This window comes from Paenibacillus sp. J22P165 (assembly GCF_059692015.1).
In genome coordinates, this window is record NZ_JCAUAP010000009.1 from 115343 (window position 1) to 173013 (window position 57671).

The 57671-nt window shown below is 48.3% G+C and carries 50 protein-coding genes (1 of these 50 cut by a window edge); 18 read left to right on the forward strand and 32 right to left on the reverse strand.

Translation table 11 applies throughout. The features are described from left to right. From AC58QM_RS23045 to AC58QM_RS23080, 8 genes are all read right to left on the reverse strand, one after another. A protein-coding gene (locus AC58QM_RS23045; RefSeq protein WP_497287204.1) for a response regulator crosses the window boundary here: on the reverse strand, nucleotides 1-103 show its start. Its footprint begins 2969 nt before the window's first position; only the first 103 of its 3072 coding nucleotides appear in the window; its start codon is at nucleotides 101-103; the stop codon falls past the left edge of the window. A 133-nt stretch (nucleotides 104-236) separates the two neighbouring features. Further along, on the reverse strand, nucleotides 237-2264 hold the full coding sequence (locus tag AC58QM_RS23050) for a methyl-accepting chemotaxis protein (protein WP_497287205.1): 2028 nt from the start codon (nucleotides 2262-2264) through the stop codon (nucleotides 237-239). 308 nt (nucleotides 2265-2572) lie between these two features. Continuing rightward, nucleotides 2573-3556: an ABC transporter permease gene (locus AC58QM_RS23055; RefSeq protein WP_497287206.1), complete on the reverse strand. Its 984-nt coding sequence runs from the start codon at nucleotides 3554-3556 to the stop codon at nucleotides 2573-2575. 1 nt (nucleotide 3557) lies between these two features. Next, a complete protein-coding gene (locus tag AC58QM_RS23060; protein ID WP_497287207.1) occupies nucleotides 3558-4637 on the reverse strand; it encodes an ABC transporter permease in 1080 nt (359 codons plus the stop codon). Further along, complete coding sequence (locus AC58QM_RS23065; protein ID WP_497287208.1) at nucleotides 4630-6171, reverse strand: ABC transporter ATP-binding protein; 1542 nt, start codon at nucleotides 6169-6171, stop codon at nucleotides 4630-4632. The genes AC58QM_RS23060 and AC58QM_RS23065 overlap by 8 nt, the downstream gene beginning before the upstream one ends. A gap of 132 nt (nucleotides 6172-6303) precedes the next feature. After that, nucleotides 6304-7353 carry a BMP family lipoprotein gene (locus AC58QM_RS23070; RefSeq protein ID WP_497287209.1) on the reverse strand — a complete coding sequence of 350 codons (1050 nt, stop codon included), beginning with the start codon at nucleotides 7351-7353 and terminating at the stop codon, nucleotides 6304-6306. Nucleotides 7354-7653: 300 nt separating this feature from the next. Beyond that, nucleotides 7654-8910: a threonine ammonia-lyase IlvA gene (ilvA, locus tag AC58QM_RS23075; protein ID WP_497287436.1), complete on the reverse strand. Its 1257-nt coding sequence runs from the start codon at nucleotides 8908-8910 to the stop codon at nucleotides 7654-7656. Between the two features lie 174 nt (nucleotides 8911-9084). Next, nucleotides 9085-10587, reverse strand: a complete 1503-nt coding sequence (locus AC58QM_RS23080; RefSeq protein ID WP_310501810.1) for an MDR family MFS transporter — start codon at nucleotides 10585-10587, stop codon at nucleotides 9085-9087. Nucleotides 10588-10793: 206 nt separating this feature from the next. Here AC58QM_RS23080 and AC58QM_RS23085 point away from each other — a divergent pair, with 206 nt between their 5' ends. Then, nucleotides 10794-11405 (forward strand): TetR/AcrR family transcriptional regulator, encoded by a 612-nt coding sequence (locus AC58QM_RS23085; protein WP_497287210.1) that lies wholly within the window; start codon nucleotides 10794-10796, stop codon nucleotides 11403-11405. 85 nt (nucleotides 11406-11490) lie between these two features. On the opposite strand, the gene AC58QM_RS23090 is transcribed toward AC58QM_RS23085, so the two are convergent. Beyond that, entirely contained in the window at nucleotides 11491-13854 is a 2364-nt protein-coding gene (locus AC58QM_RS23090; RefSeq protein WP_497287211.1) for an S-layer homology domain-containing protein, read from the reverse strand. Between the two features lie 245 nt (nucleotides 13855-14099). Then, nucleotides 14100-14813 carry a 23S rRNA pseudouridine(2604) synthase RluF gene (gene rluF / locus AC58QM_RS23095; RefSeq protein ID WP_497287212.1) on the reverse strand — a complete coding sequence of 238 codons (714 nt, stop codon included), beginning with the start codon at nucleotides 14811-14813 and terminating at the stop codon, nucleotides 14100-14102. Between the two features lie 219 nt (nucleotides 14814-15032). Between rluF and AC58QM_RS23100 the strand changes: the two genes are divergently transcribed. Beyond that, on the forward strand, nucleotides 15033-15347 hold the full coding sequence (locus AC58QM_RS23100; protein ID WP_497287213.1) for a hypothetical protein: 315 nt from the start codon (nucleotides 15033-15035) through the stop codon (nucleotides 15345-15347). A gap of 119 nt (nucleotides 15348-15466) precedes the next feature. Further along, entirely contained in the window at nucleotides 15467-16090 is a 624-nt protein-coding gene (locus tag AC58QM_RS23105; RefSeq protein ID WP_497287214.1) for an NAD(P)-dependent oxidoreductase, read from the forward strand. A 279-nt stretch (nucleotides 16091-16369) separates the two neighbouring features. Here the strand turns inward: AC58QM_RS23105 and AC58QM_RS23110 are convergent, their stop codons facing one another. The 3 genes from AC58QM_RS23110 to AC58QM_RS23120 all read right to left on the reverse strand — a co-directional run bounded on the left by AC58QM_RS23110 (nucleotide 16370) and on the right by AC58QM_RS23120 (nucleotide 20696). Next, nucleotides 16370-16678, reverse strand: coding sequence for a hypothetical protein (locus tag AC58QM_RS23110; RefSeq protein WP_310500095.1), 309 nt, complete (start codon nucleotides 16676-16678; stop codon nucleotides 16370-16372). Between the two features lie 130 nt (nucleotides 16679-16808). After that, the gene (locus AC58QM_RS23115; RefSeq protein WP_497287215.1) at nucleotides 16809-18896 is read right to left on the reverse strand and encodes an ABC transporter ATP-binding protein; all 2088 of its coding nucleotides are present in this window, start codon (nucleotides 18894-18896) and stop codon (nucleotides 16809-16811) included. A 51-nt stretch (nucleotides 18897-18947) separates the two neighbouring features. Further along, nucleotides 18948-20696 (reverse strand): ABC transporter ATP-binding protein, encoded by a 1749-nt coding sequence (locus AC58QM_RS23120; RefSeq protein ID WP_497287216.1) that lies wholly within the window; start codon nucleotides 20694-20696, stop codon nucleotides 18948-18950. A 544-nt stretch (nucleotides 20697-21240) separates the two neighbouring features. Between AC58QM_RS23120 and AC58QM_RS23125 the strand changes: the two genes are divergently transcribed. Then, nucleotides 21241-21414 (forward strand): hypothetical protein, encoded by a 174-nt coding sequence (locus tag AC58QM_RS23125; RefSeq protein ID WP_310500091.1) that lies wholly within the window; start codon nucleotides 21241-21243, stop codon nucleotides 21412-21414. Between the two features lie 97 nt (nucleotides 21415-21511). On the opposite strand, the gene AC58QM_RS23130 is transcribed toward AC58QM_RS23125, so the two are convergent. The 6 genes from AC58QM_RS23130 to AC58QM_RS23155 form a co-directional block, all read right to left on the reverse strand. After that, entirely contained in the window at nucleotides 21512-23707 is a 2196-nt protein-coding gene (locus AC58QM_RS23130; protein ID WP_497287217.1) for a histidine kinase dimerization/phospho-acceptor domain-containing protein, read from the reverse strand. Further along, complete coding sequence (locus AC58QM_RS23135) at nucleotides 23685-24389, reverse strand: response regulator transcription factor (protein WP_497287218.1); 705 nt, start codon at nucleotides 24387-24389, stop codon at nucleotides 23685-23687. Before AC58QM_RS23135 ends, AC58QM_RS23130 begins: the two co-directional genes overlap by 23 nt. A gap of 281 nt (nucleotides 24390-24670) precedes the next feature. Next, nucleotides 24671-24925: a DUF3813 family protein gene (locus AC58QM_RS23140; protein ID WP_057311006.1), complete on the reverse strand. Its 255-nt coding sequence runs from the start codon at nucleotides 24923-24925 to the stop codon at nucleotides 24671-24673. Between the two features lie 105 nt (nucleotides 24926-25030). Next, nucleotides 25031-25576, reverse strand: a complete 546-nt coding sequence (locus tag AC58QM_RS23145) for a DUF2231 domain-containing protein (protein ID WP_497287219.1) — start codon at nucleotides 25574-25576, stop codon at nucleotides 25031-25033. 114 nt (nucleotides 25577-25690) lie between these two features. Continuing rightward, on the reverse strand, nucleotides 25691-26530 hold the full coding sequence (locus tag AC58QM_RS23150) for a M56 family metallopeptidase (RefSeq protein ID WP_497287220.1): 840 nt from the start codon (nucleotides 26528-26530) through the stop codon (nucleotides 25691-25693). Nucleotides 26531-26533: 3 nt separating this feature from the next. Next, complete coding sequence (locus tag AC58QM_RS23155) at nucleotides 26534-26950, reverse strand: BlaI/MecI/CopY family transcriptional regulator (RefSeq protein WP_310500085.1); 417 nt, start codon at nucleotides 26948-26950, stop codon at nucleotides 26534-26536. 164 nt (nucleotides 26951-27114) lie between these two features. On the opposite strand from AC58QM_RS23155, the gene AC58QM_RS23160 reads away from it, so the two are divergent. Next, nucleotides 27115-27918, forward strand: a complete 804-nt coding sequence (locus AC58QM_RS23160) for a pirin family protein (protein ID WP_497287221.1) — start codon at nucleotides 27115-27117, stop codon at nucleotides 27916-27918. A 380-nt stretch (nucleotides 27919-28298) separates the two neighbouring features. After that, nucleotides 28299-29117, forward strand: coding sequence for a (2Fe-2S)-binding protein (locus AC58QM_RS23165; protein ID WP_497287222.1), 819 nt, complete (start codon nucleotides 28299-28301; stop codon nucleotides 29115-29117). A 59-nt stretch (nucleotides 29118-29176) separates the two neighbouring features. Here the strand turns inward: AC58QM_RS23165 and AC58QM_RS23170 are convergent, their stop codons facing one another. The 5 genes from AC58QM_RS23170 to AC58QM_RS23190 all read right to left on the reverse strand — a co-directional run bounded on the left by AC58QM_RS23170 (nucleotide 29177) and on the right by AC58QM_RS23190 (nucleotide 36995). Continuing rightward, nucleotides 29177-31702, reverse strand: coding sequence for a trypsin-like peptidase domain-containing protein (locus tag AC58QM_RS23170; protein WP_497287223.1), 2526 nt, complete (start codon nucleotides 31700-31702; stop codon nucleotides 29177-29179). Nucleotides 31703-31797: 95 nt separating this feature from the next. Continuing rightward, nucleotides 31798-32607 (reverse strand): formate dehydrogenase accessory sulfurtransferase FdhD, encoded by an 810-nt coding sequence (fdhD, locus tag AC58QM_RS23175; protein ID WP_497287224.1) that lies wholly within the window; start codon nucleotides 32605-32607, stop codon nucleotides 31798-31800. Between the two features lie 2 nt (nucleotides 32608-32609). After that, the gene (locus tag AC58QM_RS23180; RefSeq protein ID WP_497287225.1) at nucleotides 32610-34967 is read right to left on the reverse strand and encodes an FdhF/YdeP family oxidoreductase; all 2358 of its coding nucleotides are present in this window, start codon (nucleotides 34965-34967) and stop codon (nucleotides 32610-32612) included. 536 nt (nucleotides 34968-35503) lie between these two features. Then, nucleotides 35504-35872: a Na-translocating system protein MpsC family protein gene (locus AC58QM_RS23185; protein WP_310500079.1), complete on the reverse strand. Its 369-nt coding sequence runs from the start codon at nucleotides 35870-35872 to the stop codon at nucleotides 35504-35506. Between the two features lie 289 nt (nucleotides 35873-36161). Continuing rightward, nucleotides 36162-36995 (reverse strand): DUF72 domain-containing protein, encoded by an 834-nt coding sequence (locus AC58QM_RS23190; protein WP_497287226.1) that lies wholly within the window; start codon nucleotides 36993-36995, stop codon nucleotides 36162-36164. A 184-nt stretch (nucleotides 36996-37179) separates the two neighbouring features. Between AC58QM_RS23190 and AC58QM_RS23195 the strand changes: the two genes are divergently transcribed. Next, nucleotides 37180-38460 (forward strand): ArsB/NhaD family transporter, encoded by a 1281-nt coding sequence (locus tag AC58QM_RS23195; protein ID WP_497287227.1) that lies wholly within the window; start codon nucleotides 37180-37182, stop codon nucleotides 38458-38460. A gap of 55 nt (nucleotides 38461-38515) precedes the next feature. On the opposite strand, the gene AC58QM_RS23200 is transcribed toward AC58QM_RS23195, so the two are convergent. Continuing rightward, entirely contained in the window at nucleotides 38516-39550 is a 1035-nt protein-coding gene (locus tag AC58QM_RS23200) for a potassium channel family protein (RefSeq protein WP_497287228.1), read from the reverse strand. 245 nt (nucleotides 39551-39795) lie between these two features. On the opposite strand from AC58QM_RS23200, the gene AC58QM_RS23205 reads away from it, so the two are divergent. Genes AC58QM_RS23205 through AC58QM_RS23225 form a run of 5 tightly spaced genes read left to right on the forward strand, consistent with a single transcriptional unit; the run spans nucleotide 39796 to nucleotide 44027 of the window. Next, nucleotides 39796-40461 (forward strand): Crp/Fnr family transcriptional regulator, encoded by a 666-nt coding sequence (locus AC58QM_RS23205; RefSeq protein ID WP_497287229.1) that lies wholly within the window; start codon nucleotides 39796-39798, stop codon nucleotides 40459-40461. A gap of 27 nt (nucleotides 40462-40488) precedes the next feature. Next, nucleotides 40489-41328, forward strand: coding sequence for an ABC transporter ATP-binding protein (locus AC58QM_RS23210; protein WP_497287230.1), 840 nt, complete (start codon nucleotides 40489-40491; stop codon nucleotides 41326-41328). Continuing rightward, the gene (locus AC58QM_RS23215; protein WP_497287231.1) at nucleotides 41261-42016 is read left to right on the forward strand and encodes an ABC transporter permease; all 756 of its coding nucleotides are present in this window, start codon (nucleotides 41261-41263) and stop codon (nucleotides 42014-42016) included. Before AC58QM_RS23210 ends, AC58QM_RS23215 begins: the two co-directional genes overlap by 68 nt. Before the next feature lie 35 nt (nucleotides 42017-42051). Beyond that, entirely contained in the window at nucleotides 42052-43080 is a 1029-nt protein-coding gene (locus AC58QM_RS23220; RefSeq protein WP_497287232.1) for an ABC transporter substrate-binding protein, read from the forward strand. A 26-nt stretch (nucleotides 43081-43106) separates the two neighbouring features. Then, entirely contained in the window at nucleotides 43107-44027 is a 921-nt protein-coding gene (locus AC58QM_RS23225) for an MBL fold metallo-hydrolase (protein ID WP_497287233.1), read from the forward strand. Nucleotides 44028-44078: 51 nt separating this feature from the next. Here the strand turns inward: AC58QM_RS23225 and AC58QM_RS23230 are convergent, their stop codons facing one another. The 3 genes from AC58QM_RS23230 to AC58QM_RS23240 all read right to left on the reverse strand — a co-directional run bounded on the left by AC58QM_RS23230 (nucleotide 44079) and on the right by AC58QM_RS23240 (nucleotide 46907). Further along, nucleotides 44079-44726 carry a hypothetical protein gene (locus AC58QM_RS23230; protein WP_497287234.1) on the reverse strand — a complete coding sequence of 216 codons (648 nt, stop codon included), beginning with the start codon at nucleotides 44724-44726 and terminating at the stop codon, nucleotides 44079-44081. A 64-nt stretch (nucleotides 44727-44790) separates the two neighbouring features. After that, entirely contained in the window at nucleotides 44791-46209 is a 1419-nt protein-coding gene (locus AC58QM_RS23235) for a sensor histidine kinase (protein ID WP_497287235.1), read from the reverse strand. Further along, complete coding sequence (locus AC58QM_RS23240; RefSeq protein ID WP_497287236.1) at nucleotides 46203-46907, reverse strand: response regulator transcription factor; 705 nt, start codon at nucleotides 46905-46907, stop codon at nucleotides 46203-46205. Before AC58QM_RS23240 ends, AC58QM_RS23235 begins: the two co-directional genes overlap by 7 nt. 175 nt (nucleotides 46908-47082) lie before the next feature. On the opposite strand from AC58QM_RS23240, the gene AC58QM_RS23245 reads away from it, so the two are divergent. Continuing rightward, on the forward strand, nucleotides 47083-47436 hold the full coding sequence (locus AC58QM_RS23245) for a hypothetical protein (RefSeq protein ID WP_497287237.1): 354 nt from the start codon (nucleotides 47083-47085) through the stop codon (nucleotides 47434-47436). A gap of 481 nt (nucleotides 47437-47917) precedes the next feature. Here AC58QM_RS23245 and AC58QM_RS23250 read toward each other — a convergent pair whose 3' ends face one another. Then, nucleotides 47918-49597 carry a glutamine--tRNA ligase/YqeY domain fusion protein gene (locus tag AC58QM_RS23250; protein WP_497287238.1) on the reverse strand — a complete coding sequence of 560 codons (1680 nt, stop codon included), beginning with the start codon at nucleotides 49595-49597 and terminating at the stop codon, nucleotides 47918-47920. Nucleotides 49598-49681: 84 nt separating this feature from the next. On the opposite strand from AC58QM_RS23250, the gene AC58QM_RS23255 reads away from it, so the two are divergent. Next, a complete protein-coding gene (locus AC58QM_RS23255) occupies nucleotides 49682-50911 on the forward strand; it encodes an aminopeptidase (RefSeq protein WP_497287239.1) in 1230 nt (409 codons plus the stop codon). A gap of 87 nt (nucleotides 50912-50998) precedes the next feature. Here the strand turns inward: AC58QM_RS23255 and AC58QM_RS23260 are convergent, their stop codons facing one another. Both AC58QM_RS23260 and AC58QM_RS23265 read right to left on the reverse strand, forming a co-directional pair. Then, entirely contained in the window at nucleotides 50999-51853 is an 855-nt protein-coding gene (locus AC58QM_RS23260) for a YybI family spore inner coat protein (protein ID WP_497287240.1), read from the reverse strand. A gap of 74 nt (nucleotides 51854-51927) precedes the next feature. Beyond that, entirely contained in the window at nucleotides 51928-53373 is a 1446-nt protein-coding gene (locus AC58QM_RS23265; RefSeq protein WP_497287241.1) for an amidase family protein, read from the reverse strand. A 145-nt stretch (nucleotides 53374-53518) separates the two neighbouring features. Here AC58QM_RS23265 and AC58QM_RS23270 point away from each other — a divergent pair, with 145 nt between their 5' ends. Continuing rightward, nucleotides 53519-54460 carry a helix-turn-helix transcriptional regulator gene (locus tag AC58QM_RS23270; protein ID WP_497287242.1) on the forward strand — a complete coding sequence of 314 codons (942 nt, stop codon included), beginning with the start codon at nucleotides 53519-53521 and terminating at the stop codon, nucleotides 54458-54460. 69 nt (nucleotides 54461-54529) lie between these two features. Further along, the gene (locus AC58QM_RS23275) at nucleotides 54530-55030 is read left to right on the forward strand and encodes a DinB family protein (RefSeq protein ID WP_497287243.1); all 501 of its coding nucleotides are present in this window, start codon (nucleotides 54530-54532) and stop codon (nucleotides 55028-55030) included. Between the two features lie 82 nt (nucleotides 55031-55112). On the opposite strand, the gene rpiA is transcribed toward AC58QM_RS23275, so the two are convergent. Continuing rightward, nucleotides 55113-55784: a ribose-5-phosphate isomerase RpiA gene (gene rpiA / locus AC58QM_RS23280; protein ID WP_497287244.1), complete on the reverse strand. Its 672-nt coding sequence runs from the start codon at nucleotides 55782-55784 to the stop codon at nucleotides 55113-55115. A 55-nt stretch (nucleotides 55785-55839) separates the two neighbouring features. Between rpiA and AC58QM_RS23285 the strand changes: the two genes are divergently transcribed. Next, nucleotides 55840-56784 carry an SDR family oxidoreductase gene (locus AC58QM_RS23285; RefSeq protein WP_497287437.1) on the forward strand — a complete coding sequence of 315 codons (945 nt, stop codon included), beginning with the start codon at nucleotides 55840-55842 and terminating at the stop codon, nucleotides 56782-56784. A 102-nt stretch (nucleotides 56785-56886) separates the two neighbouring features. Next, nucleotides 56887-57621: a DUF421 domain-containing protein gene (locus AC58QM_RS23290; RefSeq protein WP_497287245.1), complete on the forward strand. Its 735-nt coding sequence runs from the start codon at nucleotides 56887-56889 to the stop codon at nucleotides 57619-57621. Nucleotides 57622-57671: the final 50 nt, after the last annotated feature.

Consider the following 57671-nt stretch of genomic DNA (forward strand, 5'->3'; position numbering starts at 1 on the left):
TCAGAGCAAACATCTGATAGAAGTTCGTTCCTATAACGGCTATTAGCACAGCAATGATGATGATAAAAGTCCATATTGACCTTATCCACGTAACCGCTTTCATCAATATTCACCCCTCATCACCGATTATAGCATATTGATCTCCTTTCTAGTTGAAAAAGGCCAATCAGAATTTCCTGATTGACCCCCTAAATACCTAGTAAATCATTACCAATTACAGTCCAAAAGGTATACGATTAACGCGTTTTAAAACGCGAAAGCGATTCTTGCAATTCCTGCGCCATATGACTTAAATCCTCTGCAGAAGCAGATATTTCTTCCATAGCCGCCAGCTGTTTCTCAGAGCCTTGCGAGATGCCTTGCCCATGCTCGTGTGAAGCTTTCGTCATCGAGACAATTTCGCTCATGGATGCCGATACTTCTTCAGTTCCAGCCGACATTTCCTGTGATGCAGCGGATACCTCTTGGATTTGGTCCGAAATCTCTTGGAACGCAACGGTCACACGATTAAAGACTTGACCTGCTTCATCAATCAATTCGGACCCTTTTTCTACGTCCTTCACACCACTGTTCATCGCTTGTACCGCTCTCGTTGTCGATGATTGGACTTCGCGAATCAGCTCTGAAATATCTTTCGCCGACGAGGAGGACTGCTCAGCAAGCTTCTTCACTTCATTCGCAACGACGGCAAAGCCGCGCCCCTGCTCTCCAGCACGAGCGGCCTCAATCGATGCATTCAGCGATAAGAGTTGCGTTTGATTGGCAATTTCGGTGATGACCGAAACGATTTCGCCAATTTGTTGCGAATACGCTTCAAGCACTCTCATATCTTCTGCCGATTTGCCAACGGACTCATTAATGGACTTCATCTGTTCAACAGCCTGATGAATAGCAACGCGCCCTTGCTGTACTTCCATCATCGATGTATGCGAAGCTTCTGTCACAACCGCTGAAGATTCCGCAATTCGCTGAACGCCTACTGCCATTTCGCCCATCGCGATCGACGTTTGCTCAGCCCCCATCAGTTGACCTTCACTCGCATTGAACACCTCTTGCATCGACTCAACGATACGATTGGAAATACCGACCGACTCTGCTGCTGCAGCGGTTAGCTCTTCCGATGAGGCGCCTAATTGCTCTGCGGTAAAACTGGCTTTGCCTACGATTTCCGAGAATGAATCTAACATTTGATTCATATTAGTGCCAAGTTGCCCCAGTTCATCACCGCGGTTAATCGTCAGACGTGGCGTCAGATCACCCTGTGCCATCTTCTTCACAGCTTCTGTAATCGCTAGAATCGGTTTCGTGGTCGCTGTAGAGACTAGCAATGCAATGGCAGCTACAACAATCGTTGTGATCACACCGAGCCAAATAGATACTTCCTTCGCCGTTTTCACCGCACCATAGACTTCGGAATCTACCACATTGGTGACCAAGCGCCAGCCTGTGGATGGGATCGTTTCGAAGCTGATTCCTCGGGCAACGCCATCATCACCTTTGAAGCTAAAGGTACCACTCTTTTCTTTCAGGACCGTTTCTTGCAATTTCGCTACTTCCGACTTTGGAAGCACATCTGCAATATTTTTTCCTGCATGCTCTTTACCCGGATATGTTAAAAGTCCACCACTCGGCGACATTAAGTAGCCGTACCCTGAAGCTCCAATTTGTATCGTATTGGTGTACACATTCAGATTACCCGTAGTCAGGGGAGTGAACATCCCCCCAATAAAGTTCTGCTTATCATCCAGCATCGGGACAAATAAAACAACGATGTTATTCCCTGTTGCCTTACTGACGATGAGATCCGTGCTCACTGGCTTCTTCGTTTCTTTGGCTTGTTTGATATAATCACGATCGGATACAGGAATTTTCTGTCCAGCCGAGGTTAGCGCGATTTCATCTTTGTTGACATAAACGTACTGTTCAACGTCTTTGTTAGCTTGCTCGAATTTGAGTAGAATTTTTACAATTTCCTTCTCATTCCCACTCTTGATCTCTTCATATTTCATCATTTCTTTCAGAATAGAGATTTGACGCTCAATCGAATAGTCGATGGCCGTCACATTTGCCTTCAGGATACTCTCTTCCTTGGAGTGAACTTCATCTTTCACCACACTCTTCAAATAGTAGGAAGAAAAGATGGTACTAAATAACATCGGTACCAACGCGATAACTAGAAACAATATCGTCATTCTTGCTCTGAACGAAGTAAAGGAGATAGCCTTCATCCACTCTCTTACATTCATTCCTTTTTGCATTTTCATTTTCTCCTACTCCTCCTTCATGCTAGTTGCTCTTCTTTATTTGGACTAACCAAATATTTACTAATTAAGAAATTCAGACTCATTTCGACATTTTCCTTCAAAATACGACATAAGCAGATTGGCTTCACCTCTTTCAACCCCTGTCAGCTACAACATTTTTGAAAGACTTTACTAAATAACTGGAAAAACTCCATCTTTGAGCGCACCATGCGCCTTGCATTCATGCACCGAGATATTCCCCGGCTTCAAAGACACGCAAAAAAAACACCATCACAGGATAACTCCCATGATGGTGCTTATTCATCGATCTATCTTTTACCCGGATCGTACGGCTCACCAAGTGCTGACGGTGCTTTAGCGCGGCCCACGGCCCCCGCCAATACAAGGATTGTCAGTACGTAAGGCAGCATATAAAGGAATTCCTGCGGAATATCTTTGGAGAAATCGAACAACCGCATGAAATTGTTGAGCGCTTGCGCCATTCCGAAGAATACCGCGGCGCCCAGTGCGCCAAATGGATGCCATTTGCCGAAAATCATCGCCGCCATGGCGATAAAGCCTTGACCCGAGATCGTGTTATGCGAGAACGCACTTGTTGTCGTTAAGGTAATCGTCGCTCCGCCAAGTCCAGCTAGCAGCCCGCTGATTAAAACAGCGAAATAACGGATGCGTTTCACTTTAATCCCAACGGTATCTGCAGCGCTCGGATGCTCACCAACAGCTCGTAGGCGCAGGCCGAATGGCGTTTTGAACAACACATACCAAGTTACGAAAACGAGAATTAACGCAATATACGTCGTTGGATACGCCGTAAAGAATGCATAGCCGACATATGGAATCTTGGATAGCAGCGGAATTTCCCATTTGGAGAATACATCATTCAAAGTTTCAGTTTGACCCGCACCATCGAACAATACTTTCACCAAGTACAACGTTACGCCAGCTGCCAAGAAGTTGATAACCACACCGCTAATAACTTGATTCGCTTTGAACGCGATCGTCGCAACCGCATGAATCAAGGCGAAGATCAGTGCGAATAACAGCGCGCACAAGAGTCCAATCCACGGGGACCAGATGCCCATGTTCGCTTCTTCCGCATAGTAAGTGCCTACCGCCGAAGCGAATGCACCGGAAACCATCAGACCCTCGATACCGATATTAACGATACCAGATCGCTCCGAGTAAATACCACCTAAAGCTCCAAAGATAAGCGCTGTGGAATACACCAGCGTTGTATTAATAAGTTCACTGAATTTCGTGAAGAACGCATTAAGCATACTGAGCAGGTCCATATTACGAAGCCCTCTCTTTCTTGCGTTTGCCGTAGAACGGGATCAGTACCCATTTGACAATACCTTGGGTAGCTACGAAGAAAATCACCGATCCAATAACAATACGGATAATTTCTGGTGGTACATCCGCACCAAAGCTCATCCCCGCAGACCCGTATGATAAGCCACCGAAAAGGATAGCACCAAGCACGACACCTATCGGATTGTTGGCCCCGAGCAAGGACACCGCGATACCGTCGAACCCATACCCTGTCGTACCTGCCGCAACCACTTGATAATGGAATACACCGAGAACCTCGAACACACCAGCGAGTCCAGCAAATACCCCGGAAATAAACATCGCTTTGATGATGTTCTTATTCACGTTCATGCCCGCGTATTTAGCAGCATCGATATTATGCCCTACAGCACGCAGCTCGTAACCTTGCTTCGTTTTCCACAGAATCAAGTAGAAGACGACCGCTGCCAGAATGGCAATCAATGTTCCCCAGTGGAGCCTCGCGTGGTTCATCGCGTCTGACAACCAACCAATGCTTAGAGACGCGGAGTCTTGAATCATATAAGAACGCTGTTGCTTCGGCTCAAGAAGGAAGGTGTTCACGATATAGTTGGATAGGAACAACGAGATCCAGTTCAACATGATCGTGGTGATGACTTCGTTTACGCCGCGTTTCGCTTTTAGATAACCGGCAATAGCGCCCCAAAGTCCGCCGATCAATGCACCAACAATGACTGCTAAGGGAGCATGGATGATCCATGGAAGACCATGGAGCTTGACGCCAATAAAGGTAGCCCCCGTCATCCCCATCACGAACTGCCCTTCCGCACCAATATTGAACAAGCCTGTACGGAACGCAAAAGCGACGGATAAACCCGTAAGAATCAATGGCGTAATTGCCCGTATCGACTCACCGATATCATATGGACTTCCTAAAATACGTGAGAACAATGCCCCGTATGCAGCAATTGGATTATAACCACCAGCCAGCATGACAAGCGCTCCGAATAGCAGCCCCAGCACAATCGCCACAAGGGGATTGACCGCTGACTCACTTGTAAATATGCGAACCACTTTATTCATGAGGGGCTCCTTTCTGAGTAGACTTGCTGCCTGCCATCAGCAGACCGATCTCCTGATCGTTCGTATCCTGCGGCATCACTTCGCCCACAATCTGTCCTTCGTAGATAACCGCAATACGGTCGGAAACATTCATAATTTCATCCAGCTCAAAAGAAATCAACAGAACGGCCTTTCCTTTGTTCCGCTGCTCAATTAACATCCGATGAACGAATTCAATCGCACCTACATCCAAACCACGCGTCGGCTGTGCCGCGATCAACAGGTTCGGATTCTTATGTATTTCCCTCGCAATAATCGCCTTTTGTTGATTACCGCCGGACAAGGAGCGCGCCTTGTTATAAATACTCGGTGTGCGCACGTCAAATTGCTTAATCAGCGCTTCCGCATGCTTATCAATGGCATCATAGCTCAGGAAACCGCCTTTGTTATACGCAGGATGGAAATACGTTTCGAGTACCATATTTTCACTCATTGTAAAATCAAGCACTAGCCCGTGTTTATGACGATCCTCTGGGATATGCGATAGCCCGGCTTCTGAAATCTCACGCGGTGTCTGATTCGTAATATCACTGCCCATGAGCAGCACTTTGCCGCCATCTACAGCACGCAAGCCCGTCAATGCCTCGATCAGTTCACTCTGACCGTTGCCATCTACACCTGCGATACCCAGAATTTCGCCAGCTTTCACTTCAAAATTAAGCCCTTTAAGCGAAGCTAATCCTTGCTGATTGCGCACCATCAAATCTTGTACCTGGAGAACTGGCTCTCCAAGTTTCACGGCTTCTTTGCTCACTTTAAAGGAGACATCGCGTCCGACCATTTTCTCGGCCAGAATTTGCGGATTCGCACTGGCACGTGCCAAGGAATCAATCACTTTACCGCGACGAATAATCGTCACCGTATCGGCAATCTCCATAATTTCTTTCAACTTATGTGTAATGAGAATAATGGACTTGCCCTCTTTCACAAGGTTACGCATAATGACCATCAATTCACTAATCTCTTGCGGCGTTAGTACAGCTGTAGGCTCATCAAAAATTAAAATATCGGCGCCGCGATACAGCGTTTTCAATATCTCGACACGCTGCTGCATACCGACTGAAATGTCTTCAACTTTGGCTTTTGGATCCACACGTAAACCATATTGCTCAGATAGCTTGCGCACTTTCTCTTGTGCTGTTCGAATATCCACATTCATACCACGTTTGGGTTCCATCCCCAAAATGATATTCTCAGTTACTGTAAACGGTTGTACCAATTTAAAATGTTGATGGACCATCCCGATGCCGAGCTCAATCGCTCGATTCGGACTATCGATATAAACCTCGTTACCTTGTACAAAAATACTACCTTCATCCGGCTGATATAAACCGAACACAATATTCATTAGTGTTGATTTTCCTGCACCATTCTCGCCAAGCAAGGCATGAATTTCGCCTTTTTTAAGCTTTAAGCTGATGGCATCATTAGCAACAATGCCTGGAAATCGTTTCGTTATGCCACGAAGTTCAACAACTGGGACTGCTTCACTCATCAGATCACCCTAAGGATCAATTTTTTATTATTCCATGCCCTTTAAAACTAAAGAACAAGGCTAGTTAGTATAACTAGCCTTGTTTGTACAGAAGCAAACCTATCGTTCTTACCAATAACGTCAGTTTGACGCTTATGGTTTTTCAGGAACTTTGATTTCGCCGCTAATAATTTTGGCTTTGTACTCGTCAACTTTTTTCAAGATATCAGCGGAAACGTTTTTCTTCGATGTTTCAGGAAGGCCAACGCCATCATCTTTCAGACCCAAAGTAACAACTTTACCACCTTGGAATTTACCTGCAACTACGTCTTTGGATACACGAAGTACCGCAGAGTCAACACGTTTCAACATGGATGTTAGTGTAACTTCATCACCAAACTCTAGGGATTGGTCTTTATCTACACCGATAACCCATACTTTTTTACCGTTTTTCGCGCGATCTTTCGCTTCGTTGAACACACCGTTACCAGTGGATCCAGCTGCGTGGAAAATGATATCAGCGCCGTCGTTGTAGATCGTTGCTGCTGCTGCTTTACCAAGATCAGGCTTGTCGAAAGCACCTGTGTAGTTGATTTGAATTTTAGCATCTGGTTTTACTGCTTTAACGCCAGCTACGAAACCAGCTTCAAAACGTTTGATAACCGGGATGTCGATACCGCCAACGAAACCGATTTTGTTTGTTTTAGTTGTAAGACCTGCTACCACACCAACAAGGTAAGAACCTTCTTGCTCGGAGAAAGTAACGGATTCTACGTTCGGAGCTTCTACTACGTTATCAATAATCGCAAGTTTCGCGTTCGGGTTTTGCGTCGCTACTGTTTTAACAGCGTCACCCATCAAGAAACCAATACCCCAAGTCAGGTTGTAACCGTCTTTAACGAATTGATTCAAGTTAGGCGTATAGTCAGCATCACTTTTACTTTCAAGGTTTTTCACGTTTGCGCTAGTTTGTTTCTTAAGTAGATTCAAGCCTTCCCAAGCGCTTTGGTTAAAGGATTTGTCGTTTACGCCACCGATATCTGTAACCATGCCGATTTTGAAGTCTTTACCTGTGTTGTCACTAGCTACTGCACTTGCTGCTGGTGATGCGGATGAACCTGTCTCTTCTTTTTTGGCACAACCAGAAATCACTAGCGCAGAAACCGTTACAGTCATCAGAACTGTTGAAAAAATCTTCTTCATCGATTTTACCCCCATCGTATCATCATTTAATTGAAACTATGAAGCCCACATTCTAGGGTGACCAGTTCCAGTTAAATTATGTAAGTTGACTTCAAATTAAGTGTATCATTTCGATTCCTAACAGAAAAGCGAATCTCGCATTGATTACATATAATTCGTCATGTCACACAAGTTAACATCTTCGTTTTGTTTTCCCCGACAATATAGGTTACAAGCCCCAATTATTGATTATACAACCAGTGGTTAATAAAATCTAGATTGCTCTATGTTAATTTTATGACACTCTCGTGTCATAAAATATTAGATCAGTAAGTTGAAGAGTTTTGGATCCTTATTGATCTCGATATAGCCATAATCCTTGCGGGAAAGACGCTCAATAAGGCCTTCGTAATCGTCTTTATTTTTCAGCTCGATCCCTACCAATGCAGGCGCATCGTCCCGATTATTCTTCTTCGTATACTCGAAACGTGTGATATCATCCGAAGGTCCTAGTACTTCTTCTAAAAATTCACGCAGTGCTCCTGCACGTTGTGGGAAATTCAAGATGAAGTAATGCTTTAATCCTTCATATACGAGGGATCTCTCTTTAATTTGCTGCATCCGATCAATATCATTGTTTCCGCCGCTGATAATACACACGACATTCTTCCCGCGGATTTGTTCGCGATAAGCATCCAGCGCTGCCACTGGAAGCGCCCCGGCTGGCTCAATAACAATCGCGTTGCTATTGTAGAGCTCTAGAATGGTTGTACATTCTTTGCCAGAAGGAATGATCACGATATCCTCAAGCTTCTCTTTACAAATGTCATATGTCATCTCGCCTACCTGCGCTACGGCTGCACCATCAACAAACTTCTCAATGGATGGTAGTTTTACGACGCTCCCCTGCTTCAGTGCTTCCGTCATGCTCGCTGCACCTTCTGGTTCTGCACCGATAATACGCGTACGAGGGGACACGCTCTTCACATAAGTCGCAACTCCGGCAGCTAGTCCACCTCCACCGATCGTCGCAAAGATGAAATCCGGTGTTTCCGGCATCTGATTCATAATCTCTAGGCCAACCGTCCCTTGCCCAGCGATCGTGCGCACATCATCAAACGGATGGATGAACACCTTCTTCTCTTTCAGACAGTAGGCTTTCGCCTGGGTCGAAGAATCATCGAAGGAGTCACCAACCAGGATAACTTCCACAAACGAGCCGCCAAACAGCTTCACTTGGGAAATCTTCTGACGCGGTGTCGTCGTCGGCATGAAGATCTTTCCCTCAATGCCCAACTGCTTACAGGAATAAGCTACGCCTTGCGCATGGTTACCTGCGCTCGCACACACAACCCCCGCTGCGCGTTCTTCTTGCGTTAAGCTCTGGATCACATTGTAAGCTCCGCGAATCTTGAACGAACGCACGATTTGCATATCTTCACGTTTAAGGTAAACGTTACATTCATACTGGCTAGAGAGCAGCTCATTGCGTTGCAGCGGCGATGGTTCGATCACCTTGCTGAGCACATGATTGGCTCTAATAATATCTTCCAAACCCACTTTACCAGATACAACCATCTTCTCGAACACCCTTTCTTTGTTGAAGCTTCCATTAAGTTTTAACATGTATTGTAACATATGTGGTGCATTCTGTACTTAAATATCGTTGAAAGTAAGCCCATATAACAAAAGCCGCCCCTCGCAGTCAAATGACCTTGAGGAACGGCTCCTGGATACGTCCAACTTTAGTAATTAATGACCAACCATCATTGGAATTTCAGCTGTATTCCCAGACTCGCCTTCAATTTTCTTAGGCTTCTGCAACATCAAACCAAGCAGACCGCCAACAATCGCGATTCCCAGCAAAATAAGGAATGTGTGTCCGAATGCAGAAGCATATAAACCTACATCTGGTTGTTGTTTGCCTGACTCAACCATTAAATCCTTAAATTTCGTACTGAAAATCGTCATCAAGATCGCAATGGCGAAGGACATCATAACTTGCTGCGCCGCGTTCGTCAAAGACGTAACACGACCAACCAAGTTCTGCGGTGCCGATTGAATCAAGTGATTGTTCAGCGGCATCATGAATAGTCCCATACCCGCTCCTAGAAGCGTAAGCGGCAGCATAACTGTGCCTACACCGGAATCACCTGAAATATTGGAAAGCAACAATGCCGAAATCGTTGTAAGAACCATCCCCGCAATAACGAGCGGACGAGCACCGAAACGGTCGGACAGCTTACCGCCAATTGGCATGAACAAACCGGAAGCTAAGGCTTGCGGAAGCATGATCAATCCCGTTTTCAATGGGCTGTACCCATGTGCTTGCTGTAAGAAAAGGGGTACAAGGAACATCGTACCGAACATCGCAATTTGTGAAATCCACTGCACGACAATTCCTTTCGTAAAGTTGCCAGAACGGAATACGCGAAGCTCCAAAAGCGGATTCTTCTGTTTCAATTCAACAATAATGAATAGGACTAGTGCAATGACACCAACGCCAGACCCAATCAGCGTATCTGCATCTGTCCATGTGGATTTACCCGTAATCGGATCAATACCACCGTTGGAAACACCATATACAAGCGCCGCGAAAGCTAAAGGCCCTAACAACATACCCAACAAATCTAGAGAAGCAACGCTTTGACGCTGCATATTTGGCAATGTACGAATACCTAAAATAATACCAATAACACCAATCGGCAAATTAATAAGGAAAATCCACTGCCAGCTGTGATACTCAACTAACCAACCTGCAACGACAGGACCAAGTGCTGGACCCAGTAGGATCGGAATCCCCATCATCCCCATCACAGTCCCTACTTTACCTGGAGGAGATAGACGATAAATGAACGCCATCGCAATCGGCACGACGACACCGCCGCCTAAGCCTTGAATGATACGGAAAGTAATGAGCATTTCAACCGAGTTCGCCAGCGCACATAGACCAGAGCCTATTGTGAAAAGACCTACGGAAATTAGAAAGATTTTCTTAGCGCCAAAACGATCCGATAACCAACCTGCCAACGGGATAACCGCGGCTTGTGCCAGTGCGTAACCAATAACCGTCCACTGAACAAGTGATAAGTTAAGCAAATTGAATTCTTCTTGCAGCTTAGGAAGAGCAACGTTTACTGCTGTTCCGTCCAAGATAACCATAAAGATACCTACGACAATCGCTAACAGCGGCCCCAAAATGCTGCGCATTGAAAACGGGGCTTCTGTTTCTTTCGATGTTGCTTGTGAAGACATGTAATCCCTCCATCCGATTAATTTCTCTCTCTTTGTCTGTCGTTGACCGTATATCATCTACACGTTACAATAGTGACAGTTATGAAATTCGTGGTGTCTATTGTTGTAAACGGACAGATGTCCGTTTACAGTAATGATGCTACCCAACTTTGCTTTGTTTGTCAATACGAACAACTTAACATTTACTCCTACGAGGTGGTTACAGAATGTCCATTCGTCACGAACGCAAGGACGCCATGGAAAATCGCCAATTAATTCTACAAACGGCCAATCAACTCTTTCATGAGCACGGTGTTCAATCAGTTAGCATGCATCAAATCGCCAAAACAGCAGGCATCGGACAAGCAACGTTATACCGCAGGTATGCCCATAAGGGAGACCTCTGCTTTGATGTCCTCCAGCATTATGGAAGACAGTTCATTCAAGAGATTACAGAGTATTTGGACAAACATAAACAAGCCGCTCCTATAGATCGACTCTCTGGTATCTTGGGATTTTGGATCGATGCCATTGAAACGAATGCGGAACTCATTGTTGAAATGTCATCCAAAATGAATTTCAACTGTGATGATAATCAATCCAATTTCTTCTTATCTCCTATGTACCGTACCATTCGCGACCAATTATCCGAGCTTATCCAAGAAACCATTGAGACCGATCCTGAGCAGCATCCAGAGCCTGATCTAGCCGCACATACCATCATCTGTTCGATCTCACCTATCGGCTACTTCCATATCAAAAATGAGAAGAACTATACGAAAGAACATATGAAGGAGCACTATCGCCGATTGTGTGTCCTACTTTTCAAAAAAGCCTAGCGTGCCTCTTTCTATAAAAAAGAACAAAGACCTCTCCAAGTTATTTGCGAGAGGTCTTTGTGTTAGCAATATTTCGGTTTAAAGATTAATAGTAATACCGCGGCTTCTCCTGCAGTTCTGATCTCTTTTGCAAGAAACGGTAGAACGCGCTAGCTGCCTGTGCTTTTGTCACTTCTGCCTGTGGTGCAAAGTTACCATCGTTAAGGGACATAATGTTCAGTCCAACGACGATAGCAGCATCGCCCACATTCGTCAGCTTGTCAGCATCTGCGAATTGATTGTTAAATACACCATCGAACTTCGTCAGACTGTGATAACCCAGCGCTTTCACGATCAACTGTGCCATAGCTTCACGATCCATCGTAGCTTCCGGATTGAACTCTTTACCTACATCTAGCAGCCCACGATCAACCGCATTTTCGACATAGGCAAAATATTTAGAGCCATTGCTCACATCAGCGAAGGAAGCCGCCCGATCTGCGCCATAATAGATGCCGCCGTTGCCGCCATTCATGGCGATGACAAGCATTTTGACCAGCTCACCGCGCTTGATCGTTTGATCTGGATTTACTTTACCGTCTTTCACATCCAATGCTTGATAATCAAGCATGAGTTGAAGTTCATTTTGAGCCCAGTGCTTATCAATGTCACTCACAATGACCTTATCCAAAGAAATAACTTCGCCCGATTGCGCACTGCGCCATTGACCGGACGCCGCATCTAGAAGGAAACCCTCACGATTCGGATTTTTGGAAATAAGAGAATAGACGAGCTTCGCTTTCGCTTCTCCTTTGCCATTCGCAGCCGCAGACATAGGAATCTCCCCTGCAGCCATCATTACGCGGTATTTCTCAATTGGCATAGGGCCGTAGTATCCGTTACTTTCCAATACATAGCCAAGCTTCACATCGAACTGAGACAACCATAGTTCCTTCGCTTTGTCGATGGAAATAACCTCAGGCTTTTGAGTAGGATACGCCACATCGCTTAGGTTTACATAATAGCTCGAGATGCTTCCCGTTACACGGTCGATGCTTACTCGTACCTCTTCATTACCCACAATCACGCCATCAATGACACGTTTGTAGCTAATTTCCCAAGTACGCATCTGCTTCAACGTTTCTTCGGAGTACTCTTTTTGAACGCTCAGCACAAGCTGATCTGTAGAGGCAGGAAGCTGCGCTTTAACGAAATCTGTACTTTTCGCAATCGCATCATCCAAGGAAACTTTCCCCTCGATCGGCTTGTCGGTTTCACTGTTATAAGGCACATAGAAGTTAAAATTAATGATAGCCCCGGTTTTACTATTTACAGTCGCCCAAACATTATTTCCCGCAATCATTTTCCCACTAGCTGCATCCGTCGCTGACTTGTTCCAGCTCATATTCCAGCTCGAAGTCGTCTCGCCCGTTTCAGGATTCTTCGATTCATTATAATTGGCTTCTTGCAGCTTGAAGTCAGCGGATAGGTTAAACGTCGATACCACTTTCTTAACCGCTTCTTCTTTCGTCAAATTCAAATTAGCTGGTGGATTCGCTCCCAGGGGTTTATCGGTTAAAGGCTTATTCCCACCGCTTAAGCTAGGAGTTGGATTCCATACTTCCCCTGTTGCCGCATCCAAAGCAAAGCCGTTCATCAAGTAAGCAATAATCGGAATTCTCTTCCCTTGCGTGTTATACGGGATTTGATATTGCAAGGATAGTTCCGTCTTCGTACGGAATTGTTCGATTGCCTTCTCCTTCGTAATCGGTGTACTTGTTGTATCAAAAGTCACCTTATCATCCCAGTTGTACCCATAGCCCGTAATCTGCCCGTCACCATTGACGTTGACATTGAGACCATTAGCTGAGAAAGGAACTCCACCTACGGATCGATCGTAGCGGATGTTATATTGATAATTACCGTCAAGCGGTGTGCGGAACGCTTTTTCTACGGAGTCATCGTAAATAAGCTCCTTTTGCTTCGTAGGGTTCACTTTCGCCACGAATGCTGCTGCCAGATCTTTCGCAGCTTGAAAATCTACCTTAGGCGGGTACGACGGCTTATGGTCAGGGTCATTGTCATTCAGGGAATAGGAGGTTAACGATCCGTCTAAAGCATTAATCGAAATGTTGGCGGAGCCATAGAAGCGTTCTTTCACCTTTTTCGAATAGCTGATATTCCAAGTAGGAATATTTTGACCATTCATTCCATAATACGCATTTAAACTAATCGATTGGAAGGTATAATCAGCAGGCAGTGTTATGTAAGCTTTCGCGTGTTCTAGTGCTTGTTCTTTCGTTATTTTGGCTTCGAGTACCGAGGTATCGATTTGGCCTGGGAAGGCTGGGGATGTCATGGCATTCGTTACTGCAGCAGTGGCATTATCCGCCCACACCCCAGTCGGGGCAACTGTCAACAGCAGCGTCGAAGCCAGTACCATCGTGCTTGCTTGTTTTAATAATTTCAAAGTCATCTTCCTCCTTAGTGTTCTCCATACAACATATGGATTCACAAACCGTGCAGCTGCATGGACGTGTCCATTTGCTATATATAACTTGACGGTGAATTTTGGAAAAAGGTTGCGTAAGCGCTACATAATTTTTTAATAATTTATGGCTATTTTCATACCCTCGGATAAAAAAACACATGCTCGAACATCCGTTAGACGAATGATCCTGCATGTGTTTATGGGTGCGGCTTTTCGGCATAAAATTACCGTTCTGATTTCGCATTTTCTTGGCTCAGCGTCTGCATTAAATCCTTCAACTCGCCTTGTGTCAAATCCCGCCATTTGCCTACTTTCAAAGTCCCCAAATGTATGTGCATAATGCGAACACGCTGGAGACGCACTACCCGGTATCCGAATGCTTCGCACATCCTACGAATTTGACGATTCAAACCTTGCGTAAGAATGATGCGAAAAACACGTTCATTCACTTGTATAATTTCACAAGGTTTCGTCATCGTGCCCAGAATACGAACACCGCTTGCCATCCCCCGCAGAAACATCTGCGTGATCGGCCGATTAACCGTGACAATATATTCTTTGTCATGATTGTTCTCTGCACGGAGGATCTGATTCACGATATCCCCGTTATTCGTCAACAGGATGAGCCCTTCCGAGTCCTTGTCCAATCTGCCGATAGGAAAAATACGCTCCGAATGCCCCACGAAATCTACGATATTCCCTCGAATATGAGCTTCCGTTGTGCTGGTAATCCCTACAGGTTTGTTGAGGGCAATGTAGACATGCTCCTTCTTCTCTCCGATCGCTCGACCATCTACCTTAACTTCATCGCCCGGTCCCACTACACTACCCAATCCAGCGATTTCACCATTGATCGTCACACGCCGTGCTTCGACCCACTTGTCCGCCTCACGTCTGGAACACACGCCGGTTTCACTAATAAACTTATTAATTCTCATGCCCGCGAAATTCCCTTCTATGCCGTCTTCATTTGAATTCAATACCTTCTATTATGCTGGATTCGATGCGTCGGTTCAAGTCGCTACGGCAAACTGCCTAAGTCATGTACCCACTTGCGACAATCTCTCTACCACAAAATGATATGAATGAACTGGTAGATTCATCCACGCAGAATCTCTTAATCTAGCATTTATTAAAAATAGAAGGAGGGATGACCCATGAGCGCAAAAAAAGCAAGAATCGTTAAAGCTTTTTCCACACCGAAACAAGCGAATCGTAAAACGGATTTAGGCGACGGCTTCCAACGTTTCTTTTTTAATCGTACTATTTCACCGAACACTTATTTTACATTCACATTCAGAGGCGGAGCTTACAAACCTGTAAGCGGTGGATTCTTCATTTCCAATCAAAACTCCTTGCCCGCTTATGCAACAAGCTTCTACAACCAAACCGACACCGTTTATGTTATCACGGTTTACAACCCTACTATTTTCACACGTGCGATCTCTTTTACATTCGTAGCTAAACTGTAATCGATCGAGAGTTAGAGAATAAAAATAACCCCTAGCACCTATAAAGGTTGCTGGGGTTTTCTACATCCTACACTTTGTTTGGTATACTGTGGGGAAAGATTACATACCGAAGGAGTACAATGATGCACTTTTTACTATTAGGAGCAACGGGCCGCGTTGGGCGGCGCATACTCGACCAAGCTTTGCAGGATGGCCATAAGGTCACCGCCATCGTTCGCAATAGCGAGAAAGTCATTCTGCGATCTGATCGACTCACCTTGCTGCAAGGTGATGCTTGTTCCGCAGCGGATCTAGCGCACGCTATGCCCGGCGTGGACATCGTCGTGAGCTGCTTAGGCACCGACGGCAGCACGGTGCTGACCGAGGCGACGCCCCTGCTCATCGGGGCGATGAAGGCCGCCGGCGTAAGCCGCATGGTTACCGTCGGCACAGCCGGCATCCTGCAGAGCCGGGAGCACCCGGGGCTGCTGCGGTTTGAAGCGCCGGATACACGGCGCTCCTCGACCCGCGCAGCCGAGGAGCACCGCCAGGCGTGGACGCTGCTCGCAGCGTCGGGTCTGCGTTGGACTGTCGTGTGTCCAACGTATTTGCCCGACGGCGAGGCGCAAGGTCAGTTCCGCGCGGAGCGCGACTTCTTGCCGGACGGCGGCACGTCCATCTCCGTCGGCGACACCGCGGCGTTCACCTACCGCGTCGCGGTGGATGGCGCGTACGTCGGATGCCGCGTGGGGTTGGCGTATTAGTCTGACGACGCTGGACGGCACGAGTGCTAGCTAATAGCGTTATGCGATAACGCTATTCCGCTCTATTGAACGAGCGGTTGCACAATAACGTTATGACATAACGTTAACTAACTTCAACGTCGAAGTTTCCGGTGTATTTCACCACTGTAGCGTTATAGCATCACTTTATTACCAATGAAAAAGAGAAAAAGCCTGAGATAAGATGATGCGATCACCTTAAACTCGGGCTTTTTCTACCTCGGGGATCCACGCCATACGGCGCCATCCATTTGTCCATTACTAGTTGTTGCGTCTCTTAGCTAGCTCTCTCATATTAAGGCCTGACACCACAATACCGCCAAATCGGAAAAGGTAACCGAGAACCGGAATCAGACTCAGGAACGCCAAAGCAATGTTGATGATCGTTTTCAGCGTAGTTCCATTACCTGTGAGAATCGCAAATACGAGATTCACGAAAACCAACGGAATGACCCACGCACATGACCATGCATATACAAATGGGATTAAACCAAGTACATACCCCACGGCAATAGCTACTTCGGATAGCAGTTGCAATAGGTTTAACAAACGAATTGTATCTGAGCGCATAAAACTTCCCCTCCACTTCACATAAGCAACCATTTGTTCCTATTGTAGCATATTGGAAAGTCGGAGTCGTTAGCCTTTTGTCGAGATTCATCCTCGACTAGCGACCTAGTCCTTGCGCCCAGTCGTTCGTCTACAGCTTGCTTGGCGAAGCAGCTTCCTCCGCAGCGGCGGCAATTTCCGGATGACCCGCTTGCAGCTGGTACATCTGGTAGTACCGCCCGAGGAGCGCCATGAGCTCCTCATGCGTGCCACGCTCGACGATCTCGCCGTGGTCGAGCACAAGAATCAAGTCGGCGCTGCGAATCGTCGACAGCCTGTGGGCAATGATGAAGGTGGTCCGCCCCTTCGCAAGTACTTCGAGCGCGGCCTGAATGACGGCCTCGGTCTCCGTGTCGATGGAGGCTGTCGCCTCATCGAGGATCAAGATCGCCGGGTCGAACGCCAGCGCCCGGGCAAACGAGATCAGCTGTCGCTGCCCAGCAGACAGCGTGCTGCCCTTCTCGATGACAGGCTCATCGAGGCCATGCGGCAGCGCCCCAAGCATCTCCGCTGCGCCAACCTCGCGCAGCGCCGCCTCCACCCGTTCCCGGGTGATGGATGGATCGTCCAAGGACACATTGGACGCAATCGTCCCCGTGAACAGGAACGGATCCTGCAGCACGATGCCCATGTGCTGACGAAGCTGCTGCTTCGATAGCTCGCGAATATCACGGCCATCTACCGTGATACGACCTTCGCTGACCTCATAGAAACGGAATAGCAGGTTCAAGATTGAGCTTTTGCCTGAACCGGTGTGCCCAACTAAGGCTACGGTCTGCCCTTGCTCTGCGGAGAAGGAGATGTCTTTCAACACGTCCTCCCCTTCTTTGTAGGCGAAGCGAACGTGTTCGAAGCTCACGTGACCTTTGTAACGGTCTGCTTTTTCAGCCACAACATCGATGCCCCGTTCATCCAATAGCTCAAATACACGGTCAGCCGACACGAGCGCACGCTCCAAATTCGGCAGCTGATTCACAATACCTACCATCGGATGGAACATCCGGTTGAGGTAATCGACGAAAGCATAGAGCACACCAACGGTAATCAACGCATTCAACGAGCTGCCGCCAACGTACCAGATCAAACCGAAGAAGAACAAGTTCCGCACCACGTTCATCAAGTTATGAGAGGTCAAGGAGTTCAGGCTGAGCAGTTTATTTTGATACCTCGTATACTCCTCATTCAGCACTTCAAATTCTTCGGTCGTTTCCTTTTGTCGGCGAAAAGCACGAATGATGGTCATCCCTTGAATCGCCTCGTTGATCATGCCGTTAATCGCGCTAATGCGCTCCCGAATTTCGTGATTGATTGAGGAAGCGTATTTACGATAGACGATAATCCATACCACCAGCAGCGGAATAATCGGCAATGTGAAGAGAGCCAAACGGTAGTCTAATATGAAAATAGCGGCGATAATACCGACGATATAAATCGTACCTGTAAAAAAGTTTGCCAACACCTGCACATACAAATCCCGAACGGATTCGGTGTCATTGGTGATGCGTGAGACTATTTTGCCCGCAGGCTGATTATCAAAATAATTGATTGGGAGTCGCTGGATTTGTGCGAACACGTCCCTGCGCATGCGCTGAATAATGCGATTTGCCGCAGATTGTAGTAAAAACTTCTGTCCATACGTAAAGCCGGCACCAATGAAAATTAGAATCACATAGAACCCCGCCAGCGTCATTAAATCCACCCATTGCGGTTTATAAAAGTTGTATAGCTCCCCTGCGCTCAGACGTTTCACCGTGTATTCGGATTGCTTCCCATCCTGTGTGACGAGCAGCTTGCCATCATCCGAGAGCTTGCGTACGCCATCCCAAGGGAGGGCCTGATCTAACCAGACGAACTTGCCCCCCACTTGTAAAATACGAACCTCTCTGCCCTTCGGCTCACCTTCTGCGAAGTTATCACCCCGCTTAAAAAAGGTCTGTTCATACGCCACAGCCTTCTCGCTCATCGCCTTCGACTGCGTCTCATACCACGGCTTCTCGATGCCCAGGATGTGCGTATCGATCATATGCTTCGCAATGAACGGTCCCGCAAGCTCAGTCGCGACGGCCAAGGATAAAAACAGCAAAGCGATCAGCAAGGTTTGCTTGAATCTAGCTGCATATTGGAACAACCGTTTGCCGGTTTGTTTCGTTGATTTCGTTTGTTGTTGCGTTTGTTTCATCAGGAGTCTCACCTTCTTTTCTTTATGTCTCGAATGACAACTGCCATCTTACTAAACCGTCTGTTCTTCCAGCTGCTGCCGGTCATACTGCTCTTTGTACCAGCCGCCAAGTGCAAGCAGCTGCTCATGCGTGCCTTCTTCGATGATGTAGCCCTCATCCAGCACAACAATCCAGTCAGCATGCTGTACAGCGGAGAGTCGATGCGTCGTGATTAGGGTTGTTTTGCCTGCGCGCTCGGAGCGAATGCCACGAATGATCTCGGCTTCCGTCTTCGCATCCACCGCAGAGAGTGCGTCGTCGAGCAGCAGAATCTCCGGATCGACATACAGCGCACGCGCAATAGATACGCGCTGCTTCTGCCCGCCGGATAAGGCGACGCCTTTTTCCCCGACGAGTGTTTGCAGACCTTCCGGTAGGAACTCGACGTCCTTGCGGAAGGCAGCCAGATCAAGCGCACGCATTAGTTCTTCTTCAGTGCCAGCGCCTTGCCCCTTGCCGAACATGATGTTTTCGCGAACGCTTTTGGAGAACAGAATCGGCTCCTGCGGCACATATCCAATCCAACCATGCAGCGTATCGATGGCGATCTGCTCGATTGGCGTATCTGTGATCGTAATGGAGCCTTGACCGACCGGGTACTCGCGAAGCAGCTGCTTCAGCAGCGTTGTTTTACCACTGCCGGTACGACCAACAATGCCAAGCGTCTGTCCACGCTCTAAGTGGAACGTCATATTGACCAAATTATCAATAGAAGAGGACGGGTAACGGAACGTTACTTTTTCAAAATGGATCGAATCCGGCTTCAGCTGCGTCGCAGCGTTCGGCACCTCTTTGACATCTGGCTTGTAGCCAAGTGTTTCGTTGACACGATCTAGCGATGCGTTTCCTCGCTGCATAATGTTCATCAACTCGCCAATGGCAAACATCGGCCAGATCAACATACCTAGGAAGGTATTGAAGGAGACTAGCTCCCCGAGTGTAAGCTCACTGTGAAACACAAGATAGCCTCCGTAACAAAGCCCAATGAGGTATGAAATACCTACGAGAATTTTGACCGTTGGTTCAAAAAGAGCGTCAATAACGGCTACAGCGATATTTTTACGGTACACGTCGTCCGTCATTGTTGCGAAATTGTGTTCACTTGCCTTCTCCTGTACAAAAGCCCGGATAACCCGGACACCTGCAATGGTTTCCAGCACACGGTCATTCATTTGCCCAAATGCATCCTGCGCTCGAATAAATCGCTCATGGATGCGCCCTCCATAAATCGTAATCGCAACAGCCATGATGGGCAGCGGTAGAATCGAAGCGAGGGTCAGCTTCCAGCTAATGAAGAAGCCCATCATGCTAAGGATGGTTAACATGAACAGCGTGGAATCTACAAAAGTCAGAATCCCAAAGCCCGCTGTCGTCGAGACAGCTTGCAGATCGTTCGTAGCTCTCGCCATGAGGTCCCCCGTGCGGTTGCGCTCGTAGAACGTCGGTGTCATCTTCAGCAGCTGCCGCATAAATCGTGAGCGTAGCACACGTTCCAACACGAAGGCACCGCCGAACAACTGGTACAGCCATACGTAAGACAGCCCGTAGCCAGCAATGATCAGCACGCCCCAAAAGGCGAGCAATTGAACCATTTTGGACCCCGTCAATGTCCCCATGTGTATCCCATCAATCGCATAACCGATCAGCTTCGGCGGCATGACATCAATAATTCCCACAATGATGAGCAACCCAATGGCGAGGCTGTAGCGTTTCCAGTTCATTTTGAAAAACCAAGCTAATTTCTTTAAAACGGTAAACATGTATAAATTCACTCCTCTCAAATGGTGCATAGACATCTAAAGACGCAAAAAGACATACCGCACGCAGCGATATGCCTTCTATGAAACACATGGGGCGTTCGTCACGAACTTGTCGTAACCCGCTCTTCTCAACTTATCGTATAGGAAGGGGTGCTAGCAGCCGAACATGCGTATGCAGTCGCTCGGGCTAACCAGCGGGTTACCATCTATGAAATTAGGTTGGACGTATGTCCGCTTATGATGTGTGTGAACGACAAATACCATAAAATCCATAGTGAACCCCCCTTTTGCGTTGTATAAATCGGCACATTAGATGCCTGTTAAGTTTTCCAAAAGCTGTCTATTTGAACCTTACAGGGTGATCTTACCATCCCTCTTCTGAACGTGTCAATCGGAGAAAAAGATTAAAATGCAACTCTCCCAGCCCGATATTTCCGATGTCCATACTCGTGATGAGAAGGCTTTCAAATGTCACACATGTTTCAAATTCATCGTGCATATGGATAGATTAAGAGTTCATCGCGCCTCAAAGGAGTGAATGCACATGGTCGATCAAGTGTTTGCATTGATGGGATGGATTGTGGGATTCGGAGCGATCATAGGCGGTGTTATTGCGGCTACAGCTAGGTTTGTCTCGAAGGACTCAACCGCGTATGACATGGTTTTTTTGTGGGACAACCGGTATACGTTAGAAGAGTTAGAGCTTGAATTGAAATAAAAAAGAGAGGGTATCCCTTAAGCCATGTGGCGGGGGCCCTCTCTCTTCCGTTTATAGGGTCGGAGATTGTGACGCGCTGCGTTGCGATTATGGTCGGCTACTCCTGCGGTGCTGCCAGCAGCTCACGTTTCTCAAATTCGGCAATGACCTTGAATTGGTCACCGTCAATGTCAATCGTGAGCGTGCCGCCTTGCAGCTCAACGATGCTCTTGGCAATGGCGAGGCCGAGGCCGGAGCCTTCCGTTCCGCGAGATTGATCGCCGCGTTTGAACCGTTCGAACAATTCTTCTACGCCATAATTAAGCTCATGGAGCGAGATATTCTGAATGACGAGGATGACGTGCTCTATGTTTTCCGTCAAAGTGACATAAACCCTTGTTCCCGGCAAGGCGTACTTTAAGGCGTTGCCGATGAGGTTCTCGAAGACGCGCCATGTTTTTTTGCCATCCAGCAACGCATACATATGTGGGCTTTGTACGTTTACGCGGAAAGTCAGCGTGGACGCCTCGATTTTGTCGCTGAACTCCGCTAGTGCCTGTGTCAGCAGGGCGGAGACGTCGACTTTTTCCCAGTAAAGCTCAGTAGCCCCGCTTGCCATCTTCGATGCCTCGAAGAGATCTTCGATGAGAACCTTCAGCCGCTGTGTTTTCCGATCGAGCACCTCTAGGTAATGGGTGGATTGTTCGGCGGACAAGCCTTCCTTTTTCAGCAAATCAACATAACTAATAATTGAAGTTAACGGTGTTTTCAAATCGTGTGACACATTCGTAATCAGCTCTGTTTTGAGACGATCACTGACGCGTGTTTTTTCGAGCGAAAGCTGCAAGCCGTACTTCAAATTGTTAATGTTCATCGCCATCCGGGACAGCTGGCCTTTCCCTTTGGCAGGGAGAGTCACATCAAAGTTACCTTGCGACATTTGTTCCACGCCTTTGATAATGGCACGAAGCTGCTTGATCTTCCGCATCATATAAGGCAGTATCACAAGCAGGAACAAAATGTACCAGACGAACGTAAAGACGATAACGACCTCTTCTCCACCAGAAGCAACTATGCACACAGGCAGGAAGCCCATGATTCCGATGATTGCCATAAAGACGATCAGCTTGAAAATCAAACCTCGTTGCTCCAGTGTATCCTTCACCGTTTGCCAGAACGAAGCCGTTAAGCTGCTGCTCCACTGCTGGGCGAGATGTTCCGGATGTCGAAGCAATGCGACCGCACCGCGAAAGCCACTGCATACAATGACTAGTAAGGCGGATGCGATGAGGACGATACTTATTTGATAAATACTGATATAGGTCGACGACCAGTAATAAAGCTCACATTCCATCAGGATGCCGAACAATGCAGCCGTGGCGATAAAGGTGGTCCAAGCCCGAACATCGAGCGGGAAACGTTTCCTTATCTCCGTTTGGATATTCATCAACGATATCTCATCGTTCTGATATGTGCGTGCCGTGTAAGTTAACGCGATGGTAAGAGCCGCAAGCACGACGAACAAGTAAACCGTTGCTTGCGCTTGATTCTTCATGGACTCGTAAGAGAGATAATCTGCTTGAATAATGCCCGAGCCTTGCGATGGATTTAAGATGTAATACGTAGCTTTAACCTGATCAACATTCATTTGGTACGAAAATCGATTCGGTTCATCTATTTTGGGCAAATCCAGTGTATAGATGAAGGCCTGCTGATCCCGTAACTTTTGCAAAGCTTCAGGTGCGATGTTGCTGTAGGTTTCACCGGTTTTTAAATTCTTCACGACATAGTAGAGAGATTTGAGACGATTATCCAGACTGGTCTTGGCTGCAGAGAATTGCTTTTGCTTAGCTGCGATTGCCGCCTTCAACTTGAGTTGTAAGGTCGCATCCAATTCCTTATTCAACTCCGCAAGCTTCGCATCTCTTTCAGCTTCAAGTCGATCGACGTCAGCATTAGTTTCATGATTGCGAGCCGTTTCGATACGCTGGCTGTACTTCTCCTGCAAATTGTTGATGCGATCTTGTACTGTTTTTTCCGCTTCACGCTTCACATTATAGTACTCATTGTTGCCGAGCTGCTCTTCTGGTGTTTTCTCATTAAAATGCGGAGCCTCCAGATAATACAACTGAATGTTCTCATAGATGGCATTTATTTCCCTAGTGAATGCTCCACTTTTGAAATAAGCATCCTCACCGAAGTACACGCTATTCTTATAAACATTCGTTGCCGCGAATAGTGTCAATGTCCACATGACAAAAACACCAACAAGCAACGCTAGGGAGAGCGATTTACTTCTCCATTTTGTAGCCAACGCCCCACACCACCTTCAAATATTTAGGATCTTTTGGATTAATCTCAATTTTCTCGCGAATTCTGCGCACATGCACAGCGACGGTATTCTCCGCATTAAAGGCAGGATCCTTCCACACCTTTTCGTAAATATCATCAATGGAAAAGACGCGTCCCTTATTCACCATCAACAGTTCCAGGATTTTGAACTCTGTTGGTGTCATACGCACGTCCTCACCATCAACCGTGACTTCCTTGGTGACTGGATTGAGTACAAGGCCGCGGACGCTTAATTCTTCGTTTGCCGTCTTTTCCATCGAACTCATGGGTCCGAGCGTTGTGTAGCGTCTCAACTGCGACTTCACCCTGGCGATCAGTTCCAGCGGATTGAAAGGCTTCGTCAGATAATCGTCAGCACCCACATTCAAGCCCATAATTTTGTCCATATCCTCTGTTTTGGCGGAGAGCATCAGGATGGGTACATTACAGCTCTCTCTAATCTTGAATGTCGCTTGGATCCCGTCCATCTTCGGCATCATAATATCGAGAATAACGAGATGGATTTCCTTTTCCGCCAGCACATTCAGCGCTTCTAGGCCGTTGTTCGCTTTGCTGACTTCCATCCCCTCGCCTCTCAAATAAATCTCAATCGCTTCCTGAATGTCGATATCATCATCGACGACCAGCACTTGGTATTTCGTCACGTCCACGCACCCTTTTTCTTCATCTCACTTCAACCCACCGTACTAGCCTAATAATAATAGACACTATTTACAAAATAGTTAGCATAATTCTTACGAAATTATGAAGACAAGACTGACAAGCTGTTCGTCTCTTTAGTGTAGCACGGAAGTGCCTATTTCATCATGAGGTCATCTATAGTGGCCAAAAGCGTAGGAATACGCAAAAAGCCGTCTCCAGCGTAGTTTGGTGAACTACGGGATACGGCTTTTTCAATCCCCACATGGGATTACGTATTACTAGGTTATTCCAAACTCGTCAGCCTCGCCTTATCCTCTTCCAAGGATTCAATAGCCTGCTGTACCGCAGGACTATCTGATTGGTCAAACGCCTGATCTACCGAATTCTTCGCCTTGGCAATAGCATTCTGTGCCTCTTCCGTCGTTTGAGCTGTAGGGTGAGATAACGCATGGTTTACGGCTTGGTGAACGTTATCGACGGAATTTTGTGCAGATGAGATCGGATTTTGTGATTGTAAGCTTGAGTCAACCTTGGTCATAGCGTGGTCGATACCTCCTGAAAAGGATATGTAATACCTTTGCTAGGATGAGGTAAGTGAGGCTATTTTATTCGCAGGCTGATCAGCGCGGATATCCCTTCCGTATTATTTGGCTGGTGCAGGAGCATTCTGGCCACCCTGCTGTTGCCTTTGACCTTGGCCACCTTGTCCACCTTGGCCGCCCTGAGGGCCACCGTTGCCACCAGGCCCACCGCCGCCAGGTCCGCCCTGCATCATCATACCGGGACCACCTTGCATATCACGGTGCACCATTTTGCCTCCAAGATGACCTGTGTAGCTCACCAGAATCACAACCACCAGCGAGGCAACGAGGAAGATCGGATTGCGTCCGAGCTCGAGCTTTTTCCAAATGAGCAAACCAATGCGCACAGCAGCCAGCACAATCGCCGCGAACATCGTTAGCTTCGCATAGAATTCATGCGAGCCAACCAGCGTATTCCGCGATTCAGGTCCCGTCAAAACACCGGCAATGGCGCCGAGTGCCCCTACAACCAGGCATAGCATACCAGCTGAGTGCCAGTCCTTCTTTTTAGTAATGAGAGCCGCCACATCAAAAACAAAGCTGAAAATTAAAAGCGCAATCGGAACGTGAGTAAATATAAAATGTAGATTTTTCATTATGTAGTCCATGCTATTCTCTCCTTCGTATGGCGGAAAATAGTTACACTACAAATTGTAGTGTTGAATAGAGAGATTGTCAATTCTTTTCAGATGAGCCTCCATTGGTATGCAAAAAGGGCTTATTTAGATAAGCCCCATAACGAGTACAAATATGAGTGCAGACATCGCCAAACGAACCAGCGGCCAGCGCAAGGTCACTTGCTTCTGTGGATCCAAAATATGCTGAATGCGCACATTCATCGACGTCTCAGCAAACGATGCATGAGATAGCGGGAACCGCGGCTTCTTTGTTTGCTTGAGCAGCTTCAGCAGTGCACTGCCTAAGTCAGTGGCTTGCTCCATCCGTTCAATCGCGTACTTGTCCGCACGCAATTCAATCATCATCGGATATTTATGAGCAATCCACCCGAAAATAGGGATATATCGCATTGACTTCGAGATCAGCGCTAGCAGAAAAATAGCCGCTGGGTCCCTGTGTTGTACATGGCACTTCTCATGCTCAATAACCGCGCGAAGCTCATTCGGCTCCAGCATGTCCATAAGTCCCGTTGAGACGAGAACACGCGGCCTCCATAACCCAATCGTCATCGCTAACGGGGCTTTATAGTTAACGATTTGGAGTTGCTGCGGTGCGAGTTCGAATTTGGCGGCATTTTCTGCAGAGAGCGCTGCGTCGTAATACTTCTTCACGAGCTTATTCGCCTTCACAACATCATAGCCATGCTTGACGGCAAGCCAAACCATCGTTCCCATCGTGTACAGGATGAGCCCATTCACCAGGGTCATTGGCACAGGACCAGGCACGTGCAGATAGTGGAAAAGAATCAGACACAAATCAAATAGATTGCGTGAAGGCCTCCAGTGAAACATATGCCCAAGGAGGAAGGCAACCATCTGCCATACAATCGTGCCTCCAATTACCAGCGCAGCCGCGTACAGCCACTTGAACCGTGATTCCGTCATCGTTCATCGATCCTTTTTCAGAAGTAGAATGTGCTGTTCCAGCTGGTCAAGCAGCTCAGGATCCACTTTATCGAGCGCATCAACCATATGGGTAACTGCTAATGAGCCGAATTGTTCAATGAGGTCATAGGTTAGTTCTTTGGATTGGGTTTCCATGAACGCTTCAATCGTTACAACCGGCTTATAGTGAAACGAGCGTGCGACAGAATGCTTCTGTAAAATCTTTTTGTCTACGAGACGGTTCATCACCGTCATGACCGTGTTGAAATTGATCGCCTTGTCTTCATCCAGCTTCTGTTGAACGTCTTTGATCGTCATTTCCGAAGGACTGCTCCAGAGAATTTCCATGATTTTGGACTCTAGCGGCCCGAAGAAGCGGTTAAGTCCGCTTTCCTTTAATTTAAAGTTTTGCATTTTCACGTTAGACAACACTCCTTACACTATGAATTGTAGTGTGATCACAGGGCCGAAGTCAAGAAGCACCGCTTGGCGTGAGGAAAAGATTTTGACATTGGGGATAAAAGACGGTATACTACTTACATAAAGTAAGTTATTAATTATTATATAGCTAAGGAGTGGTTCACATGAGTATGCATATCTATTCAGCTGATGAGCAAGGCGTTGGGGCATTTGATGGGGGTAAATTCGTTGAACAACGCGCGATTAGCTTCCCTGGCGAAAAGACAGCCGTAGATCGTGTAGGCCCGTTATTCTACTGGGCTTGGGGCAAAGCATCCGATGTATCGGAAATCGGCATGCACCCTCACAAAGCGTTCGAAATCCTCACCTATGTCATCGACGGACTCGTCGAGCATCGCGATTCCCTCGGTTCCTTGGAAACCGTAACGAACGGTGGCGCTCAAGTGATTCAGGCAGGCTCCGGTGTCCACCACTCCGAGGCCTTCCGTAAAGCAGGCAGCGAGGCGATGCAGATTTGGTTCGAGCCTCATCTAAGCGAGACGGTGAAGAAGCCAGCTGCTTATCATCAATATGAGCATGAACAGTTCCCGGTTAATGAGCAAGCTGGCGCTACGCTGAAAACCGTCATCGGCGCAGAAGCTCCTATCCAGCTTGATACCGATGTACGGATGTATGACTGGCAGCTTGAGCCTGGCGCAGCGTTCAGCTACGAATTAGAGCTCGGACGCAGGCTGGCGTTCCTCGTCATTCGCGGCGAAGGCGAGGGCGTGGTTGCCGCGGCGGGGCTCGCTGGGCAAGAGCAAGGGCAAGGGCAAGAGCGCAAGACCTTTTCCCACAAGGATTTTGCGGTGGCCCAGGCTGAGGGGGAAGGCGAAGCGCTTCACCTTCAAGCGGGTAGTGCGCAAAGCCTGCGGATCATTGCCATCGACGTACCCGAGAATCCAGGGTACGCACTGTACCGCAAGTAAGACACCTTTGGTACCTGCACCTCCCAGTCCATATGGATTGGGAGGTATTATTTTGTCTGCTCCCCCATAAATACCTGGATTTTCTCTAGCTTTTTGGAGCGTTCAACGCCTCTAAATGACATATAAATGGAAAATATACAGCTATTTTTGCCACTAACCGTCCACGAGGCCACATCACTTTAAATTACCTGTACTTTTTCCAGCTAATTATCCTTTCTTGCGAAATCAAGCAAAATTACCTGTACTTTTTCCTGCTATTTCTAGGATCTGCCTTCCTTTTATGGAAGAAAGCAAATTGACACTTTCATCTCGCATCTTGTATAGTCAAAATAACTATATTGATAACGATAATCATTATTATAAATTGGAGCGTGCTGACGATGCCCATCGAGTCAAACGTCGATTTTACACTAGTTGAACAGTATTTCCACATTTCACCCAAAGGAATGGAAGACCCCCTCCTGCATATTCCCGCACGGCAGCTTTTAGATGGACCGACGATGCTCGGAGTCCTCGAGAAGGGGAAAGCCTTGCTCCGCGGCAAAGGGTTGGACATTTCTGCATCGTACTTGGGACTCTCCCTTTTCAACCTGGTGGCTACAAGCCAGCTATTTCTTTCTCAGTATAATCAGTGGCTAGTTTTCGACCTGGACAACATTGCATTTGAAGTCGAGAATCATGGCGACCATGCCCACATCGGCTATAAAATTGTAAATCTGCAGTGGAAAGAAGCTCCCACAGAAGATCGTGATCTTTTCATTGAATTAGAAATGCGCAGGGTATTCGCAGACCTCATCTCGCCTATAATTACGGTCATCGCTGAACAAGCCAAAGTGAATCAAGCTATGATTTGGAATCAATTTGCAGCGCGTATGACCTTCGTTCGGGACTACGTATTGGAAAATGACCCCCGTCCAAACGTTCGCGAACAGTTCTCCGCAGATTACGAAGTGGTGACAAAGCAATTAACACCTGATGTGTTTGGCCGTAAGGTGAATCCATTCGTCCATGAGCCTAAGTACATAGACAGCCCTTACCAAGAAGGTAAAAAAATGATCGTGCGCTCTTCTTGCTGCATGTACTACCGCCGCGAAGAAGGCCAAAAGTGCTTCAATTGCCCGATTCTCAAGGAGTCAGAGCGCGAGGAAATGTTTCATAAAATTAGAAGCAAGCAGGCGAGCACTGCTACTGCTGGTTAAATACGAAAAGCCCCCGAGAACATGAACATTCTCAGGGGCTTTTGCGTTGTCAGGGGAACCTACTTCCCGCCCGTCCCGTTCACGAAGGTGAACGAATCAAAGGCCTTGTTCAACCGCGCGACATTCGCAGCCGTGCTGACCGCAACATCGATACGCTGCGTCACCGTGTAGGTAACTTGCTTGCGATTAAACAAGTAAATCGTTTCGGTATACGGTATGTGCGCTTTCGAGTAGCTCACTTTATACTTCTTCGCCTTCACATCTCCGAAAAGCGTGACATCCTCTGACGAATACGTATAGTCACTGTCATTCGTGTGACTTTTCTTAAGCTCTTCTTCGGCGTCCTTCACAACCTCCGTAAAGGCTGATTTGTTATCTGCCTCTACACGTAAATATCCACCAGTGAAAGAGAAGGACTTCGTCGCCTGATCATTGCCATCATAGGAACGGTTCGTTGTCCAGTTCTCAGGGATACGCAAGGTGTAATTGAATTTCTCATTCTTGTACAGCGCCGTACGATCTGGATCGGCAAGTTCATTAAGATCCTGAATGAATCCGAGTTCGCCATCCATAGTCTCTTTATCCACCGAGATAGACGCCACAACGTTATCCCAAATTTTCTCCAGCTCATTATCTTGCTCGTCTTGCGGATAGGTCATTCGAACTTCATATTTGTACTTATCCTTGATGAAAAAGAGCGATTTCCCCGCAAACCACTCGTCCCCTAAGGAACTAGCAAAGTCTACTTGCCAGGCAGGTACCCCGTCCACCGTTGCTTCCGCGGGCTTATTCACACGGCGATAATCCGCCGTATACTGTGCTTCGAATGTATCAACCTCACGTTCGACCCAATCCTGCAGGGTGTCACCTGAAGAAGCTGAGGTTACATGAACCTCTAGTGATTGCGAATACTCATCATTGTAAAAAGAAGTGCTTCCATGATAATCCTGCTCCCATTCAGCAGGCAAATCGATGGATAATCCATACTCACTCGTGTAGGTCACATCATCGGAATTGAACACGGAGATATCCTTCAAAGAGTTATCCGCTGTATTAAAAGCAAGCTTAAAGCTATCCAATAGATCATTATAGCTATTTTGTTTGGAACGATTCGTGTATTGCTCCTTGGTCACAAAGAGCTGTACCGTATACAAACGGCCGCCATGTAAGTAACCGCGCGTTTGGATGTAGCCATCTTCGCCAGAGCGACTTACGATTTTGGCATAAGGATACTCTGCCCGCTTCACATACTGACGCTCCAAAACCGTCGCGCTGTCGGCATAGCTCGGATAATCACTGCCGTCTTCTCCGGCAATTGTGTTCAAAAGGGCAGCTGGCGACAGCTCATCACTTTGATCACTCGCAATCCGAATGGAAAGTGCGAATTCTCCTTTTGCATCAACGAAGCTGATGGAATCACCATCATCGGACTGTTGTCTTTTGACCAGACCCGCTGGATACTTCATCGACCACCCAAAGTGGCTGTCGCCTATCTTCGTTTTGCCGCTATCCGCGTCTAGGGAGCTCCCCTCAGTATCCTCCGTTAACGTCGCTTCGGTGTTGTGCAGCTCGCCTAGCTTTACCGACTTGCTCAACGTTGCACTTCCCGATTGAAGCTTGATATCTACCGTTTGTCCTGGCAAATATTTTTTAATCGCCTCGTTGTAATCGACGAGTGTTTTGACCGCGTTTGGACCAACAGAAACTACTACTTCGTCTTGTTCAATTCCCGCCTCAGCCGCTGGTGAATCCGCGTCTACGTAATCCACCCTTAACCCCGCCATGCTTGGTAAGCCAACAACAGCCTCCCAGCTTTCTTCCAATTCGAGCCCTGTGTAAGCGCGCTTCACTTTGCCATACAGTTCAAAATGCTTGAGTACATATTTCACCGTGTCCACAGGAATCGCGAACCCTAGATTTTCGATGCCAATATCAGCGTATTTCATCGTATTAATCCCGATAACTTCGCCCTTCATATTAATCAAGGCGCCTCCGCTATTCCCCGGGTTAATCGCTGCGTCCGTTTGAATCAGCTGGTACTGCGAGCTCACGGAACGATCTAGTCCGCTGACAATACCCACTGTAACTGAGTTACGTAAAGCAAATGAAATTGGCGTTCCAATCGCCGCGACCGTTTCACCAACCTTAATATCCGACGAGGATGCGAAGGTGGCTGGTTTTAAACCGACAGCGTCGATTTTGACCAAAGCAAGATCACTTTCCTCATCAATATTCGAGGCATGACCACGATAGGTTGTCCCTTCAGAGGTCACGACGACGATATTTTTCATATCTTTTACAACATGGGCATTCGTAACAATCACACCGTTCGAAGCCACAATGACGCCCGTCCCGTGTGCAAGATTAAATCTATTCTTCTCTAGCGATTTGTCCACCTCAGAGGATGGTTTTCCTATTATAGCGACCACAGAAGGTGAAGCTTTCTCAATAACCTGTGGAATGTCTGCATTGATTTCAGCTGCATACACATGCGAAGACTGAGGCCCTGCAAACGTCGTCATCAGCACGAAGGCCGCGACCAGCGTTATGCCCCCTTTTTTCAACCGAACTGTCCAATTCCCCATTCTGTCATTCCTCTCTTAACAAAAGTTGGCAATAGCTAGAATCTAGCACAATTCTGATAGAGAGACAATATAAATATTTCCACAAAAAGGTAACTTTATCGACATTCTGCAATGCGTTCAGGGTGCGTATACACCGTTAAATGGTCCTTCCGAATGAAGCCAACCACCGTAATACCAAGATCGTGAGCGAGTCGAAGTGCGAGATCGGTAGGTGCTGATTTGGACAAAAGGATGCCTACTCCTATCTTCGACGCTTTTAGCACAACCTCGGAAGAGACCCTTCCGCTGAAAGCGAGAACCTTATCTCGCACCGGTATTCGCTGCCGGAGGATGTGTCCGTATATTTTATCTAGTGCGTTGTGCCTGCCAATGTCCGATCTCGCGAGTAACAGTTCGTTCGCCGTACAAAGAGCTGCGTTATGCAACCCCCCAGTCGACCGAAAATCTGCTGATTGCTCCTGAAGTTCGTTCATCAAATGAAAGCATTGGGGAATCGTCAAGCTGAGCTTCGTCGTCACCGTTTTGGCAGTGCGCATATCGTTGTGAAAATAAAACTGGCGGCTTTTTCCACAGCAAGACCCAATGAATCGCTTTGATACCATCTGACGACTCAGTTGGTTCATATGCCTCAGCTTCACATGAACCAGGCCTCGGTCCTCTTCAAGTGACAATGATTCAATCTGATCGACAAATCGAATCATTCCTTCGGAGGCAAGGAAGCCCGTAACCAGATCGACTGTGTCGCTTGGCGTGTAGACGAGTGTGGCGAATTCTTCGCCATTGAGCAGGATGGTCAGAGGTGCCTCGACGGCAATGGTATCCTCCGCTGGAAGCACCTCTGAACCGTTATAACGGTGAATAGACCACGTTGTGGTTGCTGATGATGAAGGCTCTATCTCGTCCATCCTTAACCCTCCATTTCCGTTTCCAGCTCTGCAATCCGCTTCTCCACATAGCGCGTATCTTTGTGAGCGTGATACGTTTCTGCCTTTTCAACAATAACAGCTGTGTTATACTCCGGAATGCCCGCAAACGGTTCGTATACCCCCTTGGGTATTAAACTATTCCCTTCAGGCCAATGCACTTCGATATTGCCGCTTCGGATGTCGGCTTGTTTGGCTCTGCCATGCATGCTGCCATAACCGTTGTAGACTACAATCGCTTCGCCTTCTTGCAGCGCAAGGCCTCGCATATCTTCCTGCCTCATCAGCACATCGTAGCGATCCGCTTCATTGAATGGATCGACATCGCTGTAGATCATGGAATTGAACTGCTTGCCGCGGCGCGTCGTCACCGCGAAATGCCCCTCCGGCTTCCGCAGCTCCGGAAGCTCAATCGGCAGCAGCCGGCCGCGGCCATCCGGCGTCGGACAGACGCCGTCCTCGCACAGCCACGCGCCGCCGTATTGAAACACATCACCGCGTTCGCGCAGGTGCTGGATGCCATCATAGCTCGGCGCCGCTAGCGCGATCTCGGCGCGGATGGCTTCCGCGGTGCCGCAGCCTAGCAACGCTGCGGCTTCGGGCTTCACCCGGCGGGCGAGATCGACGTAGATGTCCCACTCCGCACGGGCTTCGCCGATGCGGGGACCGGCGATCTCGGGCGAGAAGTACACCATCCGCTCCGTCGAAGTGGATGTGCCTCCCCCAGGCTGCTCGTAGCGCGTCATCGCGGGCAGCACCACCACCGCCTCCCGCGCGTCGAGCAGCGTGGAGGTGTTGAGAATGATGTCCTGGTGGACACGGACATCCATTGATTCTAGTGCGTTCCGGACGAATGCCGGGTCCGGCATCGTCTCGAGGAAGTTGCCTCCGGATGTGTAAAACAACCGGAGTTTCCGCTCCTGCTCCTCAGGCAGGAGCGCATTCTCTAGGGTGACACCAACGATGTCACCCTGCCAGCTCGGCAGCTCGAAGCCCCAGAGCTGCTCGATGCGGTTGCGGTCGGCGGCGCTGCTGATTTCGCCGCCCGGCAGGGAGAAGGGATCGGCGCCCATCTCGCCGGAGCCCTGCACGCCGCTGTGGCCGCGGATGGGCATCAGCCCGCAGTGTTCGCGGCCTAGAAAGCCCCGCAGGAGGGCGAGATTCGCCACCTGCGAGATGTTGTCCGTGCCGAAGCGGTGCTGTGTGAGCCCCATGCTCCACACGAATACCGCGCTAGAGGCACGGGCTAGCAGAAGAGCGAGCTCGCTGATGCGCTCGCGGGTGAGACCGGACGACTGCGTGAGCGTCGTCCAATCCTGCTGCGCCACGTGGGCGCGCAGCTCCTCTATGCCGTTCGTGTGCGTAGCCACGAACGCATGGTCTATCGCGGATCCTGGCTCACGCGCCTCCATCTCGAACCATACCTTCATGATGCCGTTCATGAAGGCGATATCTCCGCCGATGTTCACTTGGTATACATCGTCGGCCAGCTTCGTGCCGAATAACGCTGATTCGGCAATGGAAGGGATCCAGTACTGCTCCATAGAAGGCTCGTAGTACGGGTTAATGACGATGATCTTCGTCCCTTTGCGTTTGGCCGCATACATATACTTCGTCGAGACCGGTTGATTGTTCGCGGCCACACTGCCCCAGAATACAAGGACATCCGTGCCGATCCAGTCCTTATAATTACAGGTCGAAGCGCCCACGCCTACGGAGCGCTTCAGTGCCGTCTTCGACGGCGAGTGGCAGATGCGCGAGGCATTGTCGATATTGTTCGTGCCGAGCAATCTCGCTACCTTCGCTGCCACATAGTACGACTCGTTCGTAATTCCCCTCGCCGTTAAATAGAACGCCATCTGCTTCGGGTTCAACCCCCGCATCTTCGTTGCAATCGTATCCAGCGCCTCATCCCATGTGGCGCGGCGGAACCGTCGCTCCCCCTTCCTGCGGATGAGCGGATATGGAATGCGCCCGAGCTGACGAAGCTCGGTGGAGCTCAAACGGCTGAGCTCGTCGATGTCCGCATGGAGCAGCTCCTCGCGAATGGCTGGCATCGTATTCAGCCGCAGCACGTTTAGCCGTGTCGTGCAGATATGAGGCCCTGCCAGCGTCTGATCGTAAAGCCCCGACACGCCAAGCGCACAGCCATCGCACACACCTTGCGTCAGAATTCTCACCGCGTACGGCAAATTATCACGATTTTGCCACGCTATTTTTGCCGTCTCTCGAATATGCTTTGGCTTCACTTTACCGAGACCGAATGGTATCTTACTGACCCAGAGCTTAGGATCTGGTTTCGCAGGCAGCTTGATCGGCCCTGTATGCTTCGTTTTCCCCAAATTAAACGCCTCCCATTGCGTGTATGTATCAATTTCTTTTTCTTCTATCCCCTAACCTATCTCACCTTGCACTCTCTTTCCTTGTTCCGTCATATCTCCCTACATGCAATGCACCGCAATGTCCCCTCAAAATTGCGAATGAGCAACCTTTCACCAACAAATTCGCCTATTTTCGAGAAATAAGTGCAAATCAGCAACTATTTCTATCGTTTCTGATGGTTATGTCCTATTTCCCGCCATAAGGTTGCCTTTTCGCAACCATTTCTACTCAACGAGCAATCTAGCGTGAAATTGTTGCCTATTTGCATCTTTGACCGCCTTCCCGCCCTACTCACCCGATACGCTTACCGGGGATGCAGCCGGAAGTTCACGCCCACCCTTTCAGCTGCCTTAGAAGCAAAAAACCACCGCAAAACAACCCCAAGCCCCTCTTACGAGAAGAGTCTCGGGTTGTCTCACAGTGGTTAGTCTCCGGCAGGTTCGCTACCAAGTGCCAAGCACCTTACTTATGTATATGTAGATGTACGAGCGGTTAGTTATCCGTTTCTTGTACCAAACTTCTTTTCCAAATCCTCATCAAAAACGAATACCGACATCCCTACATCCTGAGCAATATCGATATCGACAAATAGCTGAATAAACTTGGCGCCGAGCAGCGCTTCCATCTCTACAGGCGGATGATCCTTGTAGATTTCTTTGACCATTTCTGTGCGTGCCGTGCGGAGCATTTGCCTGCCATCGCCGGTCTTCGCCATAAATTTCTCTACTGGGGAAAGATTCCCTGCCATTTCGCAGATTGCCCAGCTTTTGCAAAAGGTCGTCGTCACTCGCTCCGGCCCTTTACCCATATGCCTCTTGCGATAAGCTTTTACTAGATTACTAAATTCGGCCTCCATACGATTCATTGGTCAGCCACCTTTATGTTTACGTTTACAAGCTTGTCCTAGCTTCATCATAGCAAGAAAGCCTATACCTGACAACACCTGAAGATGCGTTTCTATGTGTCATTTCCCTACACATCAGCACTTACTTCGGTTCTATTCATCATCTTCCCACTTCCGCGAGTATGCCTTCTTTGTTATCCAAATCGTCAGTCCAATCACGATGATAATCGCGATCACACTTCCAATAATTGCACCAACCACCTGTCTCACTCCCCTTTTATCTACTCATACATCCACTTATTTACAATCCTCAGAACAAATCCAACTGCCTCGGCGCCAGCCCCTCGTAGTCTAAGTCTAGCATGCTCATTAGTGTTTTGGCATTTCCAGCTGCATGTCCACCGGAGTTGTTGTTAAAAATGATACAAATCTCACGCGTCTGCTCCTGCAAGCGGAGCAACCTCACCTTCCACTCCAACAATTCCTGCGGATTGTAGTCGTACAAATATCTCACATCGCGCCAGTTGGCCTCGTTCGTCTGTACCCATCCCCCGACATTCCGTCCGTGGAAGCGAACCATCGTCATGTCGGGATGCGTCGCCTCCAGGACGATGGGAACCGATCCAATTCCCGCCTGCGGCTCATCGCAGATGCTATGCATCCAGCCCTCGCGCTTCATGAAAGCCAGCGTCTTATCGCGCATGTCCTCCGTGAACCAGCTCTGGTGGCGAAACTCTAGCGCGAGCGGCACATCACCCATTCGCGCCTTCGCCTCGCGAATTACATCCACACTTGCCTTGTTGCACGCAAACCAAGGTGGATATTGAAATAGCACAGCCTTCAGCTTCCCCGCTTCCTGAACGGGACGAATCGACTGAAGGAACGCCTCGAACATTTGATCAGCACCGCCTGCAAAAGGATTTTCTCCCCTTAAGTGGCCAGTCATCCCTTGGTAGGCTTTTATAATAAACCCAAAATTCTCAGGTGTCTCTTGTACCCATTTCGCATAGTTGCGTTCTGGCTGTATCGCGTAAAAGGAGGTATCGACCTCCACCAATGGGAAATGGGCGCCATAGCTCATCAGCTTCCCTTTACTCCCACCCAAGTCATGGTCACCCCAACCTGCCAAACCGATATTGATCATTGTCGTCCCCCTGAGCCAAAAACGTTAATTCTATTGTACCAAATGCCTTTATCTTTACAACTTCCGAGGGAACAGGTATAGTTACCCTATATAGGATTGACCCGGAGGAGCCTGCCAACAGCGGGCTCTTTTTGTCTTTTTTCGGAGACTGCGGGTCGTCAATTAGTCAATGGAGGCGGATCTAGTGGAATTACAAGCTTATTGGGCTATCGGCATTTTCTTGCTGATTTATGCGATTATTATTTCTGAGAAAATTCACCGCACCATCATCGCAATGATTGGTGCCGTGCTCATGGTTGTTTGTGGTATTGTCAGTCAAGAAACAGCACTGCACCACATCGATTTCAACACACTTGGACTGCTCATCGGCATGATGATTATGGTGGGTATCACGGCAGAAACAGGGCTGTTCTCCTATATCGCTGTGAAGGCAGCGAAGCTTGCCAAAGGGCAGCCGCGAAGGATCCTGATCGCGCTCGTGATCATTACAGCCGTATGCTCAGCTTTTCTGGATAATGTGACAACCGTGCTTCTCATGGTGCCTGTCACCTTGAGTATCACAAGACAGCTTCGCGTGAATCCGTTCCCGTTTCTTTTTACGCAAATTCTGGCCTCTAATGTTGGGGGTACAGCCACGCTGATTGGTGATCCGCCCAATATTATGATTGGCAGCGCAGTGAGTGAGCTCACGTTCATGGCCTTCATTAACAATCTGGCACCTATTGCAATCATCATCATGCTGGCCTATATCCCATTGTTCCTGCTTCTTTTTGGGAAGCAAGTCAAGTCCACACCCGAGCTCCAAAAGAGCATTATGGAAATGGATGAGAACGCCATGTTGACGGACCGCAAGCTTCTCTGGAAATGCCTCACCGTACTAGCACTTACCATTCTAGGCTTCTTCCTGCACCAAAGCTTACATTTGGAATCGGCTACGATTGCACTTAGTGGCGCGTTTCTTCTACTCCTCCTGACAGGAGAGCGTATGCTGGAGCCTGCCTTTGCAAGTATTGAGTGGCCTACGATCTTTTTCTTTGTCGGTCTGTTCGTGCTCGTATCGGGCCTTGTAGAAACAGGCGTAATTACGCAATTAGCTGTACACGCCATCGAGTTAACAGGCGGCAACCCGATCGCAACTTCCATGCTTATTCTTTGGCTGAGCGCGATTGCATCCGCTTTTCTCGACAATATCCCCTTCGTTGCCACGATGATTCCATTGATTCAGGAAATGGGTGTCTTGGGCGTCAGCAATCTAGAACCACTATGGTGGAGTTTGGCACTTGGCGCTTGTTTGGGCGGTAATGGTACATTGATCGGGGCGAGCGCGAACTTGATTGTGGCAGGACTAGCCAGTAAAGAGGGGCATCCCATCACGTTCATAAAATATCTGAAATATGGCTTCCCCTTCATGCTGTTATCGATTGTTCTTTCGAGCGTATACATGTACTTGCGCTATTTGATTTAAAAGTGGCATGCAAAAAGAGCCAAGAGGTTTATCGACCAGCCTCCTGGCTCTTTCTCTATTTAACAGTCAATCGTCCGTACGTTTCCTTATCACAAATGACGAACAGCCTAGCTCCCTGCGGAATCTGCTCATGAAGCCTTTTGTTAATATTGAGATGTTCACCATCTGAGATTAGTGTGGCACCCTTTTGCAGCAAATCCTGAAACGCATCATGGAACGTCACCCACTTGGCCTGTGTCGGAATCTCATAGAGATCCTCCCCCTCTGGCGTACGCGTCAACAGCTGTGTAAGAATTTTGGAGCTGCCAGGGTTGAATGCTGAACGTACCGCGAGTTGGGATATCGTCTCACTCCCGAAGATGAATTCATCAATGCGAATATGCTGAAAATTGGGTAGATTTTGCTTATCGCGGATTTCCACAATCGTGTACACATGGTTATAGTTGCGTTCGACAGTCGTGGCGACCAAGAGTGTTTTGCCATCGACGAAGGCCGGATCTCGAATCGTGTTCTGGAGCTGTGTCACCTCATCCGCAAAGATGAAGACCGCTCTTGCCTTAGAGGTATTCGCCATTTCGAGTGTTGCCACGAGCTGAGGGTTACCTAGCACATAATGCACGCGATCATGCTGAATTGGCGATTTTTCCAGTGTATCTATAAGTACAATCTCCACAAGGGGGTCTGAGTTCAGAATTTCGTTAATGGCATTCTCTGCATGCTGACTCCAATCAATAATGACAAAATGGTTCGCCCCTGCAAACTTCAATTTCCCTTCCTCCTTCATGCGCTGATACACAAATAAGGCATCCACGACTTTACTAATCGTTATGGAAATAAGTCCAATACCGAAGATGTACACGACGATACCTAAGCATTTGCCTGCGACCGTATGGGGATAAAAGTCACCATAACCAACCGTTGTAACTGTCGTCATAACCCACCACAAGCCGTTAAATCGGGTCTCAAAAGTGCTCGGCTCTAGCTCATAGGCTAAGAGTGAACTCCCTCCAATGAACACAACAGCCACGCCAAAAACAAACAGATTATTCCAACGAATTAGACGCAAAAGGAATTTTGAGAAGAAAAGCATGATGACCTCCTGACAGGCATCCGCCTAACAATTTCCAAGTTATTCTTTAAGTATAGCAAGAAAAACGCTTTTAGATGAATAAATCCGAAAGAGTCTCGCTATTTCTGTTCACGTTTTTTTCATTTTGTCGGGAATCCGACATTCTAGGATGAAATCATGTGATAATATACATATAACAGATTGGAATACTCGGCATTAGAGGAAGTGCACTCTTTAAGAAATAAGAATGGGAGAATGATCCTATTATGGACCAATTACATGAGCTTGCTGACCTTCAGGAAAAAGACCCTACAAAGGAAGTCATGATTGAGGCTTTTCGAAAACATGGTATTAGTCATACCTACCGAAAAAATGAGTTTGTCTTTCAGGAAAATGACTTGCCCAGCGGTGCCTATTATGTGGCTTCCGGGTTAATTAAGATTTCCCAATCTTCCGAGGAGGGGCAAGGAATTACCCTATTTCTTCGCTATGAGGGGGAGGTTTTCGGCAATGCGGAAGTGTTGACGAACATGGCTCGCAAGCGCTACGCCAAGTGTCTGGTGGACAGCCAAATTATTACGCTAGACAGTCGAAAATTTCTGGAATTGGCCAAAGAAAACGCGGAATTTTCCTATTCCGTTGCTGTTCTAGGTGCGCGAAGACTCCTGCAGACACAACGAATGGTTGAAACCTTAATCTCCCGCCCCGTAGCCTGGAGGCTCGCTTGGTTCCTCCTGCAGTTAGGCAAACCAACGGAAGAGAAGCTCGAAGTACAAGTGCCGCTCAGTCATGAAGAAATCTCCTATGTCATTGGCTGCAGCAGACAAACCGTCACGGAAACCTTGAACAAATGGCGCGATAAAGGACTTATCGATTACGCCAAAAAGAAGATCGTTGTGTATCATCCGAACCGTTTTTTCACAGATATATAGACGAGCATCCCCCTGGAGGTTGAGCACATGATAACGATAACGGATGTGAATAAATCCTTTTCACAGCAAAAAGGCCTTTCCTATACGGCTTTAGACGACGTTTCTCTCACGATTAACAAGGGGGAATTCGTCTCCATCGTAGGACCTTCAGGCTGCGGGAAGTCCACGCTTCTCAACCTGATTGCCGGCTTTGAACAAGCAAGCAGCGGAACGATTACGGTGGGTGGACACAGGGTTACTGCGCCAGGAGCCGATCGCATTGTCGTTTTCCAAGAACACGGCTTGTTCCCTTGGCTCACGGTGCTGGATAATGTGGCTTTCGGTCTGAAGCAAAAAGGGCTCTCCAAGAAAGATCGCTATGCACTAGCTACAGAACAGATTAAAGCTGTGCACTTGAGCAAGTTCATCGATCGTTATCCACATGAGCTGTCTGGCGGGATGAAACAACGGGTAGCGATTGCCAGAGCGCTCGTTATGGATCCTGAGATCCTATTAATGGATGAGCCTTTTGCGGCTTTGGATGAGCAGACGCGCTTCATTTTACTGAAGGATTTGGAAGAGATTTGGCTAAAAACCGGTAAAACGATCTTATTTATTACTCACAACATTCGTGAAGCCGTCATTTTATCAGATCGTGTTATCGTGATGGCGACGCAACCAGGCAGGATTAAGAAAGAATTCACCGTGCAAGCGGCAAGACCTCATCAAAACAGCGATCCGCTCATTCATGCTTTGGAAAATAAAATTATGGAAGCTCTGACGGATGAGCTCGAGAAGGTAGTCAGAGAGGAGCTTGGCCATGCATACAGCCTTAAGAAGAACGCTATTTCTAATTCTGCTGCTGATCATATGGGAGTTGGGATTTAGAATATTTGATTGGGGTTGGAAGTTTCCTTCTCCACTACAGACCTTTCAGGCCTTCTATGATGGGTTTGCACACGGGCATCTCCTTAACGCTATTGGGGCTAGCCTTCGTCGCTTACTTTTCTCATTTGCCCTATCGATTAGCATCGGGACGATATTAGGCTATTTATTTGCAAGATATCGGTATTTCGATGAGACCTTTGGCTTTCTCGTAGTTGCCCTTCAAACTGTGCCGAGTATCGCATGGCTGCCCTTCGCAATTATCTGGTTCGGACTGAATGATACGTCGGTCATTTTCATTACAACCATTGGCGCCACATGGACGATGTCGATGGCCAGCCGCACAGGAATCATGAACATTTCGCCGATTCATCTGCGAGCTGCGCAAATGCTAGGAACAGGCAGCGGCTACCGCTTGTTCTTTCAAGTGCAATTGCCGGCGGCATTTCCCCATTGGATTACAGGTATACGAGTGGCCTGGGCCTTCGCTTGGCGGGCACTTGTAGCTGGCGAGCTTATCGCTAAGGGCGTGGGGCTCGGGCAGATGTTACAGGATGGACGCGGACTTGGCGATACGGCAACAATTCTGTGCGTGGTCATCATCATCGCTGTGATCGGTACGATATCGGATCATTTCTGTTTCAAACAGCTAGAGGATCGCATCGTGCTACGCTTTCAGCTTAAGAAATAAATGAGGCTATTTAGAATCATATAGGGGGAATTCGTGTGAAAAAAGTAGGTTGGATGATGAGTTTGGTTGTAGTCGTACCTTTGGTCTTGTCCGCTTGCGGTCAGAGTAAAGAAGTTGCTTCAAGCGCTGTCAGTACGACTGTGAAAATTGGTATTTTGAAAAATGTCACACACGCACCGGGATTTATCGCTCTGCAAAACAACTATTTTCAGGACGCTTTTGGTAAAAATGCCAAGATTGACGTCACGGCTTTTGACAATGGAGCTGACTTCGCAACAGCGATTGCCACGGACCAAATTGATATTGGCTACGTGGGGCCAGGTCCTGTCATCAATCAATATTTGAAAAGCAAAAATATCAGGGTCATTGCTGGCGCGAATAACGGCGGCGCAGTATTAGTTGCACGCAAGGACGCGGGCATCAATTCCGTGAAGGATCTTGTCGGCAAAACAGTAGCCGTCGCTGCCAAGGGAGGCACACCGGATCTGTCCCTTCGTTTGCTGCTCAAACAGGAAGGATTGAAAGTATCGACGGATACTTCAGGCGTGCAAATCGTTACACGTGCCCCGGCAGATACGTTAATCGCGATGCGTCAGAAAGAAGTAGACGCAACCTTGATTGCCGAACCTTGGGGTACACAGATCATCCAAGAGGGCTCTGGTACGATTTTAGTGGACTGGAACAAGATCCCGCCAAAAGACGGGAACTATCCGTTAACGATTCTCGTAGCTAGCGATACGTTTCTGAAGGATCACCGTGACTTGGCCAAGAAAGCCGTAAAAGCCAACAAACAAGCGATCGATTTCATTCAGCAAAATCCGAACAAAGCTTATGAGCTGATTAGCGATGAATTGAAGCAATTAACGGGTAAAGGAATGGAGCCCTCACTTATTAAAGCAGCTATCGACCATTTGAAATTAACCGAAGACATTACGTTGGATGATATCAATGAGCAAGCTAAAACCTCTTTTGATGCAGGGTACTTAAAAGTGAAAGCGGATGAGTTGGATTTTAGCAAATTTTTAGATTTATCGCTTTTGAATGAAGTTAAGAAAGAAAAATAATGTTACGTAACTGAGGAGGCCTTCCTATGTATATACAACCACAAGAAAACCTATTGCCGGATGTTCATGAGCACATCAAAGTCGTCATTCTTGGCACTGGCACACCGAGGGCCTTTTATGGCAGGGCGAAGGCAGGTGTCGCGGTTTTAGCTGGGGACAAAGCCTTTCTCTTCGATTGCGGAGGCGCAACCGTGGATCAACTGATTAAGGCAGGGATCATGCCGCAGCGGATTTCAGATGTTTTCTTTACACATCATCATAGCGATCATAATTCCGGGTTTTTCGATGTTTTCATCACGAGCTGGCGAACACATGTGATCGCGGATCGGGTATTTGAAGGGCGAAAAGGGCCAATGAACGTCTACGGTCCCCTCACAACGAAAGAGATTATTGGAAAAATGAGGGCGTCCTTCGATTTCGACGTCAATCTCCGAGTGAACTATAATTTCTCCGCAGGTGAAGGGGCAGACATTCGTTATTTTGAGAGCAATGAGGGTGTTGTTTACGACCAGGGCGGCGTTAAAGTCACTGCTTTCGAGGTCGATCATAAACCTGTTGATCCTGCTATTGCCTATAAAATCGAGTTCAACGGAAAGTCGGTCGTCATTTCAGGCGATACTATCCCTGTTGACAATATGATTACACACAGTCGCGGCGTGGATCTGCTTGTCCATGAATCTTACAACAAAGCGTGGCTCGACGCGCTGATTGCCAAATTTCCTGAGCAGACCGTTGGCCTGTCCAATCCGGCAAAGTATCATTCCACGACGCTGGAAGTAGCAGAAATTGCCCGAGAAGCAGGCGTAGCGCATCTGGTGCTCACTCACCACATTCCAGCTCCGGCTGCAACTGAGGAAGCCGAGGCTGCCTATACAGAAGGCATGAGAGATATCTACGGTGGACGAATCACGATGGCGCGAGATTTAATGGCATTTGACCTCATCTAATGAAAAGCAGCCCTGAGTTATTCGCTCAGGGCTGCTTCTTGTCTGCCACGCTTATTTCGCTGCTTGTTTCGCCCATTTGGCTTTCAGCGTACTTTCAAGCTCCGCGTAAACTTGCTCCGTCGTTTTTCCATTCGTGGAGATGCCTAGCTTGGCCGCTCTCTTGTTCAGAGACTCCGATATTTTCGCATCTTTTGCTGCTTTCAAAGCCGTGCGGAGCTCTTTCGCTGTCTTGCCATCAATCGTGATACCCGCTTCAGTCGCTTTCGCTTGCAACTTCGTCAATGCAGAAGCTTTCAGGGCTGTTTTCAGCTCCTTGTTCGTCAACCCGTTTGCGCTCACGCCAAGCTTCGATGCTTTCGCCTGCAGCTTTACGCTGACAGCCGCTTTAATTTCTGTCTTAAGTTGTTCAGCTGACTTCCCATCTGTGCTAATCCCTAATTTAGCTGCGGCTGCATTCAACTTCTCGGTGCGATTCGTTGTGGCCGAGGTTTTCAGCTCTGTCTTAATCTCCTTGTTCGTTTTGCCATCCGTCGATATGCCAAAAGCTTTCGCTTTTTCTTGTAAAAGTTGCTTGATCGGATGAAATTTACTTGCCTGCGACGCTGCTGTATCTCCTTGTCCTTGCTCGGCAAAGGCCGCAACCGGTATGGAACATACAATCGCGCCTACGATAACTATTCCTGCTAACTTCTTCAACATGTGGAATCACTCCTTAATGGTTGGGTTCTATACCTTACGAAACTTATCTTATCCGATAGTTATGTCATAAGTTTGTCATGCGAGGAGCTTTATCCGCTAGGCTAGGCAAAAAGATTTTGAAAACCGTCCCAGCACCCAACTGTGACTCCACGCGAATTGAGCCACCGTGCGCCTCGACAATATGTTTACAAATCGTCAAGCCTAACCCTGCGCCAGAGCGATTGCGACTCTCATCTGCTTTGTAGAATCGATCAAATAAATACGGAAGCTTCTCAGGGGCAATGCCTTGCCCTTGATCCCAGACCTCGACCCAGCGCTCATATCTAATCGCTTTCACCCGAATCCCCGCTTGCGAGCCCTCCGGAATATGGTTAATCGCATTGTCTAATAAATTGATGAACACCTGTCTCAGCCGATCGGCGTCAGCTAATACGGTATACGGCCCCTCCACATCGGTGCTGAGCTCGATCCCTTTGCCCTTCGCCTTCATCTTCAACTGCGTCACGACAAGTCCAATCAGCTCAGGAAGATCCACGGCTTGCAGATTCAACTTCACCTGTTTCTCCTCAAAAGAAGAGAGCTCCAGCAGATCATCCACCAGATGGCTCAGTCGAAGTGTCTCCTGGAGGGAGATATCGATGAATTCCTTCGCATCTTCTGCCTCCACCACGCCATCTGTGATGCCCTGCAGCGAAGCGCGAATCGTCGTCAGCGGTGTTCGCAATTCGTGAGAAATCTCAGAGAGGAACCGCTTGCGGCCTTCTTCGATTCTCTGCAGCTTGCCGGCCATGCGGTTTAGGGAACCTGATAGCGAGGCAATTTCATCTTTTCCACGCACGGGCACCCGGCCATTGAAATCGCCTATCGCCAATGCCTCCGCGGTCTTGCTCATCTGTTGGATCGGCTTCACAAAGTGCCGTGAAACAAAATACAGAACAGCAATCGCTAATAGGGCAACTACAAGCGCAGAAGCATATATAGCCCGATTAATCTCATTGATCGTCCCTTGAATATTCACGATAGGGGTATACAGGAAAATGGCCCCAACCACACGATTGTCCTGCAGGACAGGACGTCCGACAATGAGCATTTTCACCTTACTATTCGAAGTAAATGTACTTTTCACTGTCACTGGATTACCGGAGAGTACTTTCTCCACCCAACCCAGTCGTGCAGGCACTTCCCCCACAGCTTGGATTTTATCCAAGGTGGCCTTCGGATGCTTGATCACGGAGACACGCACATTGGATGTTTTCTCGATAGCGCTAATTTGCTTACGAAAATCCTTCTGGGTCGTCGCATTGTCAAACAAATCCTTCGCCAGCTCCTCCACTTGCTCCACTTTCTCCAGAAGAAGCTTCTCACTCCGTTCATACGTCTTCTGTTTCATCGTGTAACCAATGGTGCCTGAGATCGCCAGAATTGACACCACTGTGATGGAAATATAAATGAATAAGAGCTTGCTATAAAAGGAATTCAGCATGGGCCTGGCCCCTCAAACTTGTAACCTACACCCCATACGGTTCGAATGCTCCAGTCCTCTTTCCGCTCCGTCAGTGCTGAGAGCTTCTGTCTCAAACGTTTAATGTATAAATCAACGACACGATCTTCCCCCTCGAAATCCCATCCCCAGATCTTAGCGATTAGATCCTCGCGAGTGAACACCTGATTCGGATTCCGCATGAAAAAAAGCAGCAGCTCGTACTCTTTCTTCGGCAGCGAAACTACCTGCCCCTCAACCGTCACCTCATGCCCCAAGCTGTCCACGCGTAGACTGCCGATCTCATAGATGTGAGCGGCTGGCATGACTTTCGTGCGCAGCACGGTGCGGCGCAAAATCGAGGTTACCCGTGCGACCAGCTCGTTTGGGTCAAAAGGCTTCACCAAATAGTCGTCGGCTCCCATCTGCAGGCCTTCGACGCGCTCGTCCACGTGGCCTCTCGCTGTCAGCATGAGAATCGGCACATCACTCTGAGCGCGGATCGTTTGACAGACGGACCACCCGTCGCGCTTCGGTAGCATAATATCCAGCACGATGAAATCCGGCTGCAACTCCTTGAACCTCGTGAGCGCCTGCTCGCCATCGTTCGCGGTTACCACCTCGTAGCCGTTCTTCTCCAGATACAGCTTCGTTATTTTACATATATTCAAGTCATCATCTACGACTAATACCGTTGTCACAGGTGCGCACACTCCTTTTGTACTGCTCATCCCCTTTATTTTACGGCATAATTGTGAACAAATTATTTATTTTTTAGAGCACTTCACACATTTTTTACGAATGTAGGGAGATTTCCTAACGGGCAACTCTCTTTTTGCATCTACTAGAATCAGACAGTATGAGGAGGTGAAATCAATGAAAACTAACAAACTTCTTCTCCCTAGCAGCATAGATAGAGGTCAAGGTAAAGCCGTTCACCGTATTCCTGCCAATATCAAACCAACACAAAGATTGACTAGATTTACCGTCCTTTGGGTTAACAACGCAGGCGTACCTTTCAATACGACAGGCTTTACCTGCCAAGCACGCACATTGGGCGGAGTTTTTATCGGTACAGCTAGATTCGACAGCTTTGGAACAGCTGTTTTCAATAACATCTTCACGCCAACGAACAGAACGATCGTTATCCGCACTTTTGACCGATTTGGCGTCCTTTTCCGCACACGCACAGTTCCTGCTCGCGTATCTGCCTATGCGATTATTGGTTAATTGATAGTGAAAGAGGGCTATCCCCGCAGCATGAAGATGCTGTGGGGTGGCCTTTTTTTTACTTTCTCGCTTTCTCGCTTTCTTACTTTCCTGCACTCCCTACTCCCCCTCGCGCCACTTCGATTCATTATACTGACTAACTGACGAAAACCTGCGAATTTACATCCTTTTCCTCGTCTATCCTCTACTTAACCGCACATGCTGCAAAAATACATCTTTTCCCCACGATTACGCCGATCCAGCTGCGTTTCTCTCCAAATGCCTGCATATTTGCAGGTATTTGCTATTTCCACGCCAAAATACCCGAAAAGCCTGCACATTTGCAGGCTTTTCAGCTCATCCACTTATCAGCACGCCATCTTACCATCCCACTGGCACGCCACCTCACCAAAAAAACTTAACCAGCACCCATGAAAACCAGAATTGAAAAAAGACCCCAGCATCCGCTAGGGTCTCTTACTCACTTATCTATATCCGCTCATTACACTACGAACGAGCTTTTCAACGACACGATCAAGTTAAACACCAGATGGTCTGGTGTTGTGTACTTCGGATCCACGTTAAAGTAACCGTGGCGGAAGAACTGGAACTTGTCATGCGGGTTCGCAGCCTTCATGTTGTCTTCCACGAAGCCATGCACGATTTGCATGGAGTTCGGATTGACCTTATCCAGGAAAGAAGCCTCTTCCTCGCCTTCCTCATCATCCAAAATCAACGGCTCATACAAGCGGAACTCCGCTGGTACAGCGCTTTTCGCGTCCACCCAGTGGATGGTGCCTTTGACTTTACGGCCAGTGAAGCCGCTGCCGCTTTTGGTCTCAACATCATAGGTGCAATGCAACTCAACCACGTTGCCATCGGCATCCTTGATGAAGTCGTTGCACTTGATGAAGTAGGCGTTTTTCAAACGCACTTCATTGCCGGGAAATAAGCGGAAATACTTAGCCGGCGGATTTTCCATGAAGTCGTCTTGCTCGATGTAGATCTCGCGCGAGAACGGAATCATGCGATTCCCCATTTCTGGGTTCTCGGAGTTGTTCTCCGCTTCCAGCATCTCCACGCCATCCTCAGGATAGTTGGTGATGACAACTTTGAGCGGATTGAGCACACCCATCGTGCGCAGCGCCTTCAGCTTCAAGTCCTCGCGGATGAAGTGATCCAGCATGCGAGTGTCAACGACACTGCCGCCGCCGCCTTTGGATACGCCAAGCTCACGGACAAAATTGCGAATCGATTCTGGTGTTAAACCTCTGCGGCGCATTCCGGAAATCGTAGGCATACGCGGATCGTCCCAACCGTCTACGACTTGCTCGTCCACGAGTTGTTTCAATTTTCTTTTGCTCGTAACGGTATTCTTTAGACTGATACGGGCGAATTCATATTGTCTTGATATATTCGGCATCTCGCACTCACGAATAACCCAGTCATAGAAAGGACGTTGATCTTCAAACTCGCTAGAACAAAGAGAGTGTGTGACACCTTCAATAGAATCTTCAAGCGGGTGTGCGTACGTATACATCGGATAGATGCACCACTTATCTCCTGTATTATGGTGATGTGCATGGAGAATACGGTAGATGACAGGGTCTCTCAGATTAATATTGGGCGATGACATATCAATTTTGGCGCGCAGCACACGCTCACCGTCTTTGAATTCACCAGCACGCATACGCTCAAATAGGGACATATTTTCCTCTATCGTACGTTCACGATAAGGACTGTTGGAACCGCCTTGTGTCAGCGTACCACGAGTCTCACGGATTTGATCTGCAGATTGGTCATCTACATAAGCCAGTCCTTTGCGAATCAAGACTAATGCTCGGCTATACATCTCTTCAAAATAGTCCGATGCAAAGAAAAGCCCGTCCCATTTAAAGCCAAGCCATTCTACGTCTTGTTTAATGGATTCCACATATTCAACATCTTCTTTGACCGGATTCGTGTCATCAAATCGCAGGTTCGTCAATCCATTGAAATCATCCGCAATTTCAAAGTTCGTGCATATCGCCTTTGCATGTCCTATATGAAGGTAACCGTTCGGCTCCGGGGGAAATCGGGTCACGACCTGACTGACTTTGCCTGATTTCAAATCTTCGTTTACAATGTTCTTAATGAAATTTGATATTTCGCTTACGTTAGCTTCAGCGTTTTTCGTTTCCATATGTGCCCAGCCTTTCTCCCACGGGTTAAAGTTTTATTTTCTATCATACACTAAATGGTACTCAAATATAAAGGAGACAAGAAGATGGAATCATTCGAGCATTACTTAGATCAATATGCAGAGCTTGCTATTCGTGTCGGATTAAATGTACAAAAGGATCAAACGGTCGTGATCTCAACGCCGATAGCCTGCGCGGATTTCGTTCGCAAGCTTGCAAAGAAAGCCTATGAAGCTGGAGCCAAAGATGTAGTCGTCGATTGGGATGACGATGAAGTGAAGGCTTTACGCTTGAAGAATGCACCAGACGATACCCTGCGTACATATCCAATGTGGCGCGCGAAAGGCCTGGAAGAGATGGCGAAGGATGGCGCTGCCTTCTTGTCGATTTACGCACCTAACTCTGATTTGTTAAAAGATATTCCACCAGAGCGTGTAGCTATGTCCAGCAAGGCTGCAGCTACAGCGCGTGAAGGCTATCTTTCCTATACGCGCAGCAACAAAGTCAACTGGTTATTGGTTTCCTACCCGACCGCGGAATGGTCTGCCAAAGTATTCCCGAACCTAGGCGAATCCGAGCGTGTGACGAAGCTGTGGGAGCAAATTTTCACACTGACACGTGTCGATAAGTCCGATCCTGTTGCCGCTTGGAAAGAACATATCGGAACGTTGACGGCGAAGATGAACCTGCTCAACATCAAGAAATTTAAGCAGCTGCATTTCCAAGCACCAGGTACAGACCTGTACATAGAGCTAGCTGCGAAGCATCAATGGGTTGCCGCAGGCAGCGAATCCGAGAGAGGCATTTTCTTCGTGCCAAATATCCCAACGGAAGAAGTCTTCACGATGCCAGCACGCGGCGGAACGAACGGTACCGTTCGCAGCACTTTGCCGCTAAGCTACCAAGGCTCGTTGATCGATGGCTTCAGTCTCACCTTTAAGGATGGCCGCGTCGTCGAAGCGACTGCCGAAGTCGGTCAAGAAGTGCTCAACAACATGTTGAACATGGATGAAGGTGCACGTTATTTGGGCGAGGTTGCCCTCGTGCCTTATGATTCACCGATTTCACAATCGGGCCTCATCTACTACAATACGCTGTTTGACGAAAATGCGTCCTGTCACGTCGCGCTTGGCAATTCCTACCCGTTCACCATCGAGGGTGGGACAGCCATGAGCCCCGAGGAACTCGAAGCAAACGGCTATAACAAGAGTTTAATCCACGTGGATTTCATGATTGGATCGAAGGATATGGCGATTGACGGTATTCTTGCAGACGGTACCCGTGAGCCACTTTTCCGCAATGGAAACTGGGCATAGGCCGTACGATAACCACTGCACCATGTATAAAGACCGCTCGTACTTGGAGATTCCTCCGAGTATAAGCGGTCTTTTTTTGCACATCGATTAATCTTCGTCTACCGGATTCGGCATGCGCATCATGCTAGTACTTAAGGTTTGAACCACGGCTGCTTCTTTCAGCTTCCACTGGCCCTTGTGCCATCTCCATATCGAAGTGACATAACCGAGTGTATCGGCATTGGCGATACCCGTGATTCGTTGAACACCCTTCAACTCACAGATGCCATCCCGATCCGTATCGATAGGTTTCAGCAAGCTGTACGCATCCACATTCACAATAAGCGGCTTAACAAGCTTCCCTTGGTTGTAAATGCCAAATTGCTCATAAGCTTCCTTTCGGTCTGCAATGTCGAGGGTGAAGGATTTGCCGGTCTCCTCAATCTTCATCTTCACCTTATAGTTATTCTTAAAGGTCGCTTTGACACGGAGCGGCTCCGGCATCGGAATCGCAGTGGGTACGTTATTTTTGAGCGAATAGATGTAATTGGAAGTGAAACCACCGCTGCCGCCTGTATCGGAAGTAACATAGATCTGAGGCAGCTTATCGTGGATAAAATCACAAAAATCCATCCTCGGGTTATACCCGCCTTCTAACGGAATCACGACCTGCGCCTGACCCTGTCCGACGACGGAGATAAATAGCTTGTCATAATAGGGACTGTTCAAATCCGATTTCAGACCGACAAGGGAGACGATCTCGAACTGGCCATCGCCCGTGACATCGATCTCTCGTGTTTGGATCAGCTGGCCCTGACCACTCTGAGGAGGCGTAAGCTGTGTTGATGGCGGTGGTACCACTGCAGCTTCCACCGACTGGCTGAGGCTCAAAGCACTGCACAAGACCATACCTATTGCTGCTGTGCGCAGCGGAATCATAAAACGTTTTCTAAACCGAGACATTGTTCGCACTTCCCATCATGGAATTGAATTCGGTTTATTATTTCAAATTTTTCCATGAGGTATGCGGCAAATCATTACAATAGAGGCGGTTTGCGGCACTGCGTGGCCTGCTCGAACGCATACGCAAGCTTAATCAGCATGGGCTCACTGAAAGCTCCGGCGGCAAACATGACACCCATAGGACCTTTGCTTGTGTACCCAGCGGGTACAATCAGAAGCGGATAGCCTGCTCTGGCGGCAAGATCCTCGCCCTCATCTTTGGGAAAGAACAACGCATCGAGTTGATACGTTTCGAGGGCATGGTCAATGCCTTGCTGCCGTGTGAGCTCTCTATATGCCTGAAGACTCGTCAGATAAGCCTCTTCAGTTAATGTTCCCTTAGCATCCTGTGACCAAATCAGCGTATCCTGCCCATAGACCAACGCCTTCTCTGCGTGCGCTTCATTGAATGCAATAACCTCCTGTAAGGAGTGAACCGGCGTCTTCGAGGGATCTAGTTTCCCTAGATAAGCGTTGAGATCTCTTTTGAACTCGTAGAGTAGTACATCATAGTTCCAGACGGCATCTTGGCAAGGAAGCGCCACGTCATCGATCACAATCGCGCCCTCATCTCGCAACACCTGAATAGCTTGCTCCGCGATTTGCCGTTCTTCCTCATCCAACTGTTGATAGTACCAACGTGGAATCCCTATTCTGGCTTGATGAAGCCCTCGGCGTTCGAGAAATGGCGTATAATCTCGATGACCTTGCCCATCACTAGCAAGGCTATGTGCATCCGAACCATCCACACCTGTCATCGCGCCTAGCAAAACAGCCGCATCGCTCACCGTTCGTGTCATCGGACCCGGCGTATCCTGACTGCTAGAAAGCGGTATAATGCCTGTACGGCTTAATAGACCTACCGTAGGCTTCAAGCCAACAAGACTGTTATGTCCTGCTGGATTGACGATAGATCCTGACGTCTCTGTGCCAATAGCTGCCACTGCAAAGCCCGCCGCAACTGCCGCACCTGACCCCGAGCTGGATCCGCCAACCTCAAACCTGCCCGGTCCATAAGGATTCACCACTTGCCCGCCTCGTGAGCTATAGCCCGAAGGCATGGCAACCGCCATGAAATTCGCCCATTCTGTCATATTCGCTTTGCCAAGCAGCACCGCACCAGCTTCACGCAGCTTTGCAGCGATATAAGCATCTTCTGTCGCCACATGATCAGCCAAACAGATCGACCCTGCACTGGTGTGCATGCGATCCGCCGTTTGAATATTGTCTTTGAGCAGGATAGGAATACCATGCAGAGGACCTCGGCTCCCACCTTCCACACGTTCTCTATCTAAGGCTCTTGCAACCTCTAGTGCATCTGGATTCAGCTCCAGCACCGCATTAATCTTGCCGTTATAGGCCTCAATTCGACTACGATAGTAATGCACTAGGTCAACGGAGCTAATCTCCCGTCGTTCCAACGCAAGTTGAAGAGTTTGAATATCCGCATTTGCCATCAATTCTTCCGATATACGCGTCACGATCCACCGCCACCCTTCTACGATTCATGCTAAACTAATTCCCTAGGCATTCAGCTTTACCTTCTTCCCATTGGATACAAAGGATTTCCACCATCACAATCGAATTAGTTAGAAGAATACGACCAGAGTCAATGAGGTGCTTTTTTTGAAAATAGATCGTTTACTCGCCATCACCATGCTGCTGCTCAATCGTCGACGCATAAGTGCCAAGGAACTCTCCGAACGTTTCGAAGTGTCCCTGCGCACCATTTATCGGGATGTGGAAGCCATTAACCAAGCTGGTATTCCCGTTGTTTCCTATGCAGGACTCAGTGGTGGTTATGAAATTATGGACCAATATCGGCTCGACCGTCAGTTCTTGTCTTTGGAAGAGCTGCAATCGATCATCATCGGCCTCAAAGGGATACGCGCTTCGGTAGGCGACCAGGAAATCAGCAATTTGCTAGATAAGGTTGGCGCGTTAGTTGCCAAATCCGAACAACCCGCTGCAGCGCAACTGGGCAACCAGCTCATCTTCGACATGAATCCCTGGCGTAATGGCCATCAAGATACGGAGCATATTACCGTTCTGCGTACGGCCATCAAGGAAACAAGGCTCGTCACCTTTTCCTATCTATCATCGCAAAGCGAATTGTCCGAGCGAACCATTGAACCGATGGGGATCGTCGTAAAGGGCTTCGGCTGGTATTTGTACGGGTATTGCTTGCTGCGTGAGGATTTTCGTGTATTCCGCTTATCCCGTATACAAACCATCGAGCTGCTGTCCCAAACCTTCGAGCGCAAACAGAAAACCTTGGAGACACTTGATTATCGTTGGAGCAAAAGAGACACCTCCACCCTTATTACGCTCGTGCTGCATGCACAGCCGAATGTCAGGGCGAAGATCGAAGACTACTTCCAGCCTGAGCATGTGACCCTCCAAACCGACGGAACACTGCTGGTCAAAGCGATGCAGCCTGATGAACCTTGGCTCTATAGCATGCTGCTCGGCTATGGACCCAGCTTGCGTATTCTCGAACCTTTGCATATCGCAGCAGCTGTCATAGAGATGGCAGAAAAAATTGTTGCCCTCTATTCGAATCACTGACATGCTGTTGTCAGCAAAGCTTGTCTATACTGAGAATAAGAAATAAAAACTTTGAGGAGGACAACCCCCATGTTTAAAATGATTGAAGATTTCGCCATCGAATACAGCCGAGAAGCACAAGGCACACAACGTGTGTTTGACGTCCTGACAGATGCTTCACTTGCTCAAAAAATCACGCCTGAACTTCGTTCGCTTGGACAAATTGCTTGGCATATTGCGACGACAATTCATGAAATGCTATCTCGCACAGGGCTGACATTCGACGCTCCTGAAGGGGAAGAGATTGCCCCTGCTTCTGCGAAAACCATCGCTGACACCTACCGCACCTCATCTGCCGCAGCCATCGAAGCCATTCGTTCGCAATGGACCGACGAGAAGCTGACCGAAACTAGCGACATGTACGGTGATCAATGGCCTAACGGGCTTACATTACGCGTCCTCATCTCGCACGAAATTCATCATCGCGGTGAAATGATTGTGCTTATGCGCCAAGCTGGACTACTCGTACCAGACATTTACGGACCTACACGGGAAAGCTGGATTGGTATGGGCATGGAGCCGTTGGTATAAATAGTCGTCGTTTAAACAGAAAGAGTTGCCTCACCAAGTCCTCTTAAGGACTGATGGGACAACTCTTTTTTCATGCGCAATGTTATCCACCAACCAACCTCTTCACGGAACCATCCCGATACCCGACGATTACCTGACTCGCCATCCCGACAAATAGCCCATTCTCCACAACACCTGGAATGCTGTTCATAGCCTGATGAAGCTCCGCAGGATTAGGAATAGTGCCAAAATAACAATCAATGATGTAATTCCCATTGTCTGTTACATAGGACTGATTGTCAGCAACTCTGACTTGGGGCTCGCAGCCTAGTGCTTGAAGATTTCGAACCGTCAGTTCATAACCAAATTGGACAACTTCTACAGGAAGAGGAAAGGTGCCCAGTCGCTCAACGACTTTGCTTTCATCAACGACCACGATCAGCTTCTTACTTGAAAAAGCAACGATCTTCTCCCGCAGCAGTGCGCCTCCTCCGCCTTTGATTAAATGCCAATCAGAGTCGACTTCGTCTGCCCCATCAATTGTGACATCGATTTCTGTGATATCTGCAAAAGGAATAAGCGGGATGCCCAACTCCTTGGCCAAATTCTCGGAGGCTACGGAAGTGGCAACCGCCTGAATCTTCAGGCCGTTTTGCACGCGAAGTCCGAGACCTTGAATAGCCCAATAGGCTGTTGAGCCTGTCCCCAAACCAACAATCATCCCATCTTGGATATCCATTATGGCTAGCTCTGCTGCTGCTTTTTTCGCTTCCATCTCTTCATGCACCTCACTTCTATGGATACGTTTCTCATCTCACTAGTTTAACACAATTCAGGAATTTAGCTGCTCCGCTAGGCCAGAAGGAATCCATGCGGGGATTCCCCTCATGGGCTATACTGGAATAAAAAGGAGGCGATCCCTGATGCAAAATAAAACGGTACTCGTCACCGGAGCCAACTCGGGTATGGGCCTGGCTACGACAGTGGCATTGGCCAAGCTTGGCGCTAAGGTTATTATGCTCTGCCGCAACCAGCAAAGAGGCGAGAAGGCGCTTGCAGAAGCCCACAGCCAAAGCGGATCCGCGCACATCGAGCTAATGCTGTGCGACCTCGCTTCACTTGCGAGCATTCGCGCCTTCACAGCAGCGTTTCTGGCTAAGCACGACGTGCTCGACGTGCTTGTGAATAACGCAGGTGTCGTCACCGTGAAGCGGCAGACCACAGCAGATGGCTTCGAGGCCATGATGGGTGTCAACCATCTCGGCCACTTCCTGCTGACCCAGCTTCTGCTGGACGCCATTATCCGCGCTCCGCAGGGGCGGATCGTCAATGTCTCTTCCGGCGCCCACAAAATCGGGCGCATCGATTGGGCGAACCCTCACCTGCAGCGAGGGTTCCGGGTCTGGAACGGATACGCCCAGTCGAAGCTGGCGAATATCCTGTTCACCCGCGAGCTCGCGAAGCGGCTCGCAGGCACTTCGGCCACGGCCAACTCGCTCCATCCGGGAGCCGTGGGCACGAACATCGGTGTCGATCGCGACACCGGGTTTGGGAAGGCCGTCCATGCGATGATGCGGCCATTTTTCTTGACGCCGGCGCAGGGTGCGGATACGGCGGTGTACTTGGCCACGAGCCCGGACGTACGGGCAGTCAGCGGCGAGTACTACTACAGGCGGAAGATTGCGCCTGTGTCTGTCAGAGCGAAGGACGATGCGTTAGCTCGTCAGCTCTGGTCTTGGAGCGAGGAGCAGGTCGGACTCGCTGGCGGGGCGTAAGAGACGCGTTGGAGGACTGCACCCTCGCTAACAGCGGATAGCTGATCCCAGATAAGGGTACCTTATAGGGAGCATTTACCTTATGTTCGGAGTGTGACGACCTTGGACTTCTTTCGCAGTCAAGAATCACTAACCACCCTGCAATGGATTTTACGAGCCATTGTTGGCTACTTTTTTCTGCTTATCACGGCCAAAGCCTTAGGCCAACGCTCCATCTCGCAGTTGCGGTTTCTCGACTTCGTCATCGCTCTTATCCTAGGTAATATCATGGCACATCCGCTCTCTGATGAGCACTTAGGTTTAAAAGGCTCCATGATCACGACCGTTGCGATCGTGGTGCTCTATCTCCTAACTTCTTGGCTGAGCCTCAAATGGAACTTCCTCAAGCATCTCTTTGAGCCGTCACCCTTGACGCTAATTGAACATGGACAACTTCGTTTAGATGGGCTGCGTAAAGCCAAAATCTCCGTCGACCACCTCTTCTCAGAGCTCCGCAAACAACAAGTTGAGGATATTGGGAAGGTTGCGCTGGCTCTGTGGGAGCCTGGCGGCATGGTCTCTGTCTTCCTCGAACCCCAGCATCAAACGGTGACTGCCAAAGATATGGCAATCCCAAGCGATCCTTTCTCCCTTGTGAAGCCACTGATTATCCAAGGGGCCTATGATACCAAGTTGCTCGCGCAGCACGGCAAAGATTTGGCTTGGCTGGAAGCAAAGATGATGGCCGCACATGCTCAACTTGAGCATGTCGTGCTCGCAACGATTGATGATCAAGACCAAATCCGTGTGTACACGGAGCTGGATAAACCGGATAAAGACGAATTGACGCTGCATTAAGCGTTGATTCGTTTTTTGGTTCAACAATCCCCTACCTTCCATATTCCCCT

What these genes read in the sequence shown, in the direction of transcription:
- AC58QM_RS23050 (WP_497287205.1), bottom strand. Translation starts at nt 2,264, where the DNA reads ATGAAAATGCAAAAAGGAATGAATGTAAGAGAGTGGATGAAGGCTATC.
- AC58QM_RS23055 (WP_497287206.1), bottom strand. Translation starts at nt 3,556, where the DNA reads ATGGACCTGCTCAGTATGCTTAATGCGTTCTTCACGAAATTCAGTGAA.
- AC58QM_RS23060 (WP_497287207.1), bottom strand. Translation starts at nt 4,637, where the DNA reads ATGAATAAAGTGGTTCGCATATTTACAAGTGAGTCAGCGGTCAATCCC.
- AC58QM_RS23065 (WP_497287208.1), bottom strand. Translation starts at nt 6,171, where the DNA reads ATGAGTGAAGCAGTCCCAGTTGTTGAACTTCGTGGCATAACGAAACGA.
- AC58QM_RS23070 (WP_497287209.1), bottom strand. Translation starts at nt 7,353, where the DNA reads ATGAAGAAGATTTTTTCAACAGTTCTGATGACTGTAACGGTTTCTGCG.
- ilvA (WP_497287436.1), bottom strand. Translation starts at nt 8,910, where the DNA reads ATGGTTGTATCTGGTAAAGTGGGTTTGGAAGATATTATTAGAGCCAAT.
- AC58QM_RS23080 (WP_310501810.1), bottom strand. Translation starts at nt 10,587, where the DNA reads ATGTCTTCACAAGCAACATCGAAAGAAACAGAAGCCCCGTTTTCAATG.
- AC58QM_RS23085 (WP_497287210.1), top strand. Translation starts at nt 10,794, where the DNA reads ATGTCCATTCGTCACGAACGCAAGGACGCCATGGAAAATCGCCAATTA.
- rluF (WP_497287212.1), bottom strand. Translation starts at nt 14,813, where the DNA reads ATGAGAATTAATAAGTTTATTAGTGAAACCGGCGTGTGTTCCAGACGT.
- AC58QM_RS23100 (WP_497287213.1), top strand. Translation starts at nt 15,033, where the DNA reads ATGAGCGCAAAAAAAGCAAGAATCGTTAAAGCTTTTTCCACACCGAAA.
- AC58QM_RS23105 (WP_497287214.1), top strand. Translation starts at nt 15,467, where the DNA reads ATGATGCACTTTTTACTATTAGGAGCAACGGGCCGCGTTGGGCGGCGC.
- AC58QM_RS23110 (WP_310500095.1), bottom strand. Translation starts at nt 16,678, where the DNA reads ATGCGCTCAGATACAATTCGTTTGTTAAACCTATTGCAACTGCTATCC.
- AC58QM_RS23115 (WP_497287215.1), bottom strand. Translation starts at nt 18,896, where the DNA reads ATGAAACAAACGCAACAACAAACGAAATCAACGAAACAAACCGGCAAA.
- AC58QM_RS23120 (WP_497287216.1), bottom strand. Translation starts at nt 20,696, where the DNA reads ATGTTTACCGTTTTAAAGAAATTAGCTTGGTTTTTCAAAATGAACTGG.
- AC58QM_RS23125 (WP_310500091.1), top strand. Translation starts at nt 21,241, where the DNA reads ATGGTCGATCAAGTGTTTGCATTGATGGGATGGATTGTGGGATTCGGA.
- AC58QM_RS23140 (WP_057311006.1), bottom strand. Translation starts at nt 24,925, where the DNA reads ATGACCAAGGTTGACTCAAGCTTACAATCACAAAATCCGATCTCATCT.
- AC58QM_RS23145 (WP_497287219.1), bottom strand. Translation starts at nt 25,576, where the DNA reads ATGGACTACATAATGAAAAATCTACATTTTATATTTACTCACGTTCCG.
- AC58QM_RS23150 (WP_497287220.1), bottom strand. Translation starts at nt 26,530, where the DNA reads ATGACGGAATCACGGTTCAAGTGGCTGTACGCGGCTGCGCTGGTAATT.
- AC58QM_RS23160 (WP_497287221.1), top strand. Translation starts at nt 27,115, where the DNA reads ATGAGTATGCATATCTATTCAGCTGATGAGCAAGGCGTTGGGGCATTT.
- AC58QM_RS23165 (WP_497287222.1), top strand. Translation starts at nt 28,299, where the DNA reads ATGCCCATCGAGTCAAACGTCGATTTTACACTAGTTGAACAGTATTTC.
- AC58QM_RS23170 (WP_497287223.1), bottom strand. Translation starts at nt 31,702, where the DNA reads ATGGGGAATTGGACAGTTCGGTTGAAAAAAGGGGGCATAACGCTGGTC.
- fdhD (WP_497287224.1), bottom strand. Translation starts at nt 32,607, where the DNA reads ATGGACGAGATAGAGCCTTCATCATCAGCAACCACAACGTGGTCTATT.
- AC58QM_RS23185 (WP_310500079.1), bottom strand. Translation starts at nt 35,872, where the DNA reads ATGAATCGTATGGAGGCCGAATTTAGTAATCTAGTAAAAGCTTATCGC.
- AC58QM_RS23190 (WP_497287226.1), bottom strand. Translation starts at nt 36,995, where the DNA reads ATGATCAATATCGGTTTGGCAGGTTGGGGTGACCATGACTTGGGTGGG.
- AC58QM_RS23200 (WP_497287228.1), bottom strand. Translation starts at nt 39,550, where the DNA reads ATGCTTTTCTTCTCAAAATTCCTTTTGCGTCTAATTCGTTGGAATAAT.
- AC58QM_RS23205 (WP_497287229.1), top strand. Translation starts at nt 39,796, where the DNA reads ATGGACCAATTACATGAGCTTGCTGACCTTCAGGAAAAAGACCCTACA.
- AC58QM_RS23210 (WP_497287230.1), top strand. Translation starts at nt 40,489, where the DNA reads ATGATAACGATAACGGATGTGAATAAATCCTTTTCACAGCAAAAAGGC.
- AC58QM_RS23215 (WP_497287231.1), top strand. Translation starts at nt 41,261, where the DNA reads ATGCATACAGCCTTAAGAAGAACGCTATTTCTAATTCTGCTGCTGATC.
- AC58QM_RS23225 (WP_497287233.1), top strand. Translation starts at nt 43,107, where the DNA reads ATGTATATACAACCACAAGAAAACCTATTGCCGGATGTTCATGAGCAC.
- AC58QM_RS23230 (WP_497287234.1), bottom strand. Translation starts at nt 44,726, where the DNA reads ATGTTGAAGAAGTTAGCAGGAATAGTTATCGTAGGCGCGATTGTATGT.
- AC58QM_RS23235 (WP_497287235.1), bottom strand. Translation starts at nt 46,209, where the DNA reads ATGCTGAATTCCTTTTATAGCAAGCTCTTATTCATTTATATTTCCATC.
- AC58QM_RS23245 (WP_497287237.1), top strand. Translation starts at nt 47,083, where the DNA reads ATGAAAACTAACAAACTTCTTCTCCCTAGCAGCATAGATAGAGGTCAA.
- AC58QM_RS23250 (WP_497287238.1), bottom strand. Translation starts at nt 49,597, where the DNA reads ATGGAAACGAAAAACGCTGAAGCTAACGTAAGCGAAATATCAAATTTC.
- AC58QM_RS23255 (WP_497287239.1), top strand. Translation starts at nt 49,682, where the DNA reads ATGGAATCATTCGAGCATTACTTAGATCAATATGCAGAGCTTGCTATT.
- AC58QM_RS23260 (WP_497287240.1), bottom strand. Translation starts at nt 51,853, where the DNA reads ATGTCTCGGTTTAGAAAACGTTTTATGATTCCGCTGCGCACAGCAGCA.
- AC58QM_RS23275 (WP_497287243.1), top strand. Translation starts at nt 54,530, where the DNA reads ATGTTTAAAATGATTGAAGATTTCGCCATCGAATACAGCCGAGAAGCA.
- rpiA (WP_497287244.1), bottom strand. Translation starts at nt 55,784, where the DNA reads ATGGAAGCGAAAAAAGCAGCAGCAGAGCTAGCCATAATGGATATCCAA.